Annotated in this window: 51 protein-coding genes (1 of these 51 running past the window's edge); 28 read left to right on the top strand and 23 right to left on the bottom strand. The window is 50.5% G+C overall.

Annotated features, from left to right (window positions below; translation table 11 throughout):
• The 11 genes from pyrF to hisG form a co-directional block, all read left to right on the top strand.
• Positions 1-450: the 3' portion of an orotidine-5'-phosphate decarboxylase gene (pyrF, locus tag PG728_RS03065; protein ID WP_270625766.1), read on the top strand. Its footprint begins 405 nt before the window's first position; the window shows 450 of its 855 coding nt (coding positions 406-855); its start codon lies beyond the left edge, outside the window; the stop codon is at positions 448-450.
• A 100-nt stretch (positions 451-550) separates the two neighbouring features.
• A complete protein-coding gene (mihF, locus tag PG728_RS03060; protein ID WP_270625764.1) occupies positions 551-862 on the top strand; it encodes an integration host factor, actinobacterial type in 312 nt (103 codons plus the stop codon).
• Between the two features lie 88 nt (positions 863-950).
• Positions 951-1,508 (top strand): guanylate kinase, encoded by a 558-nt coding sequence (gene gmk / locus PG728_RS03055; RefSeq protein ID WP_270625761.1) that lies wholly within the window; start codon positions 951-953, stop codon positions 1,506-1,508.
• A gap of 53 nt (positions 1,509-1,561) precedes the next feature.
• Positions 1,562-1,828, top strand: a complete 267-nt coding sequence (gene rpoZ / locus PG728_RS03050; protein ID WP_072509650.1) for a DNA-directed RNA polymerase subunit omega — start codon at positions 1,562-1,564, stop codon at positions 1,826-1,828.
• Positions 1,829-1,844: 16 nt separating this feature from the next.
• Complete coding sequence (coaBC, locus tag PG728_RS03045) at positions 1,845-3,056, top strand: bifunctional phosphopantothenoylcysteine decarboxylase/phosphopantothenate--cysteine ligase CoaBC (protein ID WP_270625756.1); 1,212 nt, start codon at positions 1,845-1,847, stop codon at positions 3,054-3,056.
• Positions 3,053-5,137, top strand: a complete 2,085-nt coding sequence (locus PG728_RS03040; protein WP_270625754.1) for a primosomal protein N' family DNA-binding protein — start codon at positions 3,053-3,055, stop codon at positions 5,135-5,137. Before coaBC ends, PG728_RS03040 begins: the two co-directional genes overlap by 4 nt.
• Before the next feature lie 65 nt (positions 5,138-5,202).
• Positions 5,203-6,159 carry a methionyl-tRNA formyltransferase gene (fmt, locus tag PG728_RS03035; protein ID WP_270625752.1) on the top strand — a complete coding sequence of 319 codons (957 nt, stop codon included), beginning with the start codon at positions 5,203-5,205 and terminating at the stop codon, positions 6,157-6,159.
• On the top strand, positions 6,156-7,676 hold the full coding sequence (locus PG728_RS03030; protein ID WP_270625750.1) for an RsmB/NOP family class I SAM-dependent RNA methyltransferase: 1,521 nt from the start codon (positions 6,156-6,158) through the stop codon (positions 7,674-7,676). Before fmt ends, PG728_RS03030 begins: the two co-directional genes overlap by 4 nt.
• A gap of 2 nt (positions 7,677-7,678) precedes the next feature.
• Positions 7,679-8,344 (top strand): ribulose-phosphate 3-epimerase, encoded by a 666-nt coding sequence (gene rpe / locus PG728_RS03025; protein ID WP_270625749.1) that lies wholly within the window; start codon positions 7,679-7,681, stop codon positions 8,342-8,344.
• Between the two features lie 171 nt (positions 8,345-8,515).
• Positions 8,516-8,779 carry a phosphoribosyl-ATP diphosphatase gene (locus tag PG728_RS03020; RefSeq protein WP_270625747.1) on the top strand — a complete coding sequence of 88 codons (264 nt, stop codon included), beginning with the start codon at positions 8,516-8,518 and terminating at the stop codon, positions 8,777-8,779.
• A gap of 7 nt (positions 8,780-8,786) precedes the next feature.
• On the top strand, positions 8,787-9,632 hold the full coding sequence (hisG, locus tag PG728_RS03015) for an ATP phosphoribosyltransferase (protein WP_072509657.1): 846 nt from the start codon (positions 8,787-8,789) through the stop codon (positions 9,630-9,632).
• Positions 9,633-9,694: 62 nt separating this feature from the next.
• On the opposite strand, the gene PG728_RS03010 is transcribed toward hisG, so the two are convergent.
• Complete coding sequence (locus tag PG728_RS03010) at positions 9,695-10,825, bottom strand: DUF3866 family protein (protein ID WP_270625745.1); 1,131 nt, start codon at positions 10,823-10,825, stop codon at positions 9,695-9,697.
• Positions 10,826-10,886: 61 nt separating this feature from the next.
• Between PG728_RS03010 and PG728_RS03005 the strand changes: the two genes are divergently transcribed.
• Genes PG728_RS03005 through PG728_RS02990 form a run of 4 tightly spaced genes read left to right on the top strand, consistent with a single transcriptional unit; the run spans position 10,887 to position 16,374 of the window.
• A complete protein-coding gene (locus PG728_RS03005) occupies positions 10,887-11,213 on the top strand; it encodes a hypothetical protein (protein ID WP_270625744.1) in 327 nt (108 codons plus the stop codon).
• Positions 11,214-14,039, top strand: a complete 2,826-nt coding sequence (locus PG728_RS03000) for a DEAD/DEAH box helicase (protein ID WP_270625742.1) — start codon at positions 11,214-11,216, stop codon at positions 14,037-14,039.
• Positions 14,024-15,631, top strand: a complete 1,608-nt coding sequence (gene lnt, locus PG728_RS02995) for an apolipoprotein N-acyltransferase (protein WP_270625740.1) — start codon at positions 14,024-14,026, stop codon at positions 15,629-15,631. The genes PG728_RS03000 and lnt overlap by 16 nt, the downstream gene beginning before the upstream one ends.
• Positions 15,628-16,374: a polyprenol monophosphomannose synthase gene (locus PG728_RS02990; protein ID WP_270625736.1), complete on the top strand. Its 747-nt coding sequence runs from the start codon at positions 15,628-15,630 to the stop codon at positions 16,372-16,374. Before lnt ends, PG728_RS02990 begins: the two co-directional genes overlap by 4 nt.
• Positions 16,375-16,471: 97 nt before the next feature.
• Here PG728_RS02990 and PG728_RS02985 read toward each other — a convergent pair whose 3' ends face one another.
• Complete coding sequence (locus tag PG728_RS02985; protein WP_072509662.1) at positions 16,472-16,834, bottom strand: RNA polymerase-binding protein RbpA; 363 nt, start codon at positions 16,832-16,834, stop codon at positions 16,472-16,474.
• Between the two features lie 231 nt (positions 16,835-17,065).
• On the opposite strand from PG728_RS02985, the gene PG728_RS02980 reads away from it, so the two are divergent.
• A complete protein-coding gene (locus tag PG728_RS02980; RefSeq protein WP_072509663.1) occupies positions 17,066-17,488 on the top strand; it encodes a hypothetical protein in 423 nt (140 codons plus the stop codon).
• A 140-nt stretch (positions 17,489-17,628) separates the two neighbouring features.
• Here the strand turns inward: PG728_RS02980 and tkt are convergent, their stop codons facing one another.
• On the bottom strand, positions 17,629-19,728 hold the full coding sequence (gene tkt, locus PG728_RS02975; RefSeq protein WP_270625733.1) for a transketolase: 2,100 nt from the start codon (positions 19,726-19,728) through the stop codon (positions 17,629-17,631).
• 362 nt (positions 19,729-20,090) lie between these two features.
• On the opposite strand from tkt, the gene PG728_RS02970 reads away from it, so the two are divergent.
• Entirely contained in the window at positions 20,091-22,085 is a 1,995-nt protein-coding gene (locus PG728_RS02970; RefSeq protein WP_270625731.1) for a solute carrier family 23 protein, read from the top strand.
• A 148-nt stretch (positions 22,086-22,233) separates the two neighbouring features.
• On the opposite strand, the gene PG728_RS02965 is transcribed toward PG728_RS02970, so the two are convergent.
• The 4 genes from PG728_RS02965 to PG728_RS02950 form a co-directional block, all read right to left on the bottom strand.
• Positions 22,234-23,784, bottom strand: coding sequence for an alanine/glycine:cation symporter family protein (locus tag PG728_RS02965; protein WP_270625729.1), 1,551 nt, complete (start codon positions 23,782-23,784; stop codon positions 22,234-22,236).
• Positions 23,785-23,940: 156 nt separating this feature from the next.
• Positions 23,941-24,492 carry a MerR family transcriptional regulator gene (locus tag PG728_RS02960; protein ID WP_072509667.1) on the bottom strand — a complete coding sequence of 184 codons (552 nt, stop codon included), beginning with the start codon at positions 24,490-24,492 and terminating at the stop codon, positions 23,941-23,943.
• 104 nt (positions 24,493-24,596) lie between these two features.
• A complete protein-coding gene (gene ftsR, locus PG728_RS02955) occupies positions 24,597-25,364 on the bottom strand; it encodes a transcriptional regulator FtsR (RefSeq protein ID WP_270625727.1) in 768 nt (255 codons plus the stop codon).
• 2 nt (positions 25,365-25,366) lie between these two features.
• Positions 25,367-25,795: an FHA domain-containing protein gene (locus PG728_RS02950; RefSeq protein ID WP_270625725.1), complete on the bottom strand. Its 429-nt coding sequence runs from the start codon at positions 25,793-25,795 to the stop codon at positions 25,367-25,369.
• A gap of 160 nt (positions 25,796-25,955) precedes the next feature.
• Between PG728_RS02950 and purU the strand changes: the two genes are divergently transcribed.
• Positions 25,956-26,810, top strand: a complete 855-nt coding sequence (gene purU / locus PG728_RS02945) for a formyltetrahydrofolate deformylase (protein WP_270625724.1) — start codon at positions 25,956-25,958, stop codon at positions 26,808-26,810.
• A 122-nt stretch (positions 26,811-26,932) separates the two neighbouring features.
• On the opposite strand, the gene PG728_RS02940 is transcribed toward purU, so the two are convergent.
• Positions 26,933-27,793, bottom strand: coding sequence for an Fpg/Nei family DNA glycosylase (locus PG728_RS02940; RefSeq protein WP_270625722.1), 861 nt, complete (start codon positions 27,791-27,793; stop codon positions 26,933-26,935).
• A 62-nt stretch (positions 27,794-27,855) separates the two neighbouring features.
• Here PG728_RS02940 and PG728_RS02935 point away from each other — a divergent pair, with 62 nt between their 5' ends.
• A complete protein-coding gene (locus tag PG728_RS02935) occupies positions 27,856-29,835 on the top strand; it encodes a M13 family metallopeptidase (RefSeq protein WP_270625720.1) in 1,980 nt (659 codons plus the stop codon).
• 61 nt (positions 29,836-29,896) lie between these two features.
• The gene (gene pepN, locus PG728_RS02930) at positions 29,897-32,455 is read left to right on the top strand and encodes an aminopeptidase N (RefSeq protein ID WP_270625718.1); all 2,559 of its coding nucleotides are present in this window, start codon (positions 29,897-29,899) and stop codon (positions 32,453-32,455) included.
• A gap of 202 nt (positions 32,456-32,657) precedes the next feature.
• Here pepN and PG728_RS02925 read toward each other — a convergent pair whose 3' ends face one another.
• The 5 genes from PG728_RS02925 to PG728_RS02905 form a co-directional block, all read right to left on the bottom strand.
• Positions 32,658-35,738, bottom strand: a complete 3,081-nt coding sequence (locus tag PG728_RS02925) for an error-prone DNA polymerase (RefSeq protein ID WP_270625716.1) — start codon at positions 35,736-35,738, stop codon at positions 32,658-32,660.
• Entirely contained in the window at positions 35,735-37,309 is a 1,575-nt protein-coding gene (locus tag PG728_RS02920; protein WP_270625714.1) for a Y-family DNA polymerase, read from the bottom strand. Before PG728_RS02920 ends, PG728_RS02925 begins: the two co-directional genes overlap by 4 nt.
• A 100-nt stretch (positions 37,310-37,409) precedes the next feature.
• Positions 37,410-37,895, bottom strand: a complete 486-nt coding sequence (locus PG728_RS02915; RefSeq protein ID WP_270625713.1) for a hypothetical protein — start codon at positions 37,893-37,895, stop codon at positions 37,410-37,412.
• Between the two features lie 105 nt (positions 37,896-38,000).
• Positions 38,001-38,234, bottom strand: a complete 234-nt coding sequence (locus tag PG728_RS02910) for a type II toxin-antitoxin system YafQ family toxin (RefSeq protein WP_270625978.1) — start codon at positions 38,232-38,234, stop codon at positions 38,001-38,003.
• A gap of 44 nt (positions 38,235-38,278) precedes the next feature.
• Positions 38,279-38,560, bottom strand: coding sequence for a type II toxin-antitoxin system RelB/DinJ family antitoxin (locus PG728_RS02905; RefSeq protein ID WP_270625711.1), 282 nt, complete (start codon positions 38,558-38,560; stop codon positions 38,279-38,281).
• Between the two features lie 366 nt (positions 38,561-38,926).
• Between PG728_RS02905 and PG728_RS02900 the strand changes: the two genes are divergently transcribed.
• Entirely contained in the window at positions 38,927-39,400 is a 474-nt protein-coding gene (locus PG728_RS02900) for a LytTR family DNA-binding domain-containing protein (RefSeq protein WP_270625709.1), read from the top strand.
• A gap of 42 nt (positions 39,401-39,442) precedes the next feature.
• Complete coding sequence (locus PG728_RS02895) at positions 39,443-39,886, top strand: DUF3021 family protein (RefSeq protein ID WP_270625707.1); 444 nt, start codon at positions 39,443-39,445, stop codon at positions 39,884-39,886.
• Between the two features lie 169 nt (positions 39,887-40,055).
• Here the strand turns inward: PG728_RS02895 and PG728_RS02890 are convergent, their stop codons facing one another.
• The 4 genes from PG728_RS02890 to PG728_RS02875 form a co-directional block, all read right to left on the bottom strand.
• Positions 40,056-40,868, bottom strand: coding sequence for a hypothetical protein (locus tag PG728_RS02890; RefSeq protein ID WP_270625705.1), 813 nt, complete (start codon positions 40,866-40,868; stop codon positions 40,056-40,058).
• Positions 40,869-41,104: 236 nt separating this feature from the next.
• Complete coding sequence (locus tag PG728_RS02885; RefSeq protein ID WP_270625704.1) at positions 41,105-41,599, bottom strand: DUF4411 family protein; 495 nt, start codon at positions 41,597-41,599, stop codon at positions 41,105-41,107.
• On the bottom strand, positions 41,600-42,763 hold the full coding sequence (locus tag PG728_RS02880) for an ImmA/IrrE family metallo-endopeptidase (protein WP_270625702.1): 1,164 nt from the start codon (positions 42,761-42,763) through the stop codon (positions 41,600-41,602).
• Between the two features lie 255 nt (positions 42,764-43,018).
• Complete coding sequence (locus PG728_RS02875) at positions 43,019-43,213, bottom strand: hypothetical protein (RefSeq protein WP_270625700.1); 195 nt, start codon at positions 43,211-43,213, stop codon at positions 43,019-43,021.
• 37 nt (positions 43,214-43,250) lie between these two features.
• Between PG728_RS02875 and PG728_RS02870 the strand changes: the two genes are divergently transcribed.
• Positions 43,251-43,526, top strand: coding sequence for a type II toxin-antitoxin system RelB/DinJ family antitoxin (locus tag PG728_RS02870; RefSeq protein WP_270625699.1), 276 nt, complete (start codon positions 43,251-43,253; stop codon positions 43,524-43,526).
• Positions 43,527-43,613: 87 nt separating this feature from the next.
• On the opposite strand, the gene PG728_RS02865 is transcribed toward PG728_RS02870, so the two are convergent.
• From PG728_RS02865 to PG728_RS02845, 5 genes are all read right to left on the bottom strand, one after another.
• Entirely contained in the window at positions 43,614-43,835 is a 222-nt protein-coding gene (locus tag PG728_RS02865; RefSeq protein ID WP_270625697.1) for a hypothetical protein, read from the bottom strand.
• 80 nt (positions 43,836-43,915) lie between these two features.
• On the bottom strand, positions 43,916-44,428 hold the full coding sequence (locus PG728_RS02860) for a hypothetical protein (RefSeq protein WP_270625696.1): 513 nt from the start codon (positions 44,426-44,428) through the stop codon (positions 43,916-43,918).
• Between the two features lie 3 nt (positions 44,429-44,431).
• Complete coding sequence (locus PG728_RS02855; protein WP_270625694.1) at positions 44,432-45,181, bottom strand: ImmA/IrrE family metallo-endopeptidase; 750 nt, start codon at positions 45,179-45,181, stop codon at positions 44,432-44,434.
• Positions 45,178-45,510 (bottom strand): helix-turn-helix domain-containing protein, encoded by a 333-nt coding sequence (locus PG728_RS02850; protein WP_270625692.1) that lies wholly within the window; start codon positions 45,508-45,510, stop codon positions 45,178-45,180. Before PG728_RS02850 ends, PG728_RS02855 begins: the two co-directional genes overlap by 4 nt.
• A gap of 253 nt (positions 45,511-45,763) precedes the next feature.
• The gene (locus PG728_RS02845) at positions 45,764-47,185 is read right to left on the bottom strand and encodes a pyridoxal phosphate-dependent aminotransferase (RefSeq protein ID WP_270625977.1); all 1,422 of its coding nucleotides are present in this window, start codon (positions 47,183-47,185) and stop codon (positions 45,764-45,766) included.
• Between the two features lie 193 nt (positions 47,186-47,378).
• On the opposite strand from PG728_RS02845, the gene glgX reads away from it, so the two are divergent.
• The 3 genes from glgX to treZ are packed head-to-tail and all read left to right on the top strand — an operon-like array spanning position 47,379 to position 53,864.
• Complete coding sequence (gene glgX, locus PG728_RS02840) at positions 47,379-49,517, top strand: glycogen debranching protein GlgX (RefSeq protein WP_270625689.1); 2,139 nt, start codon at positions 47,379-47,381, stop codon at positions 49,515-49,517.
• A 24-nt stretch (positions 49,518-49,541) separates the two neighbouring features.
• On the top strand, positions 49,542-52,061 hold the full coding sequence (treY, locus tag PG728_RS02835; RefSeq protein ID WP_270625686.1) for a malto-oligosyltrehalose synthase: 2,520 nt from the start codon (positions 49,542-49,544) through the stop codon (positions 52,059-52,061).
• Complete coding sequence (gene treZ, locus PG728_RS02830) at positions 52,062-53,864, top strand: malto-oligosyltrehalose trehalohydrolase (protein WP_270625684.1); 1,803 nt, start codon at positions 52,062-52,064, stop codon at positions 53,862-53,864.
• A gap of 83 nt (positions 53,865-53,947) precedes the next feature.
• Here the strand turns inward: treZ and PG728_RS02825 are convergent, their stop codons facing one another.
• Complete coding sequence (locus tag PG728_RS02825) at positions 53,948-55,291, bottom strand: carboxylate--amine ligase (protein WP_270625682.1); 1,344 nt, start codon at positions 55,289-55,291, stop codon at positions 53,948-53,950.
• 222 nt (positions 55,292-55,513) lie between these two features.
• Here PG728_RS02825 and PG728_RS02820 point away from each other — a divergent pair, with 222 nt between their 5' ends.
• Together PG728_RS02820 and PG728_RS02815 are read left to right on the top strand one after the other, a co-directional pair.
• A complete protein-coding gene (locus PG728_RS02820; protein ID WP_072509837.1) occupies positions 55,514-56,089 on the top strand; it encodes a DUF3000 family protein in 576 nt (191 codons plus the stop codon).
• Positions 56,086-57,285: an HRDC domain-containing protein gene (locus PG728_RS02815; RefSeq protein ID WP_270625680.1), complete on the top strand. Its 1,200-nt coding sequence runs from the start codon at positions 56,086-56,088 to the stop codon at positions 57,283-57,285. The genes PG728_RS02820 and PG728_RS02815 overlap by 4 nt, the downstream gene beginning before the upstream one ends.
• Positions 57,286-57,671 lie beyond the last annotated feature (386 nt).

Genomic DNA, 57,671 nt, shown 5'->3' with positions numbered 1-57,671 from the left:
CCGGTTTTAGAGTTAGCGCGTGAAAATAACCGGGGAGTTTATGTGCTCGCTCTAACCTCTAATCCCGAGGGATTCCAAGTGCAGCACGCCAGGTGTGCCACTGGTAAAAGCGTGGCGGCGGACATAATTTCACAGGCTGAACAGACAAATACCCTCAATAGTAATCAAGGTCACATTGGGGATATTGGTTTGGTTGTCGGCGCTACCACCGGAGAAGCTGCCAAAGATTTAGGAATAGATTTTTCTTCCTTTTCCGGATCTATTTTATCGCCTGGAATTGGAGCACAAGGGGCGCAACCAGCAGATATACAAAGAATTTTCGGTGATAGCGCCTACCGAGTTCTGGCATCGACTTCGCGGGGAATATCTTCCGCCGGCCCTAAAGTTCCCGCTTTGCAGGCGGCTGCAAGACAAATAACCGAGCAAATGAGTGATATTTTTCGCAAGTGAACTGGCAAAACTCGCTTGTTGGTTTGGCTTAAATAGATAGAAACAACTAATCTTTTTCGTGTTGTTATCCCATAAATCTAGATGAAGAGGTAAATACTAAATGGCACTTCCTTCTTTAACTCCCGAACAGCGTGCACAGGCTTTGGAAAAAGCCGCTATGGCTCGTAAGGCTCGTGCGGAAACGAAGGCGAAGCTGAAGAACCGGGAACTAACCCTGTCTGAAGTAATCAAAAAAGCTCAAGATGATCCTTACTTGGGCAAGATGAAAGTTCAGGCTCTGCTTGAAGCTCTGCCTCGCGTGGGCGCTACCACCGCTGCCGCCGTCATGGAAGAGATTGGTATCGCCAAGTCTCGCCGTATCCGCGGTCTAGGTGAGCACCAGCGCGCTGAGCTAGTTCGCCGCTTCGGCTAAGAACAGCTCTAAAGCAAATAACAGTGTGGGATCCAAAATTATTTTGGGTCCCACACTATTATGTTAGATACCAGGGGAGCAGACAGCTATGGCAAAGTCTCAGTTATATGTATTGGTCGGTCCGTCCGGGGTGGGGAAAGGAACCGTTCTCAAAGCGCTAAGGAAGACTTATCCGCACCTTCAGGTGGCAATCTCTGCTACTACCCGTCAGGCCCGCCCCGGGGAGACGGATGGCATTGATTATCACTTTCTATCGGATGCGCGTTTTGAGGAGCTTATTGCCCAAGACGGCTTTTTAGAGTGGGCCACCGTTCATGGTAAGGCACGGTATGGAACTTTACGTTCTGAGATTAACCGCCATTTCGCTTTGGGACGGGACGTTATTTTAGAGATAGACCTGGCGGGTGCCCGCCAGATACGCCAAAGCTATCCCCAGGCTTGTTTCATTTTCCTTAGCCCACCCAATGAGCACGTCCTCGAAGAGAGGCTCCGCGGTAGAGGTACTGAAGATGAAGCTGAAGTTGCTCGTCGGCTTGAAACCGCAAAAACCGAATTGGCGGCGGCGGGCGAATTTGAACACATTGTGATTAATAATCAACCCGAACAGGCGGCGCGTGAACTAGCAGCCCTGATGGGAATAGCGTAAGATTTTTTGTGAAGATGCGGCTTAGCCGTGAAGTTAAGAAATGAGAGGACAATATGTCGGGTACTGTTGCTAGCCCGGAGGGAATTACTAACCCCCCAATAGATGACCTATTGGAAAAGGTTGAGTCCAAATATGCCTTGGTGGTCTATGCTGCCAAGCGGGCACGCCAGATTAACACCTACAATCTTGAGATTGCTGATGGAATGTTTTCTACTCCCGGCCCCTTGATTGATTGCAATCCCGAAGATAAAGCCTTAAGTATTGCCCTGCGGGAAATAGACAAAGGTGCACTCAATCTTAAAGAGCATGACGAGTCCTAATAGGACGAGCTAGGTTATGTCTAAGCGCCGCCGGGTTATTATTGGGGTCGGAGCAGGAATCGCTGCCTATAAGGCAACTAATGTTGTGCGCGCCCTCAGTAAATCCGGATTTGACGTATGGGTGATACCCACGCCCGCTGCTCTCGAAATGGTAGGAGCGCTCACCTGGCAAGCGCTTTCGGGAAATCCGGTTTACACTCAAGTTAATGAACCGGGCACAGGGGTTGGACATATAGAACTTGCCAGGGACGCGGATTTAATTGCTGTGGTTCCAGCCACTGCTAATGTTTTGGCACGTATAGCCCACGGTCTAGCCAATGACATGCTAACTAACGTGGTTTTAGCTGCTGATTGTCCCTTGTTGCTGGCTCCCGCCATGCATACCAATATGTGGAATAATCCGGCTACCCAAGAAAACGTGAAGTTGTTAAAGAGGCGCGGAGTCCATTTCATTGGTCCAGACCTAGGAGAGCTTTCCAGTGGGGATGTCGGTTTAGGCAGGCTGGTTAGCGAAGATCGCATAGTAGAGCAGATTTTATCCCTGCTTTCACCTAAACCCTGGCAAGGAAAGAACGTATTAGTTAGCGCTGGGGGAACCCGCGAACCTCTAGATCCCGTACGTTTCTTAGGTAATCGTTCCTCCGGGATTTTTGGGGTTCAAATTGCTCGCCATTTTGGACTGCAAGGCGCGAACGTTACCTTGTTGGCCGCTAATATAGAGCCTCAGGTGCTGGCTGCTTTACCCAATAGCGTGAGAGTTCTACCCACCCCCACCGCCACCGAAATGTATAACGCGGCTACAAAGTATTTACCCAATATGCAGGTAGTGGTGATGGCGGCCGCGGTAGCTGACTATAAACCGGCAGAGTTTCAAACCCAAAAAATCAAGAAAACACCTGAAAAAGGCGAGTTTTCTTTAACCCTGTGTCCCACGGTCGATATTTTGGCTTACCTAGCAGAACATAAACAGCCAGGACAAATAGTTACCGGTTTTGCCGCCGAGACCGGATCTTGGGAAACAGTTTTAGATTTAGGCAAAGAAAAGGCTCGCCGTAAAGGAGCCGATATTCTCTTTATCAACAAAGTCGGTCAAACAGCTGGATTTGGCGACACCGCCACCCAGGTTAGCGCAGTTGATCAACTAGGCAATGAAATCGGACAGTTCCGGGGAGAAAAATCTGAGATAGCCCCGCAGATTGTGTCCCTGATTGGTCAGCATAGCCAGTGAAAGATCAAATGCCGCGCTGGAGCGGCCTTGACCCCCTCGCCCAGATACGCAGTCGCCAGGAGGGTAAAACCAAGCGCGGTCACCAGCAAGAGCTACTTCCTTTACCGGATAAACCCGCTGGGAAATGGAAAAACACTGATTCCATTGCCAGAGTAATCCCTGATACTCCCGTATTTCATCTCGCAATTGGTCTTGACTACACCATTCCGCCCCGCCTAGCAGGCAAAACCCGTATTGGCAGCCTGGTAAGCGTGAAGATTGGAGAAAAACTGGTGCACGCCTGGGTAAAGGACATTCGACCTCCAGAAGCAACCTCGCAACGCCTGCGTCCTATTAGTCGCGTGCTTAGCGACAGAGGGCTAGTTTCACCTAAAACCTTCCAGCTTGCTCAGCAGGTGGTCAGCCGTTACGCGGGAAATATCTCTCAAGTCTTAAACCAGGCGATTCCTAATCGCCGGGCAGGGATAGAAAAAGAGTTTTTTACTAACAACTTTGCCCCGGTAATGCCGCTGACCAGCCGAGAAGCCCCCTGCCAGGAGACTAACTGCCTTAGCGTAAGAGACGAACCCAAAATAGAAAACTATCCCCAAGGAAAAGGATTGCTAGATTCGCTGGCAAATAAACGCCTGGCACGAGTAGTCTGGTCGGCGATTCCCGAACCTAATAGGGTAGCTCCTTTTAACCAGATTAGTGAGCTAGTCAGCGTGGCTTTGAAAGCGAAGGGAAGCGTCCTGTGTCTTTTCCCTACTGCTCGCCAAGCTAGCGAGTTTTGCTCCTATTGGAGCGCCAGCCAGGGTGCTAATGCGCCCTCACCCCTAAAATACTTTTTTGAAAAATCTAGCGGCAGGCACTACCAGGCATATCTTCAGTGCCGTTTTAACCATCCGCGCCTAGTGGTAGGAACCCGCTCAGCCATTTTTGCCCCCCTAAAAAGGATTTCGCTGCTACTGATTTGGGACGAGAACGCTGAAACCTATCAAGAGCAAACCGCGCCCTACTGGCATAGCCGCCAAGTCGCAATGATGAGGGCAAACAGTGAAAAATGTTCACTGATATTAGGTAGCTACTCTCGTTCTCCCCAAGCTCAAGCCTTAGTGCTATCTTCTTGGGCTAGTGAGCTAGCTATGAATAATACTCCAGTGCTGCTCCCCAAGATTTTTACCCCTGATTATGAACAACGCGATGATTTATCTATCGGGCGTACCCCTATTTCCTCCACCGCTATCCAGTTTTTGCGAAGCTGCCTGGAAAATGGCCCGGTTTTAGTGCAGGTAGGGCGAAGAGGAGGACGAAAAGCCTTAAGTTGCGCCCGCTGTTCAGCTCCGCTGCGCTGTCCAAAATGCTTGGGGCAGGTAGAACAAAGAGGGGATGACTACCTGTGCCCCAGTTGTGGTCATTCATTCTTCTTCCGCTGTCCTAACTGCGGGGCGCAGCAAGCTCGAGCAGCTGTGCGCGGGCATCAGCGTATCGGCAGGGAACTCGCCGCTGCGTTCCCCAAAATTCCAGTTATCAATTGTGACGCTGATAATTCTTTACCTCCCATTGGGACTAAACCGACCCTGGTAGTGGCCACGGTGGATCAAGAACCGGTTGCCAGCAACGGATACGCGGGAGCGCTGCTATTAGATGCGGGAATGCTCATAAGTCTTGACCGTATTTGGGCGGGGGAACAAACCCTGCGCCGCTGGGCAAATCTGGGAGCTAAAGTGGCAGCAAAGGGCAAAATCATGCTCAGCGGCGACCCAGGGGAGTATCTTGCTACCACTTTTAAGCGGCGAACATTTCGCGAGTGGGCAAGTAAAGAACTTCAAGAACGAGCTGAAGTGGGAATCCCTCCCACCGCAGCTATGGCAGCCATTCGCGCCAGTAAAGACACCCTTAATCAGCTATTAGCCTGCGCAAACTTTCCGGATATGCAAGTTATAGAGCCAGTTCGCTTTGGAAATGATTGGCAGGTAATAGTGCGCGCCCGTCTAGACCAAGGCGAAGAGCTACGCGCCGAGCTTAGCCGCCTACAGGCTCTGGCTTCCCGAAAAAAATGGGAGCCTGTCAAAGTACAGGTTGATCCGTATGACTTCTAGCTTTCCCTTGCAAACATCCTTGCCCTATGTCCTGAGGAAGTTTCTTAACTGATAGCATTAAGAATATGCGTGTCTTATTTGCCGGTACTCCCGCCAGTGCAGTACCTGTCTTGGAATATTTGCTTTCCAGCGAGCATGAAGTGGTTGCAGTGCTAACTCGTCCTCCCGCTAAATCGGGGCGAGGACGCAGACTCACCCCTTCTCCGGTTGCCCAGTTAGCCGAACGCTCTGGCATAAAGGTCTACACCCCCTCCTCTCTAAAAGACGCTCAGCAGCGTCCCGATTTTGCGCAAATGCAGGTAGATGTGGCGGTGGTAGTGGCTTATGGTCTGCTGATTCCTAAAGATTTGCTGGAAGTTTTTCCCTATGGATGGCTAAACCTGCATTATTCCCTGCTACCGAAATGGCGCGGAGCCTCCCCGGTACAACATTCAAGAATTGCGGGGGAAGAAATAACCGGGGTCAGCATTTTCAAGATAGATGAGGGCATGGACACCGGCCCTATCTACGCGGTCGATCCGATTAGGGTCGCTCCGCAAACTACTGCCGACCTGCTTTTACAACGCCTTACCGACAGTGGAATTAAATTGCTTCCGCACGTACTTAAGGCTTTAGAGGGAGGAACTCCCAAAGCTCACCCCCAATCTAGTCAAGGGGTCAGCTATGCACCTTTGCTCAGCAAAGCCGATGCCCAGATTCCCTGGAATAAAGAGGCAGGGGCAGTTTTAGATATGATTTGTGCCTTTACTTCTCAACCGGGGGCATGGACGGTATTGCCTGATGGCAAGCGGATTACTATTTATCCGGCAATTGAAATGAAAGATCACAATACTTTATCGCCTGGACAGGTACAGATAACTAAACACGAGGTCACGGTAGGGACAGCAACTAACGATGTGAAACTGACTTTTGTGACTCCAGCCGGGAAAAAAGAAATGGCTGCAGATGCTTGGGGACGCGGGCAGCATTACGGCAACGAATTTTTCTTCGCCCTACCGAGCTGTTCAGAGGGGGATTTGTGAGGCAAAAATATCCTCAAAAACGCCAATCTTCCAACTCGCGGGGCAATCGGTATGTCAAACGCCCGCAAAGAAAAGCGAGTAATTCAACGCAATGGCAAGCACAAACCGACCGGGTACGTACCCTGGTTTACCAAGTGTTACTGGCGGTCGAGACCCGGGAATCCTACGCTAATTTGTTACTTCCGCCCAGGCTAACCCGTGCCCAGATTGGCGGGCGAGATGCCGGTTTTGCTACCGAATTGACCTATGGAACCCTGCGTTGTCAGGGCTACTATGACTGGATAATTGAACAATGCTCCTCGCGCCCAGTAGCTGCACTGGAAAAACCGCTGTTGGTGATTTTGCGAATGGGGCTTCATCAATTGTTAAATATGCGAGTTCCCACCCATGCTGCGGTTAATGAATCGGTTAATTTGGCGAAACAAGAAGTCAATCAGGGAGCAGCGGGACTGGTAAACGGGGTTTTACGGGGGGCTCTGCGCCTGGGTGAGGACGAGCTGCAACGCCGACTCAATTCCTTAAGTCCTACTGCTCGCTTAGCAAGGCGCTATTCCCATCCAGCTTGGATTATCGCCGCCTACCGCGCCGCGCTCAGCGAGCATCAGAAGCTGGGAGCCGAGATTCCCGCTGATGACGCTAGCCTTGAGGCGCTGCTTGCAGCCAATAATCGTCCTCCCTATATAAATCTAGTGGCTAGACCCGGATTGATTGAGCGCGAAGACTTGGCGGATAGGGTTGAAGAAAGCGAACAAGACGTAGCCTATTCTACTCTTAGCCCCTGGGGGTTAATTGTGTCCGGGGGAGACCCAGCGGATTTAGAGGCAGTTATTAACGGACAGGCAGCAGTAGAAGACCAGGGTTCTCAGTTAATAGCCGGTTTAGCTGCTGAATATCCGCTGAGCGGTCGCGATAAAATCTGGCTGGATTTATGTGCCGGACCGGGTGGTAAGACCGCATTAATGGCGGCTTTAGGACGAGAACGCGGGGCAAAGGTTTTCGCCAACGAAATCAGTCCTCACCGCGCAAAACTGGTGGAAGATTCGGTTAAGGCTCTAGATAACGTCGAAGTTGTATGTAAAGATGGTACAGATTTTCCCTCCCGTGAGGGGGGATTTGACCGGGTTCTCGTGGATGCTCCCTGTACCGGATTGGGGGCGCTGCGCCGTCACCCAGAATCACGTTACCGTTCCCGCAATGAAACGATTCCCGAAATCACCGCCTTGCAGGCACGACTACTCGGTCGTGCCCTGGACGTATGCCGTGAGGGTGGCCTGGTTATTTACGCTACTTGTTCTCCGCATCCGGCAGAAACCACTTTCCTGGTAGAGCGAGTTTTGAAAGAACGCGGTGACGGACAACTTTTAGATTTAAAGGTTGCCATAGGTCAGCTGATCGCAGCTGATACCTGGCCAAGCGGACTAGGGTGCGCAGATAAATACCTGCAACTTTGGCCTCATATTCACAGCAGTGACGCGATGTTTGCTGTGCTAATCGCGAAAAACCGAAAAGGGGTTTAACTATGGGAGTTACTATTTCTCCATCAATTCTTAACTGCGATATCGCCAATCTAGCTAGTGAAATCAAAAAAATTAGGAACGCCGATTATGCCCATGTGGACGTGATGGATAACCATTTTGTTCCTAATTTATCTTGGGGACTTCCGGTAGTAGAGGCAGTTATTCGGGAAAATATTTTGCCGGTAGATGCGCATTTAATGATCGAGGACGCCGATCGCTACGCTCCTGCCTATGCCGAGGTTGGCTGTGCCTCGGTTACTTTTCATGCCGAAGCCGCTATTGCCCCTATCCGTTTAGCTCGTGAAATTCGTGCCCAGGGAGCGAAAGTTGGTATGGCGCTGCGACCGGCTACCGATATTACCCCCTATATTGATTTGCTTAGTGAACTGGATATGCTCTTGGTGATGACCGTAGAGCCCGGCTTCGGGGGACAGGCGTTCTTAGAATCCATGATGGGTAAAGTACGCCGTGCCCGCAAAGCTATTTCTGCGGCAAATTTGCAGGTAGCTTTGCAAGTTGATGGGGGAATCAACCGGGAAACCATTACTAAAGCCGCCGAAGCCGGGGCAGATGTATTTGTGGCTGGCTCAGCGGTATATAAGGCTGATGATGCTTTTAACGAGGTCGAACAGTTACGCCAAATCGCTAATCACCATTTAAATCATTAAAGCGGGGAATGGTTTATCGGTATAAACAGACCGGTTATCGGACATTTATTCTTTAACGATTCTGAAATAAACTATCCGACTTAACCGGTTTAGAAAACTAGGACAGCGCTTATTCACCACGATAATGAATTGTTTGCGCATTATTTTTTGAAACCAACTAACCTTGAAGATATGAAAAGTTTTGAAGACCTATTTGCCGAACTGAAACTTAAAGCTAATGAACGTCCCCAAGGTTCTGGAACCGTTAAAGAACTCGATGCCGGGGTACACCAAATCGGCAAAAAACTGGTAGAGGAAGCCGCTGAAACCTGGATGGCAGCCGAATATGAAAGCCGGGATGATTTTTGTTTAGAAGTTTCCCAGCTGCTCTATCATGCTCAAGTAATGATGATTGCTAAAGGGGTTAGCCTCGAAGATGTCTACCGTAAACTCTAGGGAAAATATGTTACGTATAGCTGTCCCAAATAAGGGTGGTTTGTCAGAACCCGCAATAAAGCTTCTTTCCGAGGCCGGGTATCGTACCCGCCGTCGTGGTCGGGAACTACATATTGTTGATCACAACAATCAGGTGGAAATTTTTTTCCTCCGGCCGCGCGATATTGCCCAATACGTGGGTGCTGGATATATCCATGCTGGCATCACCGGACGAGATTTATTAGCAGACTCTGGGGTTAAAGCTACCGAGGTGTGCGAACTGGGCTATGGGGCTTCTACCTTCCGTCTAGCAGCCCCTAAAGGCACTATGAGCAGTGTCCACGATTTGCAAGGCAAACGGATTGCTACCTCTTTTGACCGAATTATGCAAGACTACCTGGCTGAACATCAGGTGGAGGCAACTACTGTTCATCTCGATGGAGCGGTAGAGTCAGCGGTGCGTTTGGGGGTGGCAGATGCGATTGCTGATGTGGTAGAAACTGGCAATACCTTGCGCGCTGCCGGGCTGGAAGTATTTGGGGAACCAGTAATGAAGTCGGTGGCGGTGCTAATTGCCAATCCGCAATCGGTAACTCGCCGAGGTCTAGAGGTTCTCCGGCAGCGTCTGGGCGGGGTATTAACCGCCCGCAACTACGTGTTACTTGACTACAATGTACAAAGGGATCAGTTAGAACAGGCAGTATATTTTACTCCCGGAATCTCTTCCCCTACGATTTCTTCTCTGCAAGATTCTCACTGGTTAGCGGTACGCGCTATGTGTAAGCGTAGTGAAGTACATGGGGTGGTTGATAAGCTGGCCGCCTTAGGAGCACAGGGGATTTTGGTTACCCAGCTACTTTCCGCCCGTATCTAACTATAGTTTTGCTTCGCTTGGGGAGCGGCTTTTCTAAAGCAATATCCTTTTCTAGGAACCAATTACAGCATTTGCGCTGCTACTCGCCCGGCAACCGCCGCCGATAAAAACTGGGCACTATCCTCGCCTAGGGAGCGACCCATAGTTGAAAGTTTCACCGGACAGGTCGATAGCGCTGCGTAAAGCCCAACCGTAGAACACCGTTTTAACTCATGATGGGAGCTAATAAGCCGACTTTGCTGTTCTAGTAGCTTTGAAAAATCCGCTTCAATCAGTTCGGCTTGCCCCCCGCCCTCGCCACAAAACACCGGAAATGGCACCGTGAGAGCAACCGGCACAAACCCCGACAAAATCCGGAGGCTATGATGAGAGATTCCCTGATGGCGAGGACGAGCATCAGCCTTAGAAATCCGCAAGGCACAGATAGGACGCCCTCCTCCTAAAGCAGCCTGAGTGAGGAAAGCAGAAAGGTCGAAACCGGAATACCCAAAGGGAGTGCCGCTACCGGCGTTACCCGGCCCTTGCCCCACAATCGCAATATCGGCTTTTAGGACGTGTTGAGCGGCTAAGAGGGCGGAAAAGGTATTGATTGCTTCTAAGTCGCCACCGAAAGCCTGCCCAGCAGTAATTACTGAGGCTAGCCATTGATTTTGGCGTAAGAGCGAAATGTTTCTCGAAAAAAATGCGGGAAGCGCGCCGCCATCGGTATATACATAGACGATTTTTGCGCCGGGATTTTCTGCTCTGATTCCGGCGATTACCGCCGGTAACTGGGAATGTAAATCAATCCCCACCACCGGCATCCCCTCAAGGTTTTCTGCCCGGCTCATTGATTCATGCCAGGGAGATTGTTGCTCCTCCAGCGCCGAAACCAGGTATTGACTGGGACTATAGCGCGCTTTCATAATGTGACCGTCATTGGCGGGAAGTTCATCAGCGGGCAGACGCTCACAAAGGGAGGTTACCAGTCCAAATCCACCAGTCCCCAGGTTTCTCTGCAATGGTGAACAGTCAAAACGCACCCTATCGCCGCAAAGAATTTTTCCGATTAGCTGCGGGTAGGAAAGCACCTGCACTTTTTGTCCTATAAAAAATTGTTCCGCATTATCGGGGCAAGCGGTTATGGTCACCGTCAGCTCTTGAGACCCCTTAAAGTCATGGACAGCTTCCACCTGTCCCTCACGTAGCATCATATTTTTATCCTAAGCGAAGTCTAGGTGACCGCGTGGATAATAAACAGGTAGGCTTATATATGTGTATTGGTTACTATTTGCGTTGTGGACGCTCGGAATTCTGGCAGCGATAATCTGCCCAATCGTCATGTTTATCTGGCTGTTCCGCAAGGTCAATACAACTTTCCGGGTATTTGGAGAACAGGCATCAAGGCTATCTGATCCCCTAAATGATTTACAGGAGGCAGCTCCGCTTACCCCGCTACGCGCCCCCGGAGCTAGCGGCGACCCCGCCACCTTAGCTCAAGCCCATCAAGTTCGCCAGCAGGTAGCACTTAGCCGCCAGGTTCGGCGTTACCGGCGCCTAGATGCCGCTAAGGAGCGCTGGGAGAAACTGGGGCTGATATAGATGCCCCGCAAGCGTAGGCGTAAAAATCATTCTTCCTCCTTACCGACCCAAGATTGGGAGCAGCTTTCACCGGCTCAAAAGCTAGCTAGTTTCAAACGCAACCAAATAAGAGGGGAAGTCAATGACTTTGCTAGTCGCTTCGACTATCCTATAGATGATTTTCAGCTGCGCGCTATTGATGCTCTACAGGCAGGCAAATCAGTGTTAGTTGCCGCCCCCACCGGATCAGGAAAAACCCTGGTAGGGGATTTCGCCCTATTTTTAGCGTTAAAAAGGGGGCTGAGAGCCTTCTATACCACTCCAATCAAGGCGCTATCTAATCAAAAATTCCGGGATTTTTCTGCCAGCTACGGTAGTGAAAACGTGGGGCTGCTGACTGGAGATGTTTCGGTAAATCCCGCGGCTCCCATCGTGGTAATGACTACCGAAGTGCTGCGTAATATGCTTTACCGTCAAGATAAACGCCTAGAGGATTTAGGTTTCGTTATTCTTGACGAAGTTCATTACTTAGCTGACCGTTATCGCGGTCCGGTATGGGAAGAAGTTATTTTACATCTTGACAGCCAGGTCAAAGTGATTGCCCTATCTGCCACAGTGTCTAATGCGGAAGAATTCGGGCAGTGGTTACGGGAAGTACGCGGGAACCTTGAGATTGTGGTTTCCGAAAAACGTCCCGTGCCACTTTATCAACATATGTTTGTGGGAGGACGTCTATTCGACCTCGAAACTAAAACTAAAGGCGGTAAAAGCCGGCTAAACCCGGCATTGCTTGCCCAGACCCGCCAGAGCCTAGGGGAGAGCAGGGCAGGAAGTCACACCAGTTTACCGGCAGCAGTAGCGCAGCTCCAGGAAAGTAATCTCTTACCGGCAATCGTGTTTATTTTTTCGCGTTCTCGTTGCGATCAGGGACAAAAACAGCTGATAGCAGCAGGAATGGATTTAACTAATCCCCAGGAAAAGCAACAAATCCAAAGCTATCTGGACGATATTGCGGAAAATATTCCGGGGCATGATTTTTTTGCTTTAGGTTTAGACCCTCTTTTTGCTGGTCTCAGACGCGGAATTGCCGTTCATCATGCCGGGTTGCTACCCGTACTTAAAGAGGCCGTAGAGAAAATGTTCGCAGCGGGTCTGCTAAAAGTGGTGCTAGCAACCGAGACCCTCGCCCTAGGAATCAATATGCCAGCGCGTTCGGTGACGATTGAATCGCTACGCAAATGGGATGGGCATGAGTTCCAAATGCTCACAGCGGGGCAATACACTCAGCTAACCGGAAGGGCAGGTAGGCGCGGCATTGACACCTTGGGGCATGGGATTGTTATTTATCGTCCCGGTATAGATCCGGCTATCGTGGCTGGTCTGGCTTCCAGACGTACCTATCCCTTGAAGTCGGCTTTTACTCCCACCTATAATATGGCGGTTAATCTGCTAAGTCGCGGTTCGATAAGCGAAACTCGCGATATTTTGCGGCGCTCTTTTGCACAGTTCCAAGCAGACCGCTCCCTGGTGGGTAAAGCGCAGCAGGCTAAGGAAAAACAAAAGGAAGCCGATAAAATTATTGCTTCGGGAACTTTAGAGTGTTCCCAGGGAGATATTTACGAATACGTCAGGCTACATTCCGAATTGCAATCCCGGGACGCTGACCGGGCTAGAGCTCTTGCCCGCGAGCAGCTGAGGCAGCGCAATGAGTTATTTCGCTGTCTAAAACGCGGAGATGTTCTGGTCTATCCCAATGGTCAAAGAACTCGCCACGGGGTAGTGATGAAGAAATCGTTTACCCGCAGCGGGGAGATTAGTTTGCGGGTGCTTGAAGATAACGCGAAGCTTAGAGATTTTTCTAGTAACTATCTGGCGGGTGATTTGGCGTTAGTGGGGCAAATGCTGGTCGAGGATTATTCGGAGCGTAAACCTCGTGATCGGCAACGCTTAGCATCGAAGCTGCGTTTAGCGGTGCGCGATAATTTGTTTCCAGATCCGCCTACTTCTTCCGCTTCTTTACCATCGCTTCCAGCCTTAGCTGGCTCCTCGGCAGTTTCATCTTCTTCTCAGGTGGATAAGTTGGGGGCTAACACCGGTACTCAGGGGAAAATAATCGATACCGAGCTTAGTAATCTGAGTGAACAGCGTTTAGAGGAGATGGTGGTTTCTCACCCGGTTGCTCACTGCCCAAAGGTGCGCGAGCATTTGAAGAAGGCTTCCCGGTGGGTTCGCCTCGAGCGGCAGGCCGTTAAGCTCAGACGTCAGGTTGAGATTTCCGAAGGGAAACTGGTGAATACTTTTGACCGGGTTGTGGCGGTCTTGAAGCGTTTGGATTATTTATCGGCTGATGGAAAGGTTAGCGAAGCTGGGCAGGTTCTTGCTCGTATCTATAGTGAATATGATTTATTGATTGCTCAATGCGTGCTTCAAGACGTGTTTGCGGGATTGTCTCCGGCGCGTCTGGCAGCCGCTTGCAGCGCTGCTAGTTATGAGGCGCGGCGGGAGGTGTCCGGGGCTCCGGTTCCGTCCTTGCTTAAACCGGTGGTTAATCGGATTGAAGCCTTGGCCGAGAATCTGCGAGCTATTCAAAGCGAGTTGGGGGCGCCTAAGATTCCGCAATCTTCGTGCGCACTGGTGGCTGCCACCTATGCCTGGGCTAAGGGTAAGCCGCTCGCAGTGGCAATCGAAGCGGGCGGCTTGGAAGCTGGTGATTTTGTGCGGGCGATGAAACAGTTATTGGATGTGCTTCGACAATTAGAGACGATTGGAAGTGTGGAAACCTCTGCTAGCGCCCGTAAAGCCCAAAAGCTGATTTTGCGAGGGGTGGTGGCGTGGTCCGATTTCTAGTTCGCGGTTTTTGGACTTTTTTTGCTTCCGTCGCTATTGCTGCCGCTTTACTATTGGCATTTCCTTCGTCTTGGGGAAGTCATTGGTTTGCGCCCTGGCTAGCTATGGGAGCGTGGCTATTGGTGTTGCGCCGGGCAGACAAAAAGTACGCACTAGCGATTTCGGGGCTTGTGGCTTTCTTATTCTTTTTGCTGCTTTTTCGTTGGGTATCAACTTCACTTGGGTTTAATACCCCTTGGATTGCACTGACCTTTTGTGAGTCTTTATTCTTAACGACCTGGGCGGCTTTGACCCTGGCACTCCGGCATTTGTCTAGCCCCTTATGGTCGTTGTGGGCGGCTTTTTCCTATGCCGGTCTTGAGGCTTGGAGGGCGAGTTTTCCCTGGACGGGAATGCCTTGGGGATTACTGGGGTTTTCGCAGGTAGACAGTCCCCTTAAAGGCTGGATTCCTCTGCTAGGGGAAAGCGGTATGGCTTTCTTAATGGTTTTTATTCTAGCCGCTCTAGTTAGCGTGACTTGGAATGTGACTATGCCTAATCTGGTGGCCCTTGCTTTGGCCTTGGCGGTGATAATCGCATCTGGAATGGGTCTTACAGCCTTAGGGGACAGCCGGGACACTGCTCAGATTAGGGTTGCCGCCATGCAGGGGGGAGTTTCTTGGCCGATTGAACAGGTTTATGCCCACCCGGGAACTATTTTATCTGGGCATATTAGGCAAGCTCGCCAGGCGAAACTGCAACCTACTGAGGTGATTTTATGGGGAGAGCAGGCAGCAGATGTTGATTTGGGTAAAGATTCCGCTTGGGCATATGATCTTCACCTAGTGCAACAATCCTTAAAAGCCCCAATTGTTTTCGGTATGCTCTCTTATTCCGAAAAAACCACCTCTAACCAGGTGTTACAGGTTAATAACGGCGAAATTAAACAGGTCTATACCAAACGTAAACCGGTTCCTTTTGGCGAGTTCCTTCCCGGCAGAACCCTGGTTTCTAAACTCTTTCCCGAGCAAGTAAAAATGTTGCCACGCGATATGGTGGCGGGTAACCGAGTGGGAATAGCCAAGGTGGGTAAGGCGCGTTTGGGGACGAACATCTGTTTTGAGGTGGCGTTAGATTCTCTGGTACGCCAGACGGTGAACTCGGGCGCTAATGTTTTATTTTTCCCTACTAATAATTCTTCCTTTGGTTATTCTTACCAGTCTCGCCAGCAGCTACAAATAGCTCGCTTTCGCGCCCTCGAATATAATCGCTCCGTAGCCCAGGTTGCGATTGGGGGAGTGAGTGCTTTGATTAACCCGGAGGGAAAAGTTTTGGCTCAGTCAGGGCTTTTTCGTTCCGATACTTTGCACGCCGCCCTGCCTCTGCGCGATACGCTTACTTTTCAGGCTCGTTTTGGCGCGCTCCAAGATGCTTTGCTTCGTTGGGGGTTTTTAGGAGCTGTGCTCGTGCTCAGTTTCGGGTTTGGGCTGCGCTTTTGGCGAGGCCGCTATCGATCTGTTTCTGCAAATAGTTGCGCTCATGATACGAAAGATTCAGGTAAAGGGCGCAGAGGACGCTTACAGAAAAGTCCAAAAGGGAAAGGCAAGAAATGAAGGATACAGTAATCGCGATTCCCACTTATAACGAGGCCGCAACCTTAGCTAAACAGATACAGAAGTTACGCCGTAATGTACCCCAGGTAGATTTACTAATTATTGACGATAATTCCCCGGATGGTACCGGTCAGATTGCTGATGAAATTGCCGCTAAAGACAGGGGAGTGCGAGTTTTGCACCGACCGGAAAAAGCTGGTCTAGGCCGGGCATATTTGGCTGCTTTTTCCTGGGCGCAGCAAGCGGGCTATACCTGGGTAGTGCAAATGGATGCAGATGGTTCTCATCGGGTGCGGGATTTACACAAGTTGCTTGCCCGCCGGTTTTGGCCGAGCAAGCCAGATTTGGTGATTGGTTCACGCTGGATTCGGGGAGGACGACTTGAGGGCTGGTCGCGTATGCGCGAAGCCCTATCCAGAGCGGGCAATGCCTATATCGCGGCTTGGTTAAATCTGGGCATCGGGGATGCTACCGCTGGTTTTCGGGTTTATCGTCTAGATTTTTTGTCCGGTTTGGGTTTAGAGGATTTGGATTCTCGTGGTTACTGTTTTCAGATTGATATGACCCGCCGGGCGGTACGCTGTGGGGGAGATATTGTCGAGGTGCCGATTACTTTTCAAGAACGCGCGGCCGGATCGTCGAAAATGTCTAGCGCAATTATTCTAGAAGCGCTCACTAAAGTTACCCGTTGGGGAATCAACGACCGTTTAAGTGCCTTAGGACGAGCGCAAAGCGAAGCCTAGAGCCATAAGACGGGAGAGCTCCTCCGCTATTTTGCTTTGTTTTGTGCGCGATAAGTCAAAATGGTTGGCGCTAAAGGGTAGGGTTAATACCCAAAGACTAGCGGTAATGTACCCCGTCCATTAGTGCTCCGGAATGAAGTACTTCGAGTTGTTCTTTTAATAGTATTTCTAGCTCTTCTTCACTGCGACGCTCCATGAGCATATCCCAGTGGGTACGTTGGGGACGCAGCGGTTTAGAATCTTCTTCTTCGGCGGGTTCTTCATATTGAAGCTCACCCATTTCTCCGCATTTGCATTCCCACTGGGCAGGAGCTGCTACCTCGGCAGCAAAAGTCATGTGGTAGCGGTGTCCCTTAGGGCATATATAGAGGCTTTCGCGTCTTTGGGCGAATACTACGCCGTCCTCTGTCTCTAGGCTTTTTGAACCGATACTTGTGCCGCGTAGTGCCCGCTCTGCCATAGTAAATAATTCTCCTTGCTGCTCAGCCAAAGTGCTAGCCGATATACCTGCCCTATTCTAACAGGAGAGCTAATAGAGTTCGACACCGTTACGCCGGAAAAGAAAATATCTTAGCTACATATTTCTTAAAATGCTAGACCAGCTAACTTGCTATTGCTAGAATTATCGTGTCACCTGTTTCCCATATCTAAATAGCAGACATCCTATAAGGAATGTAGCAAGGATGTACTCATGAACGCAAAAATAAATATCGGTTGGCTCGTTTCTGGAATTATTGTAATACTGGGAGTATTTTTCGGATTACGTTACCATCTTCCCGATTTAATAGGAATGCATACAAACACTATATTTTGGTTTTTAATAACAATATTTTGGGGCGCTATTTATTATTTATGTTTTGCTTTAATTAGAGAAACTTTTGCAGGTTTTATTATCAAATTCATTTCCATTATATTTATTGAAATTTTCACCGGTATTGCCATCGCCGATTTAACTAAAGATTTGCTTTTAGGAATACCTTTTAACGGCGATTTAGCTTTCTTCACTCTGACTACCTGCACAATTTGGTCATTGGGTACCCCTGTTCATTTCCTTTTGAATACTAGAAGAAATCTCAAGAATTATGTTTCAGATTGCGCGTGTTCGCATAGCTGAAAAACAGACTTAATTAGTCACCATCTTCGTTGCAACCATTTGTTTCCCATAGCGAGACAGGAAACCGAAGATAGAGGCATCGAAAAATCGGTGGATATTTTAAGGTTCTGCTTGTCTACAAAAGCTTCTTTCGGAAATGTTTAGGACCGTACCCGCGCCAGGGAACGTTTAGCCGCCGCAACCACCTGTGAACTGTCTAAACCGTAATGCTCAAACAGTTCACCAGGTGCGCCCGGCAGACCAAAACCGTCTATCCCGATACTTTCGCCATTATCGCCAACCCAGTTCCGCCAGGAATCTACTATCCCTGCCTCAATCGAAACTCGAGCTTTAACTGCCGACGGTAACACCTGTTCCCGATAGGAAGCATCCTGAGATTTAAACCATTCCATACAGGGAACGGATACTACGCGAGCTGCTATATCTTCTTTAGCTAGTTCTTTACGGGCTGTAAGAGCGTGTTGAACTTCAGAACCAGAAGCCATCAGGATAACATCAGGCTGCCCATCGGTATCAGCTAGAATATATGCCCCCTTTGCCACGTTTTCAGCGCTAGCCAAGGCATCGCTTCCCGCACCCTCCATATCTTCGCGTTCATAGGTGGGAACAACCTGGCGGGTAAGGATTAACCCTACCGGTCCTCTTTGCCGCAAAATCGCAAGCCACGCGGCTGCGGTCTCGTTAGCATCCATCGGTCTAACAATCGCCAGATTAGGAATAGCCCGATAGGACGCTAAGTGTTCAACTGGTTGATGAGTTGGCCCATCCTCGCCAACCCCGATAGAGTCATGACTCCACACATAGGTTACCGGAATGTTCATTAGGGCTGAAAGGCGTACCGCTCCGCGCATATAATCGCTGAATACAAAGAACGTACCTCCAAAAACCCTGGTTAAACCATCAACGGCTATCCCGTTCATTACCGCAGACATCGCGTGTTCGCGCACCCCAAAATGCAGTATCCGACCATAGGGATTACCCTTCCATTTCCCAGTTTGCGCAGATTCTGGGATAAAGCTGGTTGAGCCGGCAATAACCGTGTTATTTGATTCCGCTAAATCAGCTGAACCGCCCCAATATTCGGGCATAACAGAACCGATGGCGGAGATAGTTTTTCCGGAAGCCGCCCGCGTGGCCAGAGCTTGTCCGGCAGGGAATTGGGGGAGAACTGCCTCAATTTCATCAGGTAGTTTTCCAGCTAAAATACGTTCTAAAAGCTGATTTTTATCCGGGTTTGCTTGTTTCCATTCTGCAAAGCGTTTATCCCAATCTAGATGGGCGTTTTTCGCGCGTGAGGCAGCATTTTCGCGGGTATGTTTTAAGACTTGCTCATCAACGACAAACATCTTTTCGGGGTCAGCGCCCAAGGCTTCTTTTAATCCCTTGAGTTCTTCTGCCCCCAGCTTTGCTCCGTGAATTACTCCAGTATTTTGTTTAGAGGGGGAGGGCCAGCCGATTATGGTTCGTAAAGCAATAATAGAGGGCTTGGTTTTCTCGGCTTTAGCCGCACAAATCGCTTCATCTAGGGCATTAACATCTTCTTGGTAACTGCCATCTGCGTTTAACCAATCGACCCGCTGAGTGTGCCACCCGTAAGCCTCATAGCGTTTTAGCACGTCCTCTTGGAAAGAAACATTAGTGTCATCTTCAATGGAGATATGGTTGTCATCCCAGATGACGATGAGGTTACCCAAATCCTGTACGCCAGCTAGGGAAGAGGCTTCCCCGGAAATACCCTCCTGGAGACAGCCATCACCAGCAATAACATAGACATTATAGTCAAAAGGACTCTCGCCAAGAGGCGTTTTCGAATCTAGCATTCCGTGGGCACGCCTTGAAGCCATAGCGAATCCGACACCTGCGGCAAAACCAGAACCTAGTGGTCCGGTAGTGATTTCCACCCCTTTGGTGTGCCCATACTCGGGGTGACCTGGGGTGTAGGAACCGAAAGTGCGGAAATTTTTCAAATCTTCTAGCTCCATGCTTTGACCAGCCAAATAGAGCTGAATATATTGCAAAAGTGAGGCGTGACCAGCGGAAAGCACAAAGCGATCTCGCCCTAACCAATGTGAATCTTGCGGGTCAAAACGAAGATGGCGCTGATAGAGCAAATAGGCGGCAGCAGCTAAAGAAATCGGAGTTCCCGGATGTCCGCTACCGGCTTTTTCTACAGCGTCACCAGCCAATATTTTCGCCATATCGACTGCTTTTTGATCCAGGTTGTTCCACTGAAGTGCCATTCGTTGTCTGTCCCTTCCGACATTATTGCGCGTGGATTTTTCTCCGTCTTTGATGGTAACAGTTTGTAAAACGAAAATACTTCTAAATAGCCTTCAGTAGCAAAAGTGCAGATAAGTAAAATTGGTGACGCATTTGTTCTCACCCCCTAAACCTCAATCCGATAATGTACATTATGTCAAGTAAAGCGATAAAGGCAGCCTTACCCTTTTTCCCGCCACCCAAGCGCCACTCCTCTACGCCCTCGCCAGCAGTAAAAACCCAAAATAGTGATGCTAAATAACTACGTAGTTTGCAGTTTCCACCCCTTAAGAGTTTGAATAACAACAGAAACATTTCTCGGTATTAAAGGAGAAAAACTGCCATGGCAGCTGGCAATCCACACAACCCACCTCTTAATGCTTCCCAAGCAGATTCCACCTTAAAAAATAAGCAAAGAACTAGCGCAAAACACCCAGTAAACCAGATACCTTCTCCGCCGCGAACCGCGCTGTTATCAGTGCAGCATGTACTCGCTTTTTACGCCGGTGCGGTGGTAGTTCCCTTGGTGGTTGCGGGCGGATTAAAATTAGACCCCACCACTACTGTGCATCTGATTAACGCTGATTTATTTACTTGCGGCATCGCGACCTTGATTCAGTCAATCGGCTTTTGGAAAATTGGTGTGCGCCTGCCAATCATTCAAGGGGTAACTACGATGGCAATCTCCCCTATGATTGCCATTGGTCTGGCAGTAAATCAAGGCGGCGGCGTGGCGGTGCTGCCAACCATCTATGGCGCAGTAATCGTTGCTGGTCTATTTACTTTCTTCGCCGCCCCCATTTTCGCTAGGCTGATTAGATTTTTCCCACCTTTAGTAATCGGGATTGTGCTTACCACTATGGGTACCACCTTGTTGGGAGTATCAGCAGCTGACGTTATCGGACACGCCGACGAACAGGTTCCTCCCCTGCCGGTTTCCTTACGCAACCTGGCTTACGCTTTAGGTACTTTAGCGATAATCGTCCTAATTCAGCGTTTCTTCAAAGGTTTTATGGGGACGCTGGCCGTACTTGCCGGTCTGATAATCGGTACCGGGGTGGCGGTAGCCTTAGGAGATGCCTCTTTTAGCGAAGTCTCGAACTCTTCCTGGGTAGCAGTTACTACCCCATTCTATTTTGGTTGGCCAAAGTTTTCTTTAACCGCCTGTATCTCCATGATTGTGGTAATGCTGCTCACCATGGTGGAAACCACCGGGGACGTGTTTGCTACCGGGGAGATTGTCGGTAAACGCATCGGTAAAAAAGAGATTTCGGCTGCTCTGCGCGCCGATGGGCTTTCAACCACTTTGGGAGGAATTCTTAATTCCTTCCCCTACACCTGTTTCGCTCAAAACATTGGTTTAGTGCGTTTAACTAAGGTTCATTCCCGCTGGGTAGTAGCATGTGCCGGGGTAATCATGATTGTACTAGGGATTATCCCGAAGGCGGGAGCAATCGTTGCCTCTATCCCCTCTCCGGTGCTGGGTGGAGCTTCCTTGGCACTATTTGCCAACCTGGCTTTGGTCGGAATTCAAACCCTGTCAAGGGTAGACCTATCCGATACCCGCAACGCCATTATTTTGACTACCTCTATCGGTCTTGCCATGTTGGTGTCTTTCAAACCGGCGATTGCCGGGGCTTTCCCGGCTTGGGCGCAGATTTTCTTTGCCTCGGGAGTAACCGTTGGTTCAATCACCGCGATTGTATTGAACTTGTTATTCTTCCATGTTGGGCCACAATCTAAGGGCGAGGACGTGGCGCTGGGGGCTAGTGGTAAACGGCGTTCGCTACAGGAAGTTAATGCCATGAGCGACCAAGATTTTGTTAAGACCTTCTCGGGTCTGTTTAATGGGGTTACCTGGCCGCTGCTTTCAGCAGCACAAATGCGTCCTTTTAGGGATACGGGCGAGCTCAAAGAAGCCTTGCAAGACGCGGTGCTGCTAGCCGACAAAGAGCTACAAAACCAGCTAATTTCAGCTTATCCCGATGTCACCATGATGCTTACGGTCAGCGATCATGATGCCAAGAAGATTTCTCAAGATGTAGGCTCGCTAGCGCTGGGAGAGCTCTCTGAGCACCAGCGCAGCCAGTTGCAAACTTTAGAGACTTCCTACCACGAGAAATTCAATCTACCTTTGGTGGCGTTACTTTCTCGGATGGGCTCGGTAGAGGAAATTATTAAGGACGGGCTGCGCCGCCTAGAGAACTCTCCGCGCTTAGAGCGGGTGGTTGCTTTAGGGCAGGTGGTGGAAATCGCCAATGATCGTTTCGAGATTATGATGGCGGATGCGAACCCGATTCGATCGGCCTGGAGCCGTAAGTTCGAGCAACTTGATTAACCGGTGTTAAATCCTGGGGAAGCGCCTAGTGCTTCCCCAGGATTTAACATTTACATTTACCGGAAGTTTTGGTTTCGTATCGCGTAAATACTGTTCTTTTTGCTTGCCTTTTTATTTCCCTATTCGAGGGCGGTGAGCTAGCTAAACACTAAGATTTTGGCGATTTATCCCATTTCGCATCATAACCGCCAGGAGTGGTCCACACCTCAGTGGGAAGCTCCCCCGGCAGATAAGTATTGTCTTTTGAGCAAAATATCGGATCGGGAATATCTGGATTCTTCATTTGGGCACGGTAATCCCGCAAAGCTCCTACTGCCCATTTACCTAGGAATAGCAGGGCTACCAGATTTACCACCGCCATTAGCGCAGTCGCCCAATCGGCAATAGACCACACCGATTTCAAGGGCAAGACTGCTCCGATTGCGGTAGAGGCAATCACCAACAGTTTCAATGGTAAAGCTGAACGCTCCACACCAACAATGAATTTATAGTTGGTTTCCGCGTAGGTATAGTTACCTAAAATGGTGGAATAGCCAAAGCAAACCATCATCAACATTACAAACACAAACACCACGTTTTGGGTGGTGTTATTAGAGCCTAGAGAAGTAATAATCGATTCCATCGTCAGCACTGCCCCATCATCCTGGCTTTGTTTATCCCAAAACGGTGCCGACATTAAAATAATGAACGCAGTAGAGGTACATACCAACATCGTGTCTACGAATACCCCCAGCGCTTGAATCATGCCTTGGGTGGCGGGGTGGCGCACCGTAGCAATCGCGGCGGCGTTAGGAGCTGAACCCATGCCGGCTTCATTAGTGAATAACCCCCGCTTAGTTCCGGTGGTAATCGCGGCAATAAACGCTCCCCCAGCTCCGGCTACTGCCGGGGGAAGATAAGTATTGCTTTGCCCAAAGGCTCCTAAGAAAATCTCTCGGAAGACAAAGGGAATCCGCTCGTAGTTCAGGATAATAACTAAAATCCCCATACCTACATATAGCAGCGCCATAGCAGGAGCGAGATATTCGGATAGTCTAGCGATTTTCCGTACCCCACCGACCACTAGGGGCAAAGTTAAAAGCACCAGAATTAACGCAGTTGCCCACACCGGAAAACCTAGATAATCAGAGCTGGCAAGCTGAGAAATAGAATTCGCTTGAATCATTTCGAAACTGAAACCATAAGCAAAAATAAGCAGTACCGCGAATACAATCCCCCAGGCACGAGAGCCGAGACCACGCTGAATATAGAATGCCGGTCCTCCCCTAAAAGTGCCGTCACCATTGCGTACCTTAAACATCTGCGCCAAAGTAGCCTCTATAAAGGCAGTAGCCATTCCGACTAGCGCGACCACCCACATCCAGAAAACAGAGCCAGGACCGCCCGCCACCACCGCGAGAGCTACCCCGGTAATAGAACCGGTACCTACCCGGTCAGCTAGCCCAATCGCAAACGCTTGGAAAGAGGAAACCCCGCCCTCGCTACCGGATCGAGAGCGAGTAACAACTTTCAGCATCTGAGAAAACATGCTCAGCTGCATACCCCTAGTGCAAATAGTGAGCCAGATTCCCACTCCCAGCAAGGTGACCATCAGTAGCCATACCAGTGAGTTTGCGTAGATGGTGTCCAAAACGGCAGAGATAGTTTCATTTACCTGTTCAAAGGTACTTAGAGACTCTTTAGAGGTAAAAATCGGCATAGCGTACTACTCCTTTATCTAGGATGCTGGTCTAGCTGCAAATATCTAATAGCGCCTAAGACAGCGAAACTTCCTTAAATATACTTGCCTAACCCCTTAGCTAATAAATCCATATACTTTATTAGCTTTAGATGGCTCCTAGGAGTAGTAGATTTACTATCCGGCGTTTCGCCGCGCCCGCGCAGCAGCGAGTTCATCAGGAACTATCAGTTCATCCTTGATGGATTCTACCGGCAAGGCTGCTAAGGTTCCCTCGATTTCCCGCCAGACACGACCTACGGCGATTCCAAATACCCCTTGCCCCCCTTGTACCAGGTCAATTACCTCGTCAGTGGAGGTGCATTCGTAAACGGAAGCTCCATCAGACATTAGGGTAATTGCCGAGAGGGATTCCACTCCTCGTTTAGAAAGCGCTTCGACCGCTATCCGGATTTGCTGCAAAGATACCCCGGTATCTAGTAGCCGTTTGACGATTTTCAGCACCAAAATATCGCGGAAAGAATAGAGGCGATGGGAACCCGAGCCTTTTGCTGAGCGAACTGTGGGTTCAACCAAGCCTGTCCGTGCCCAGTAGTCAAGCTGCCGGTAGGTGATACCCGCTGCTTTACAGGCAATTGGCCCGCGGTAACCGGTTTCGGTATCGAGATCTGCTAAGGTATCTCCAAATAGCATTCCTTGTGAACGCTGCGGGCGCGGATGCCTATCCATGGGGGAACTCCCTGACGATTGATTAACTACTGTAACTAACGGTATTTTCTTTCCCCTGACCGGTCAAGAACCTTTTTCGGAAAGTCTCAAGCTTTACTTGAGGTTTAGTTCAGTTTTTCTGCCGAAAGGCGTACCATCTGCAAAAATAGCTGAGCTGCCACTTCAGAAAGTTCTTGGGTCTGTGCTAAATGTCGCGCCTTAGCCACTGTCCCCCCGCGATAGCCAACCGGGCTGGACGCCCTCTCTACTAAATCAAGCAAACGCAGAGCCGTGGTTTTCAAAAATCGCAACTGGCGCGGAGGAATCCCCTCATCAACTAAAAGACTCGCAAGTTTGACAATCTGGTGGCTGCGAGCAGAAAAACGCCCCGAAAGATTGGGGGCTACTAAACCAGCCTGTACGAAACTATCAAGCTCAGCAGTAGAAATCCCGGTCAAATCTAGAAGTTCTCGGGTGGAAAGAGTTCCATCCGTGCTGGTAGCAGCAACAAATTTACCCTCGGAAGCAATCAGGCGTGCAACCTTTTGTTCTGGTTCCACCTCATTTAAGGTTCGCCCGGCATCCAGTTGGGCAAGCTGTTCCCGAATCAGACGCAGCGGCAAGAAAGAATCACGCTGACGAGACAGACAGTAACGAACTCTCTCGATATCGGCAGCAGAATACTTTCGGTAACCGCTGGCGGTTCGGGCTGGGGACACTATTCCCTGATCTTCTAAAAACCGCAGTTTCGATACCGAAACGGTTGGAAACTCACCCTTTACCTGCTCAACCACTTTACCGATAGAAAATACCGGTTTATTGGATACGCCGACCGGCCAAGTGCCGGCGGTAGGCTCTGACTCTAAGCGACGCTGGGACGCTGCGGACTGCAACTTTAGGAGTCCCTCCGTGAAGCATAGTAAACCATCCGGTACTTGCCTATCTGTACACTATCGCCAGTCTTTAGCTGCGCAGATTCAACCCGCTCCCGGTTTACGTAGGTACCGTTCAAAGAACCAGCATCCCGTACCGCATAACCGTTACCTTCGCGCACAAAGTTGGCGTGTTTCCGCGAAACGGTCACGTCATCTAGGAAAATATCGCACTTGGGTTTGCGTCCTACCGAGATTTTCTCGGAGTTAAGCAGGAAACGCGCACCTAGGTTCGGCCCGCGTACTACTACCAGCAGGGACGACCCCTCAGGAAGCTCCGCAATGGTTTTACGGGCATCTTCCGACAGAGAACTGTTACCTGGCAGGTCATCATCCCTGATGGCGCCGATAACGGCGGTGGTTATGGGATCTGCCAAGTTGTTTTCGCTCATGGAGTTCTCCTGTTGGAATCGTTCGGGTGGTCAGATTGCCACTTAGACCTTTCAATGTTAGCGCAAAGTTTCATTCACGTCACCGCTTTATCACATCTTGATAACGAAAATTTTGGTGTCAAAAAGCAGGAAGCACCCAGTCGCTGATATAGTTTGCGCCATGAACGAACCCATATCGCATCTGGTCTTAACCTTGTCCTGTCCTGACCGTCCTGGAATTGTCCATGACGTAACGAAAGTGATTGTCGAGGTAGAGGGCAACATTGTCGATTCTCAACAGTTCGATGATCCCGAAACCGAAAGTTTCTTTATGCGGGTAGAAATCCACACCCGGCGCAACGTCCAGGAAGTTAGGGAGGCTTTTACCCCCTTGGCGAAGCAGTACTCGATGCGTTGGTCCGTCAATGAGGTCGGCAAGAAGGTTCGCACCATCATTATGGTTTCCAAAGAGGGACATTGCCTGTCTGACCTGCTATATCGCCGCCGCAATCTGAATCTACCGCTCGAAGTGGTGGCAGTAATCGGTAACCACCCGGATTTGGCGCCTCTCGCCCAGTTCTATGATGCGCCCTTCCTGTGTATCCCGGTGACAAAAGACACTAAAGCAAAGGCAGAGGAAGAACTGCTCGCCCTCATCGATGCGGAAAATGTGGAACTGGTGGTGCTTGCCCGTTATATGCAGATCCTTTCCGATAAGGTTTGCGAGCGCCTGCACGGCCAAGTAATCAATATCCACCACTCTTTCTTGCCTTCTTTCAAGGGGGCACGTCCCTATCACCAGGCGCATCAGCGGGGAGTGAAACTAATTGGGGCAACTGCTCATTTCGTAACCCCCGATCTAGACGAAGGTCCGATTATTGCCCAAGAGGTGATTCCGGTTTCGCACCGGGACTCTACTGCTTCCATGGTGCAAAAGGGGCAGGATGTAGAGCGTAGGGTGTTGGCTCAGGCAGTGACTTGGTATTCCCAGCGGCGAATCCTGCTAAACGGTAACCGCACTGTGGTTTTTGAATAGGGCGTGCCTACAGATAGGGAGTGCCCTGCGTTTTTGCGCACAGATTAGGCTATTTTCGTATAGCTAAACCCATTTGCAGGCAACCGCATTCGAGGACGATTTACCAGAAGAAGAAACCTTGCCTACTTTTGGCACTTCGGGCACCAATAGCTGCGTCTACCTGCTAGAACCTGTTCGCGAATTGTTGTTCCGCAACGCCGACAGGGCTGCCTCGAACGCTGGTAAACCCAAAAACGCCCTTGAGAGGGATCATCAGTAGTACAAATTAATCCCTCTTTTAACCCCCTACGCATTTGGGAACGCAGGTCTTCCCATAGAGCTTGCAATCGTTTGACCGAGACTTTAGCCGCCTGCCGGTTCGGGTTAATCCGGCAACGAAACAGGCATTCGGCGCGGTAAATATTGCCCGGGCCCGCAATAAAGGATTGATCCATTACTACTTCGCCTATCCGGCGAGCAGTTTTGCGGGCACGCTCAATAAAATCCTCATCTGTGCAAGAATCCACCAGCGGATCAGGGCCGAGGCGGGCTAAAATTTTATCTACCCCCTCTTTATCTAGCAGTTCGCACTGGTTAGGACCAGACAAATCGGCTACCGCTCGCGAAAACTCTAGCCGCAGCCGCACATTTTCGCCGGGAGGTAAAGGCTTAAAATCTCCTTTAACTTCCGAATAGGTATCGCCAGGGTGTTCTCCGGGCATCCGGGGCGCTCCGATGTGACCAGGTAGGGTTATCCCCTGCCCGGCCTGAAACTTCCAAGAACCATATAGACCCAGATGTACATGCAAAGTCGCTGGCTGCGGAACCTCAAAATCTAGGAACAGGTGTTTACCCCACGCCCAGGGGCGAGTAATTTTTGCGTTACCGAGGGCGGCCGCGCCCTCAGAAAACCGTCCCTGTGGGGAAGATGCCCGCGCAATACCGAGTTTCGATAGCTCGGTAAAAGCGATGGCTAAACGATGAATAGAATGTCCCTCTGGCATATTATGATTCTTTCCTGTCAGCTTCCGTTTGCCAAACCGCTTGAATTATTTAGGCTTAAAACATGAGTGAAACTACCCTGGGGAAAACCCCTCGCGTGCAAGACGACCTATACCGCTATATAAATGGAAAATGGCTAGACACTTACGAAATTCCACCTGACCGCGCAGTAGATGGTGCCTTTCGCAACCTGGTTGAAGATTCGCTGCTTAAGTGTCGCAAACTATGTGAACAAGCTGCTTTAGGAACGCTAGCTCGCCTGGAGAACAGCGAAATCAGTCAGGAACGCTGGGACTTTGATAGTGCGCGTATCGGGAAACTGTTTGCTGCCTACCAGGATTTAGATTCCCTTAACGCCCAAGGGACAGAGCCCATCGCCCCCCTATTATCAAAACTCTTAGCAGCTGACAGTCACGATGAACTAGCCAAAATCTTAGGTGAGTTGGAACGAGAGGGAATTGACTCCCCGGTGGCTTTCTTGGTCAGCGTAGATGCCGAGAATCCCTCTCGCTATATTGCACAGTTTTACCAGGGCGGCCTCGGCTTACCCGATGAATCCTATTACCATCAGGATGAACACCAGGAAATTCGGGAAAAATACCGGGAATTTTTGGCTAAAATGGCCTTAGAAAGCAAAGTTTGCCAAAGCGGGGAAGAAACCGACTTTGCGCAGGAAGTGTTCGATTTTGAGACTAAGCTAGCGGCTCATCATTGGGACAGTGTGCGTAGCCGGGACGCGCAAGCTACCAATAACCCCACTACTTTCGAGGAATTTAGCGATAAAAATAGCGGGTTCGCTTACGCTGCTTGGGCGCAGGGGCTTGGTCTTAAACTCGAAAATAAAGCCTCCCCAATTAATCTTTATATGCCTTCCTACCAGGAAGGATTTTCGAGCTTATGGGCCAAAACTGATTTAACAACCCTAAAGCACTACCTGGAAATGAAGATTGTGCTCGCCTTTGCGCCCTATCTAACTGAGACCTTGCAAGAACTGCGTTTTTCATTCTACGGAACTATTCTTTCTGGCACTCCTGAGCGCCCGGAGCTGTGGAAACGCGCTGTTGGTACGGTTGAGAGCGTCCTCGACCAAGCATTAGGGCGCGCCTGGGTGACCTATCATTTCCCGCCCGAACACCGCGCCACAATGGAAAAACTGGTAGATGAACTGCTAAAAGCCTACGCCAGCGCGATTCAAAAACTGGACTGGATGGGGCAAGAAACCCGCGAGCGCGCCCTTGAAAAACTTGAAAAGTTTACTGCGAAAATCGGATACCCCACCGTTTGGCGAGACGATAGTGGTCTTAGCTTCAATGACGGCGATACTTTGGTCGATATGATTCGCGCCGCTAGCGCTTTTGAAACCGATTTTCAGCTCGGGCGAATAATGCAACCGGTTGATAGAGAAGAATGGCATATGAGCCCGCAGACGGTAAACGCCTATTATTCGCCGCTCACTAATGAAATCGTTTTCCCTGCCGCGATATTGCAGCCTCCATTTTTTGACCCGGAGGCTTCCTGGGCTACCAATTTTGGAGGTATTGGCGCGGTAATTGGTCACGAAATCGGTCACGGTTTTGATGATCAAGGCTCTCACTATGACGGGGACGGGAAACTTAATGAATGGTGGACCGAAGCTGACCGGGAGGAATTTACCAAACGGACCGGCGCCCTCATTGCTCAATATGACCGTTACACCCCCACGGAACTTATTGGAGAGGACGTACACGTAAATGGGGCTTTAACCATTGGGGAAAATATCGGTGATTTGGGAGGACTAGCGATAGCTTTTCAGGCTTGGAAGAATGCCCATCCGGACGAGGGTAATCTAGCCCCAGAGTTTTTCTTCTCGTGGGCGCTGGTTTGGCGCACCGCTATCCGCCCGGAAGCTGCCCGCCAACGCCTGGTGATTGATCCACATTCACCTGCCGAATTCCGCTGTAACGGGGTGGTACGTAACTTGGATGCTTTCCACGAGACTTTCCAGACCACGCCCACCGATAAACTCTGGATGGAGCCAGGCGAGCGGGTAAGAATTTGGGAATAGCCACTCATACAATCAACCCGTAAAATCAAGCCATACAATAGTTTCAAAAACAGGAGAGGAAATGCCGGGGAAGAACCTGACAAAAATTGAGGCACAAACACGCCAGAACGTTATCGGGAAAGTGGCTTACACCGTCCAGGTAGAGCTATCGGAAAATGGGGAAACTTTTCCCTCCCGCACCGTGATTGATTTTGAAGCTGAAGCGGGCGCAAGCACTTTCGTGGATTTAATTGCCCCTAAAGTGCGCTCCATCCAGCTAAATGGACAAGATTTGGGGACTGATTGTTATCGCGACAGCCGGATTGAGCTTAGCGACCTGAAGGCGGAAAACCATCTAGAAGTGGTGGCTGACTGCGCTTATATGCATACTGGCGAGGGCGCGCACCGCTTTACCGATCCGGCCGATGGCCTCACCTATGTTTATACCCAGTTCGAGGTACCCGATGCCCGCCGGGTATTCGCCTGTTTTGAACAACCCGACCTGAAAGCTACCTACCAGTTCAATGTGAGCGTACCGGCAAGCTGGACGGTGCTTTCCAATATGGATACTCCCGAACCGGAGTCGTTAAAAGTAGAGCGGGCAGGAGAGGAGAAGAAAAATCTCTTCCGCTTCGCCCCCACCCCCCTACTGTCTAGCTACATTACCGCCCTGGTTGCCGGTCCTTACCATAGCGTGAAATCGGTACTTACCAGTATTGATGGGCGCACTATTCCCTTGGGGGTTTACTGCCGGCAATCGCTAGCTAAATATCTGGACGCGGATTTTGTATTCGAGCAAACCATTGCGGGGTTCCGTTTTTACGAATCCCGCTTTGCTCGCCCCTATCCTTTCAGTAAATATGACCAGATTTTTGTTCCCGAATATAACGCGGGGGCAATGGAAAATGCTGGCTGCATTACTTTTAGAGATGAATACATTTTCCGCACTAAACCTTCTGGGGCGCAGCTAGAGCAGCTTACCAATACGATTTTGCACGAGCTGGCTCATATGTGGTTCGGGGATTTAGTCACTATGAAATGGTGGGATGACCTGTGGCTAAACGAATCATTTGCCGAGTTCATGTCGTACTGGTGCATGGCAGAAGGGACTTCTTTTAGTGACGCTTGGACCGGGTTTACGATGCGCAAAGTCTGGGGGGTTAATTGTGATCAGCTGCCCACTACCCACCCGATTGTGGCTCCTATAACCGATTTGGCGGATGTGGAAGTCAATTTCGATGGCATCACCTATTCCAAAGGCGCTTGCGTGCTGCGCCAATTGGTTGCTTATGTTGGTGAACATAACTTTTTGGTCGCCCTCCACAACTATTTTGCCCAGCACGAGTATTCCAATGCGACCCTTGCCGATTTCTTGGGTGAGTTAGAAAAAACCAGCGAACGCTCCCTTAAGGATTGGAGTAAAGTCTGGCTACTTCAAGCCGGTATTACACAACTTGAATCTCGCATTGAGCGAGACAAAGACGGTAAAGTTAGCAGTTTTGAAATCCTACAGTCCCTGCCTCAGGAGGGAACCAGTCTACGCCCTCATGCCACTACCGTGGGTGCTTATGATTTTGATGCTAACGGGAAGCTATGTCTTGCGCGTCGCGCCGACGTGGATATTAAAGGTGAGGTAACTGCAGTTCCGGGGCTAGTTGGCACTAAACATGACGTATATGTGCTCAATGACCAGGATTTGGCGTACGCCAAGATCAGGTTCGATAAGGATTCTTGGAATCTGCTACATACGCATGTCGGTGGTTTCGTGGATTCTCTGCCCCGAGCAGTGGTGATGTGTGCCGCTTGGGATATGGTGCGTGATGGGGACTTGTCGGCTTCTAAATATCTTGAAATGGCACTGGGAGCGCTCAAACACGAATCCAACTCTTCTGTGCTCAGCGGTATTTTGCGTCATATTCAAGGTGCTCTTTGCTACTATGCAGCCAATCCGGATGGCGCTCAAAGAATGTTGGCTCCCGCTCTGCAGGCTCTTGCCGAGGACGCGCAGCCCGGTTCTGACCGGCAACGTCAGTTGGTGCGAGCATTCTTGCAGGTAGCTGGGGCTCGTGAGGTGCAAACAGTTAAAGACTGGTTTGAAAACGCTTCGGTTTTGGACGGGGTAAACGTAGATACGGATTTGCGTTGGGATATGCTTTTTGCTTTAGCAGCTAATGGGCAGGCCAACGCGGATATGATTCGTAAAATGGCAGAAAGTGACGACACTATTACCGGTCGGGAGAATGCTTTCTTGGCGCACGCTGCCCTGCCGGGTCGAGAGAACAAGGCGCAGTGGGCACAGCGGGTTCTGGAAGATACTTCTTTGACCAATGGGCAGATTGATGCTTTGACTGCCGGGATTGCGCGTTCCCTCTGGCTGCAACCAGCAGATGGTGCCGATATGATCGAGCCTTATTTTGCGGCGCTGGGCGATATTTGGGATCAGCGCACCATGCACATTGCTGAGTCTCTGGTTGGCGGGCTTTACCCCTTAGCTCTCCAAAGCCGGGAAGGCTTTGACCTGGTAGAGCGGACAGAGCGTTGGTTGGCAGAGAACCCAGATGCCGATAAGGCGCTGCGCCGCCTGGTACTAGAAGAACTAGATGGGGCGCGGCGTTCGCGCAGGGCTCGCACTGGTAAATAGTTTGAATCTTCATATTTACCTGGGGTGGAGCTTTAGGTTTGCTCCACCCCAGGTTTTTACTCCTAGGTAAACTACCCGCGTATGGTTTGGGTTAGTTTTTTGGATACTGCCCGCTCGATTTGTGCGGTAATAGCGGGTTAATAGCTGAAATCATCTTCTAATCTTCAAAGGAGGTACGCCGGTTTGCCCTGCCTGCGCTGATTTAACGGAAATCTCGGGATTTGGTGGGGACTGGCAGATTTAGCGGCTCGATTTTATCGGCTAGCAGGGCTAGGGCTCCGTCTTTGGCTTGCAGCACTCCTCTGACGATTAGGGCGTTTTGGCTGAGGGCGAGGCGGCGGTAACGCTGCCAGCAACCAACTTGGCAGATCACGTTTACTAGCCCGGTTTCGTCCTCTAAAGATAAAAACACTACCCCTTTGGCGGTGTGGGGGCGTTGGCGGTGAGTAACTATCCCGGCGCACCGGATACGTTTGCCGGCTAACTGCGGGCGTAACCCAGCGGCCGGGAGGATTCTGCGCCGGTTAAGTTCTGGCCTGAGCAGTTTCGTGGGGTATCCCCACAGGCTGATCCCCAGGGCTAAACTGTCCCATTTTACTTGCTCCCCGGTAGTTAAGGGCGCGAAATGTGGCGCGGTTTCTGTAAGGGCAAGCCCTGGCAGTTCTAGCTGGTAGAAACGGTTTTGCGGGGCGGCTAGCAGGGGCGCACGCCAGAGGGATTCGCGGCGGGTCACCCCCAGGGAAGACAGTGCCCCTGCGGTAGCCAGAAGTTCTAAGGCAGATGTAGGCAACTGGCTACGGGAAGTAAAGTCCTCTAGGGTTTTAAAACGCCGCCCACAGTTGTCATTGCGAGCGGCAAGAATTTTTTCTATCCAAACCGGGCGTATTCCGCGAATCTCCGCTAGCCCCAGCTTTAGCGAGGCTAAATCGGTTCCGGGGATGGAATCCTTCTGAGAAGTGTTCACGTCTGGGCGCAGAATTTTAAGGCCGTGGCGGCGCGCATCGGAGATTAATGATTGCGGGGAATAAAAACCCATCGGCTGGTTAGCGAGGATTGCGGCATAGAATACCGCGGGATAATAGGCTTTTAGCCAGGCAGAAGCATATACCAGGTAGGCGAAGGAAAAAGCGTGCGATTCTGGGAAACCAAATTCGGCGAAACCGGACATTTGTGCCCAGATTTTTTCTTGTACCGGTGGCGGGATCTGGTTCTTTTCCATGCCTTTGAAGAACTCGGCACGCAAATCGGCTAAGTGTTCTCCCGGGTTTTTGCGTCCCATTGCCCGGCGCAGGTTATCTGATTGGGAGCCGTTAAACCCGGCGGCATCTTTGGCTATCCGCATTAGTTGTTCTTGAAAAAGTGGCACCCCCAAGGTGCGTTCCAGGGCGGGTTTTAGCAGCGGATGCAGGTAGGTGACTTTTTCGCGCCTTAAGCGGCGTGCCAGATAAGGGTTTACGGCTTGCCCTTGGATAGGGCCGGGGCGTATCAAAGCAACTTCGACTACCAGGTCATAGAAACATTTTGGTTTTAGCCGCGGCAAGGTAGACATTTGGGCGCGGGACTCTACTTGAAAAACCCCAACCGTGTCGGCTGCCTGTAATAGCTGGTACACGCGCGGGTCTTCCGGAGGTAGGTTATGCAGGCGCCAGGGCTTTCCGGAGGGCGATTTTTCGCCATGCGCTTCTAAAGTTTCAAACGCGGTACGTAGCGCCCCCATCATTCCCAGGGACAGTAAATCGATTTTCACTAACCCGGCTTCGGCGCAGCTGTCTTTATCCCATTGCACCACGGTTCGCCCTGGCATATTTGCCCAGTTAATCGCGGCTACTTCGGTGAGTGCTTTATCGGAAAGCACCATTCCACCACAGTGGATCCCCAGGTGGCGCGGAAGTTTTTGTAGCTGCCCCGCTATTTTTTGTACGTTTTCCGGTAAGGAGTTGCGGTCTAGTCGTGCCCATTTGGCGGCAGTTCTCGCGTCATATCCGAGGACGCGGGCGGCGTCTTTTAGGGCGGCTCGCGGACGGTAACTAATCACATTAGCTACTTGAGCAGCGTTTTCTCGTCCATATTTGGCGTAGACGTGCTGAAGTACTTTTTCGCGTTGGTTAGATTCAATATCCAGGTCAATATCGGGTAGATCTTTACGGTCTGGGGTTAGGAAGCGGTCGAATAGCATTTGGTGGCGTACCGCATCTACCGCGGTGATTCCCAGGCAGTAACAGACTGCGGAGTTGGCGGCGGAGCCGCGTCCTTGCACATAGATACCGGAGGAAAAACAATAATCCACTATCTCTTTTACGATCAGGAAATATCCGGAGAATCCTTTTTGGAAAATCACTTTCAATTCTTGCTGAATTGTCTCTGCGGCTTTTCCTGGCACCGGATCCCCGTAGCGGCTACGCGCTCCCTGCCAGGAAAGCTGCTCCAGGTAGGAGTCGGCGCTATAACCGGGCGGCACCCGGGCTAAAGGCAGATGCGGCGCGGGGGTAGAAAAATCAAAAATCAGGTCTTTACCTATCTGGGCAGCGTTATCGACTGCGCCCGGAAATTGCCGATGAATCCGAAGCATCTCAGCTTCGCTACGCAACATGGCATGGCAAGCCGGCAAGTCGTCTTGGATTTTATCGAGAGGACGCGCCAGGCGGGTAGCGGTCATAACATCTGCTAGGCGTTGACTGGCAGGGTTAGCACAGCGGGCAGCGCTGGTAGCCACTAGCGGCAGCTTAGTTTTGCGCGCCAAGTGATCTAGCTGTGCCGCTAGGCGCTCTTCCCCATCGAAACCAGCTAAGGCGGCCTCTACCGCTATGTTTTCTGCCCCAAACAGCTCTTTTAGTTGTTCGAGGAAGCGGGTAGCCGCCGCGATTCCAAAGCGGTAAAGCACGCTCCGCAGCGGCCCGGCGCGGGTGCCGGTTAATACTAGCCACTGCCCTTTTGCCCACTGGGCTAGTTTGGCTAGGTTTTGCCGGTCTGCTTCGCGTCTGCCGGCAGCTAGGTGATGGCTACTGATTGCCCCGGTTAAAGCGGAATATCCCTGGCTAGAGCGGCAAATAATTGGCAGATGGGTTTCGTCCTCTAAAGTAAATTCGCACCCCGGCAGGAAGGGCAGTTCGGCTTGGCGGGCAGCGGCGCGCGCCTCCATCAAACCGTAAACTCCGTCATAATCTAGCAGCGCTAGACCAGATAGCCCCAGCTTTTTCGCCCCGCGCACCATTTCGCGCGGCGAACACGCCCCCACTGCAAAGGAATAGGCAGAATGGGCGTGCAACTCGATATAGCCGCTCATTTTTGCCCCTCCCAGGCGTCTAGCCACCAGGAGGATTTGCGGTACACCAGCAGTAAGGTTTCTTCTTCGCCGTAAACCCGCAGAAAGATTCGCGGTCCTAGCCGACTGGGAGCATCCTGGCGCCACCACTGTCCATTTATAGGCCAGGGACCTTCGGTTTTTTGCACCTCGATTTTCCGTCCAGCCACCTGCACCCATTTGACCGGGGATTTTAACTGTCCGTCACGTCCGGGCAGGATTTTCCGTCCACGACTATCGATAATTCCGACCGGTTTGGGGTGCATGAACACTATTTCCGGGGCTACCCCACTGAGCGCCCCGATTCTAGGGCGCGGCCGCCTTTGAGCGCCCCGCTCTTGCCAAGTTTTTAGTTCAATCACTGAACGCGGATCGTATCCACTGGTTAAATGCGGTACCCGCACCCCGTTTTTACCTAATAAAGAGCTGGCATTGCGGGCTGCCTGATCTACTTCCTGAGGAGGATCCGTGTTTCGTCCCCAAAGCGGGGTCATTGCCTGGCGGGCCTCTACCGTCTTTAAGGGATGCAGCTCTATCTGGGAGACCGCCCCCAGGGCTTCGCTGCCGCCGCCTCCAACTGTAACTGTCTCTAACTGGTGTTTTATCCTCGCTACTAGATCTTTGCTGCTGACCTCTACCCCCAGGTTCCAGCTGCGGCTAAGTACTTTCCCGTTTTCGCAGCGGCAAATAAACTGCACCTGGGTGCACCCCTGCCCGTTTGCGCGCAGGCGGGCATACATTTCTACTACTAATGCCCGGGCTGGCAGTAACAGCTGGGTGAGGGAGCTGGCGGGCGGGGTGAAGAATTGGTAGAGACCGGGTGAGGCGGGCGCGGTTTTTACTCTGGCTGCGTCCTCTAGATTTTCCCCGCTAGCTAAGTCGTAACTAAGCGCCCCCAGGGTGCCGAACCGGCGAATCAGCGCCGGGCGTCCCAGGGCGCACATTTGCCCCAAAGTGGTGATTCCCAGCTGGGTTAGGCTGTCTGTCATTTTTGTTAGGTACTGGTCGGAGAAATCAAATCCGCTTATTTTTATCCCCGGACGCAAGAAAAATCCCAGGCTACTTAGGGGTTGCGCACTAAGAAACGGCATTAGCTGGGAATCAGAAACCAGTAGCTGTTCGCGGGCAGATAGGCTCGCCGCTAAAGTACCCCGCGCGATTCCGATTTGCACCGCGTATCCTATCTGCGCTAACTGCTCGGTTAGCTTTTCGGCGAGATCGGATTCTGCGCGGCGCTGACTGCGACTTAAAGCGGCGGTCACCAGCCCCGGAAACCAACACTTGGGGGAATAGAGTTGCTGGGTTGCGCCCTCGATAACCGGTTGAAACGCCAGTTCCGCAGCTGCCAGTGAGTAGGGTTTTTCTTTCAGGGAGGGGCAGAGGACGCGCGCTTGCTTTAGCCGCATCTGCGGCCTGATTCCGGCGGCGCGCGCGGGAGCCGTGACTGCCTGCACCCGCCCGCCACTGCATAGCGCCACCGCTTCATCTAGGGGGAGCTTAGCGGCTTGGGCTGGCCACTCGGGGATATAGAGGGCTAGTAATCTGTCATTCATCGCATCCTCCTCGCCTTAATCGGGATAGTTAGGAGGAACCCAAGGGTCAGGCACGCTCCTAATAACGTCGGTGGCGGGGTTGCAGAGTGTAGAGAATCCATCACGCACTCACCTTTATAGCGGTTACTGCCCCAGGGGAACTTGTCGAGTGCCGGGCGCTAGCTTCTAGGGAGATAGCGCCCGCCCAGGGCGGAGCAGACAGAATTACGCAGCCGGAGCGGCGCGCTTTCGCAGTTAGAATCCGTTGTTGCTGCGGGCCATAATCTACCATCCCGATAGCCAGGACTGCCGTGCAGGGAACGAAAAGTTGGGCGCATGCCAGGGCGCTGCCGCCGGTATAGGGAATGGTGATTACCCGCCTTAAGTCCAAGCCGATTTGCCAGGCTCGCTGCCAGCCCAGATCTGGAAAATCTAGGAATACTGCCCAGCCGCTCTCCCCCATTTTTTCGGCGGCCAGCTCTAGCAGCCCCGCCCCGCCCGCTACCTGTTGATAAGCGCTAGCCAGCGGCTTTACCGGGCGAGAACGGTTCGCCAAGACCCGGCGCGCCCTTTCTAGGCGCTGCAACTGAGCAGACTTATCGAACATACGTTCGATTATAGGGAGCCTCCCCCAATTTGTCACCCCTTTTTCCGGGAGTGCTTTTAGCGCAGAAAATCTACCTTTAAGAGATACAGATTAGTGGCTCGGACTCTAAAAGAGATCTGAGTGGGATCCGGTTGCAACTAAGGACAGCACCAGCACGTCGTCTTGCTTATAGCAAATCAGCAACCAGTCTGGTTCGATATGACACTCTCGATGTTTTACCCAGTTACCAGTTAGCGCATGGTCTCGACACTTTTCCGGTAAAGGAGCATCGCTCGCCAGAAGGTCAACGATTCTCTCTAGTTTTCCGAGGTCTTTTCCCCGCTTTTTAGCAGCTTTCAGTTATTTGCGAAACTGCGAGGACTACTTAATGGCATAGTGCGTCATTAGTCGCCCTCGCTAAGAGCGGCAGCAAATGCTTCATGGGCGCTTGCGTAGCCGGGAACGCGAGGGTCTTTGGCAATCTGTTCCGCCTCTAACATGGCGGCAATCGTCTCCCTATTGGGGTTGCCTAGTTGAATCTGGAAAGGAATGGCACGCTCGCGGATAGCTTGCCGCACGAAAACGTTAAACGCGGTAGAAATATTCATTCCCATCTCACTAAATAGCTGATCCGCCTCTTTTTTCAAGGCTGCATCCATACGAATACTGATATTTGTTGTAGCCATAAAAGACCTCCTTTTACGTGCATAGTATGCTAAACGCACGAATAAATCAATACTTTTCACGACAGAAGTAGTATTTACAAATTACAGATAGACCCGGTAGCGTCTTCGCCACAACGACTGCACGCAAGTTCCCAGGGCAGCAGCAACCACGGACATTTTCTGGGGATACTTTCAGGGTAGAAAATCTACCTTTGAGGAGGGGCGGGAGGCTCGAAATCTGCCCGCTTGGCACGGGTTTTATACCGCTTAGTTCAGATTACTTGTACTGCCGGCATTAAGGCTTTTAACTGTAAGTAGCAGATACGCAAACGTCCTGGTTTTGCGCAATATTGCCGGTAAGTGCAAGAGGAAAGGAGTTGGAACGGAATGAAATTCACGCTCACGATTGATCCCACCGTAACCGAAACTATCGTGACGGTAACGGCGCGGGAGGTCGATGCTGAGGTGCAAGCGATTCAAAGGCTCGCTTCCGGTAGCTTGGATAGCTCTTCCTCCCCCGCAGTCGAGCGCCCGCTTCGCCGCCTCATCGGAACAAGCGGCAATGACGCCACGGTGTTGGAAGTGCGCGCGATACTCGCGTTCTTTACTAAAAAGAAAGCGGTGTTTGCCCACACCAGTAAGGGTGATTGGCGGATTAAAGCCCGAATGTATGAACTCGAAGAATCTCTACCTGCAGGCGATTTTGTACGTATTTCGCAATCGGAAATTGTCAATATTGCCGCGATCAAGAAACTTGATCTTTCTTTCGCGGGAACGATTAGTGTCCAGCTAAAAGATGGCTCTCGTTATTACGTTTCCCGCCGGCAACTTCCAGCTTTCAAGTCCAAGCTCGGAATCTAACCCCCCGAAGAAAACCTCTAACTCACACAAAGGATAAAACCCATGGAAACTAAAAAAATAATTGGTCTCACCCTGGTAGGGGCTTGCATTGGGATCACTATCGGCACCAGTATTGAACTTATTTTTTCTTCTCTTTCTTCCTCTAGCTATTACCCTGGGGTCCCAGAATTCTTAAACAGTTTTGGTAACGAAAACGTGGCAGTATTAATTGAGCGGCTTATTTACGCAGCCTACGGCATCATTAGTAACTTCGCTGGGCTGCTTTACCGTAACGAAACCCGCCCGCTCATCCTCAACACCGCCCTGCATTTCGGAATCATACTTATCTGTGGGATTGTAGCTGGCAGCTACCTTAAATGGTGGGGCTCTAGCTTCGATATGCTCGGGGTAATCATCATCATAGTGCTTATCTATCTACTGATTTGGCTATTCAATTGGCTAGTGGATCGCGCCGAAGTCAAAAAGATGAACCAAAAACTGCAATAAACTCTCCTCCCGGATTCCCGTTTACTCAAATAGGTAAACGGGAAAATCCAAAACAGAGAATAGAGAATATGGTTTTAGGCGCCACTAAACCGGGCGGGGCTGGGCGGGATATTTAACCTAGGAAGAAAGCGGTTAGCGATTCTTAGCGGCTAGTCGTTTTGTAGCCGGTCTATTGAGCCATTAGCTCACGCCGGCAAGTAATGCGCCTAGTCATTTCTGCCATCAACTCACGCCAGTTGTCCTTATCATCATTAGGCGAATGTGGCAAAAGAATCGGATTACCTTGTTCGTCTATCCAAGGAGAAAGACACAACGGATCGCCCTCTTCCTGATTTTTCTTAAGCAGCTTTCGAAAAGGCGTAGCCACGTCATATTTTCCATCATCATTTCGAAGTTTATAGAAAAGAGACTCTTTATCTTGGTAATACTTCTTTAAAGTTAAATCCCAGTAATCCTCGGTAGCTCGGTTGTTACGCTTAACATTAAATCCATCTGGCACAATAATCAGATTTGCCGAAGTGTATGCTGAGCGAATAAATTCTTGCACAGTTTTTTCTTCGAACACTTCCCTGAATTCGTCAAAGTGCTTCAAGATTGCATCAAAAGTCTTTTTCGTTACATCTCCATTTTTGGTAAAGGTTTTTTCAATATCGGGCTTTTGGAACCACACATATCCATTTTCATTTTCTTTGTAAGTCTGCTGCAGAGCATACTTAAGGGTTGTCCACACCGAACACATCCAATCCCCCTGGACGTATTTAGACGGTCTCCGACTAAATGTGTTACGGCATTCACGAACAGTAATACCTAGACGCTCTCCCCACAGCTCTTTATAAAAATAGCGAGCTCCATCAGAGGAATCAGGATCTTCTACTCCTCCTCCTGCTTTGTACTCAAGCCACGTGCGGACGTGGTCACTACTCACTTCTTTAGATAGTTCGGGGTTCAGTAAAAAACAGTCGAGGTCAAAGAAATTGTTCATAACGCCACTTTAACGGTCGCTATACAAATCCGGAAGATGTTTGCACTAATGCCCCAGGGAGCCGCCTGGACTTTAAGAATGTTCCCGAAGCTACGCGACCACTATGGATCTAGACTGGGTGATTAGGCGCGGACACAGACCGCGTACTTATCGGTCTACCCGGGATAGAAGCGGCGATCTATTTGCTGGAAGCGTTCAGCTACTTTTTGGAACCTCCGCAACCTTCCTCGCGAAAACTATCTAAGCACCAGCTGCGCACCGGTTGAACGGAACATAGTAAAGGTGTCGCAATATTCTATGTCAAACGCTTCACACACGTCAGGAATTTTTATTCTATTTCTGGAGTTAGGTGCTGGGCGCTCATGAGTTACTACCGTGTATCCATGGACAGCAGTGAAGGCGATTAATAACGGATCTGCACAGTCCGCAAACTCCTGTGTCGCTGAAGTTTTATACCCCGTTTCTTCTGCCCAAGTTATAATTTGACTGAGGAAATCATAGATAGCTTGATCACCATAGACAGCAGTAAAAATACCTTTATGTGACTTCAGCTTTACCCAATATGCAAGTTCGTCACCCCTGGTAGTTAACTCATCATAAACCGGTTTAATACTGCAGATTTTCCCGGTCGCGTAGCTATGCTCTAGCCATTCCCAAAATCCTGGAGCGATATCGAATCCGTAATACCGGTTTTTGGCTTCGATAAAAACATTACTGTCCAGCACATACATTTAACCCACCGCCAGCTTTTCAGCCAGGTTACGGAAAGTTTGAGGCTTTTTGGTGCCGAGCATCCGAAAAGCATCTCGATAAAGAGTATTACCCTCCAAGGTAGAAACAATCACAGCGCGGGTAAATGTGGGAGAGTTACGCAGAGGCAGAGTTTTATAAAAATCTCCACCCCCAGTTTGCTTCCCCGTGCTACCCCTTTCGGCTATCGCGCTCAACTCCCGGCCATATAGTTCCTGATACTGACTCCAGCTAAGAAAGTTGGCATCAAAAAGGCTGCGTAGCGCCACCAGGACGCTGCAGCCAGCTTCGCGCGCAAGTTTAGTAACAGTTTCTTCGGTAACCTTGGTTCCGTGCACGCCCTCAAGAACATCCCTGGGAAGTAGGATCTCTCCCGCGAGTTGATTGCACCAGCGTTCCTCAGATTTTGCATTATTGGAATCGTTGAGAGATAAATTCGCGTCAGACAATGCGCTATGACCTAGCCAGATATGCCCTAGTTCATGTAATAGGGTAAAGATTCTCGCAGAATGACCGTCGGCTCCATTGACAAAAATAAGAGGCGCAATTTCATCACTTAAAGAAAAACCCCGAAACTCTTCGACACGTAGTTTTCTATGAGTATTGTTTCCTACCACCCCATTGGTAAGCACGAGGATTCCGAGTTCTTCAATCTTGTCGACTAAGTAGCGATACAAACTGGACATATTGCCAATTCGTTTTCGAGAATCAAACCCAAAGTCAAGGAGATCACTGATTTTAGCTGCTACTTCAATCACGCTATTACTCACGCCTACGGAACCTACGAAAGACAGTTTTTCTGCCTCATTGCTTAGGGCGTAGTCGCGATACCAATCCTGGGTGCGTTGCGCGTTGTAAATAGTGTCGAGCAGATCCCCGGAAGGCTGGTGAATCGCAGAATCTTTAAGCGTACGCATATCGGCTATAGGTAGATCTTCTTCGGGAGGAGTATCAAGAAAAAGAAATGCGAAAGGCGTATTAGTCTTGGCAGCGAATTTTTTTGCATCCGTGAAAGAAGGAGCACTAACGCCAGATACCCATTCAGGTAATTTCGGAAAATTTTTCTCGAGGTCAGTGACAGTTTTCCTGCTACGCGCCAAAGCCCACTCATAAAGAGGGGGCGCTATACGCACTTTCGCAGACATTATGCTTCCCCCTCGCACTTTAGAAAATGAGCAAAACCCACCAGACGATTTCTATTTTACTGGCAAGAGTGCCCAGACGGCAGCTTTTCCTGTTTTTTAGGGATGCAGGTAAGTAGTTCAGCCTCTAAAAATCGCCCTCTTCCTAGTTTTTCTTAAAAAACTCCCGAAAAGGCGTAGCCACGTCATATCCCGAAGTTTCCTGCGACTACCCCTGATCATCCGCAGTAACAACTCCGCCACCTGACCAACCGCGTCCTAGTTATTTTGGTAGGTGACCTCGAGGGTAGCGCGCGCCCAAGAATAAAACAGCGCCTGTAAGTTAGCAGCAACTGCCCAGGCGTCCTCATCCAGTTCTAAAGTTTCCGTATCCAGGGCGTGAACCACAAAGAATAGTAAACATATGCGTATTACACCCATATTACGCATATAACCATTGATTTTTAACTCCAATATTTCTAGTATTTATGTAAGAACAGGAGGGGTAACGATGGCTAAAGTTAGTACCAACATCAATTTGGATGCTGATCTCAAGCGCTCCGCGCAGCTCTTACTCAAAGACCTGGGTATGGATCTAACTACTGCGGTCACCATATTCTTGCGGCAAACCGTGCGAGATCAGGCAATCCCGTTTCAAATATCGCGTGATATTCCCAATGCCCAGACCTTATCTGCCTTACAGGAATACGAAGAAATGAAGGCTCACCCTGAAAAGTACCCACGCTATACCAGCTTCGAAGAAGCAATGAAAGACGTTTTTGCATGAAGCTAAACATCGTTCTTAAATCGAACTGGCTCACACGCTGATACCTTCGAGATCTAACTCCAACCGGCAAGCCCTGTCACCGACACCCTATCGCTTATTTTTCTTGCCACGGGTCTTTTTATTCTTTTCCCGATTCCCAATTATCACAAAACAAGCAAAGCCTAAAACCCAGATCGGAAGGGTAAACAGCATATTCCGCAGATAGTTAGCAGTAAAAAGCAAAAAGAAGTCCAAAATAGCCGAGAGCGCGACCAGGATAATCCCCGCCCAAACCAAAAAATCATCAATAGTGTTCGTACGCTTAGACATGCTCTTGACCTTACCGCATCTCACCTGCACCCTCGGAAATAGTATTGAGTGTCTATATTCGAGCAGTAAGGCTCGGAACGTTACAGAATATGACGGCCATGTTCGCTAAGCTGGGCAAGAATATCTGCTCTTTCCTGCGAAGAAACTAGCCTTTTCTTTTCTAACAGCTCCAGAAGTATCCTCGTCCCGAAAGCGCCTTTTACCACTTCCTGTTCCTGCGCAATTACAACCGCATCCTCATCGTCGCTTACGAACAAAACATTGTCACTACAGGTGTAACGACAGACAATAATCGCTAGGGTTTCTGCTTCTCCTAGATTGTCCGTATTACCGTCATGCCCAGGGGTGTCGAAATAACTTTTAAATACCTGAGTTTGAGCGAGCTCACTGGGATTGGGCATATCAACAGTAAAGAAGACCTCCTGCACCTGCGATAATAAATCTTGCTGATTACGCAAAAGATACTGGACTTCTCGCATTACCGTAGGCGCTAAGCGAAGCTTATCTCCAAAAAGCTGCTTTATACGAGGGAGTAGATCCACCAAAGCTAAAGAATAAACAGTACAGGCATCATGGAAAAATAGCGCAGCCAAGATTTATTGCTCCAGCAGGTCAAGAACTTCTTCTGCCGACAGCATCTCGGGCGTCTGCCGGACAGATTCCTCCTCAGTTGTGGCTGTATTTTTCACCCCAAGAGCCCACTCATAGGTCCCAGCTGGTGCTTTCCCACTATTTACTTGTTCGTAGAGCTTAGCAAGGAGCGGCGCAGGAAATCTTTGCGCACCCGATAAACTGGCGCGCCGTTGCACATCAGTCCAGGTAAGCCCGATTTCTTTTAGATGTTTACCCAGGAATTTTTGGGTAACTACTGTTTTGTCGTCCTCGAAAAGAAAATCTGGGGTAGGTAAGTCAAACTTATTGAGCCGATTCACCAAAGCCGCAACTGATACCCCCCAATCCCACAAAAACTTAGCGAACCTTGCCGGTTCAGCTTTGTCCTGCACCAGCCTTTCAACCTGTACTTTTGGCATCAATAAATCGGCAGCAAAACGATTAGCACCACGTTCCTGCTCTGATATTTTATCGTCCCGCTTAATCGTAGTGTCGTTAGCTATATGCCCGATTTCGTGGGCAATCGCAAATACTTGCCTAAACCAGTTATCAGTTCTGGGAACTACAATGACCGGGCGAGAAGCTAAAGATAAACAGGTACCGCCCGCTTTGAGTCCAATCTGCACCACGTCAATCTCAAGGTACTTTTCAACTTGGGAAGAAAAGTCAATCTCAATTCTCCCCCCAAGCAGCCCCAAGACTTGCGCCGGGGTCTTTCCTTCCAAAATGCTCATCCATATGCCTGCTTATAGACCAAGGCGATAGAACGGAAAACATCCAAATCCTCCTGGTTATGCCGGTATTTTTTGGTCTCCCCATCCCATTCGTGGCGGGCAGCAACATCTTTCGGCACCCAATAAGGGTCAGAGCCGGTAATTAACCAATCCAGAGAAACGTCCAAAATAGTCGCAATTTCGGCAATCTCGCCAGCACTAACTTTGCGGCTACCGCTAATCACCCGGCTAAGTCGCGCCTGATCCCAATCCAGCTTCTCCGCCAACGCCTTTTGACTAAGACCGCTATCCTTGCAAGCACTTCCAATCCGCTCTCCAATGGTTTCCATCTCTAACACCTCCGTTCTATACCCCAGCATAAACGAGAATTAGCGAAAATAGAAGGCAAATTTGTGAAAATCACAATTTAAATGGAAAAATTTCCCAGACCGCCCAGAGGGACGACTAAACGCCCTTGCCACTGGCGGTTTTCAAATCCCGGACACCCCCCTTAACCACTCCTGCCCCCGCACAAAACCCACTCCTAATCCCCTAGCGAACTCCCGACAAATGCCCCCTAGCGAACTCCCACAAATAAACGCCCTAGCTTAAAGCCTTGATACTACGCAAAACTTTCACCGCATTTTCTCGGAAAGAATCCGCTTCTAGCAGCAGCGATAGGCTAATAGCACCATTGAAAGGCAAATCAAAAAAGTATCCGGGCTGTAGGTAAATCCCCTGCTCATCTAGTAACTGTTTAACCAGTTCGTCCTCGTCCACGTGGGAGGGGAAACGCAGCAGCACGTTCCAGCCTCCCTGTGGCTCTAACACCGTAACTGGGCTGGTCGAATCCGCTGCCACCAGGTCTTCTAACACCTCCAGGTTAGCTGCGCAGCGCCCTCGAGTTAGCGCAACTTGCCGCGGAATTTCCTCCAAGAAACCGGGGAGCTGTCCAGCCAAAATCTCACTGAACGGCAAATATGCGTCAGCGATTATATCTAATCGCGTTTTCGCTTCTGCTACTAACGAATCCGGCCCAGATACCTCTAACCAGGCAATCTTGTAACCGGGGGCACTCAGACTTTTTGATAACCCGTCGAGGGCGAATGTCAGGTTTTGGGGGCAACCGGCTAGGCGGGCGCGGGAAGAGGGCGCAGCGGGCAGGGGAAAATCATAGAATACTTCATCGGCGATTAGAGGCAGGGAATGTCTGGCGCAATAGTTGAGCAGCGTTTTCCGCTCGCAGCTGTCCAGATAGGCTCCTGTAGGGTTGGAGGGGTTTATGACTATCAAGGCCCTGGCGCCTGAGCTGCGAGCGGAATCATTTGGGGTACTGGTACTAGCATTTTCGAAGGCTTGCATAACCGGGAAACCATCGGAATCACTTACGGCGCTGACGCTATCTCTGTCCGACTCCCGCCCCAGCAAGCTTCTGTCCGAGCCCCGCCCTATTAACGAGCGAGACCCTCTTGAACCACGCCCGAGCATACATCCGCCCGACTCTCGCCCTGGCAAACGCTCATCGGACACCTGAGCCGATACCGTCCCCGACGTCCTCCCGCCTTGCTCCCCCGCAAAACCCTCACTTGCAATCAGCGAGAGCGGATCGAGTTCCCATTTTCTCCCTAACCAAGCATACCTATACGGAACTACCTGCACATTTTCCAGGTCAGCCAGGGTTTCTATCAAGGGATAACCGGGGGTGGGACTAAGCACCGCCTCCCCGAAATCGCATAACAGCTTCATTAACCAGCTATATCCTTGAGAGGTGGAGCTGAGCAGATATAGGTTGTCAGGATTCACCTCGCGACTGTCCCGTGCGGAAAGATATTTGGCGAGGGCGCGTCGGGCTTCGAGCGATCCACGCGGATTCGCCTGGTAGGGGCTATTTCCTTTCCCTAACCCGTGCCGAGTGGGATTGGAGTCGGAGATATTAACTAGCGTTTTCCCCTGTGCTCGCCGTCTTTGAACCGCCAAAGATATGGCGTTGGGCTCTGGGTGACTTACTCGCCGTGAAAAATGCATCACTGTTACTTTATGACTTTTTGTTGCGGTTTTCTTTACCTATATCGGCCCGATAAACCCTGGCAGACACCCCTGCTTTTTTCACCAACATTTTTCCGGTTTCTCTGCCTCCACCTGGCTGATTGCAGAACTTATTCCCAGAAATGGGAAGCTAGCTAGTGCTAAATATGAAGTTTTGTGAAAACCTAGAAGTATGGAAATTTGGCCAGGAAAACCGTATCCGCTCGGCGCTACCTATGACGGGGTTGGCGTGAACTTCGCTGTTTTTAGCGAGGTCGCAACCAAAGTTTATCTTTGTTTAATCGCCGAGGACGGCAGTGAGGAACGCGTTGAACTGCGCGAAGTCGATCATCATGTTTGGCATTGCTACATTCCGGGACTGCGTGATGAGCAGCGTTATGGCTTTAGGGTTGAAGGACCCTACGATCCAGCTTCGGGACACCGCTGCGATATTAACAAGTTCCTCTTAGATCCTTATGCGAAAGCTACTGATGGCGTGGTGGGGGCAAAACAGTCTCTATATTCGTATGACTGGGCTGATCCTAGCCAGCCTAACCATGATGATTCCTTGGCAGATATGGCGGTTTCGGTGGTTACGACTCCCTATTTTGATTGGGGAAATGACCGCCCTCCCGGGCATGACTTGCATAAACTCGTCATTTACGAGGCACATGTAAAGGGTTTCACTCATTTGAATGAGCGGATTCCGGAAAAGGAACGCGGCACCTATGCGGGAATCGCTAACCCGGTGACTATTGAATACCTGAAAGATCTGGGGATAAATGCGATTGAACTGATGCCGGTGCACCAGTTTGTTAATGACTCCACCTTGCAAGAGCGCGGTCTGTCAAACTATTGGGGCTATAACACTATTGGTTTTTTCGCTCCCCACGCCCAGTATCGTTCGCAAGATGTGGTTGATGGTCAGGTTCAAGAGTTCAAACAAATGGTGAAAAACCTACATCAGGCGGGCATTGAGGTAATCCTGGATGTGGTCTATAACCACACCGCTGAAGGCAACCATATGGGGCCGACTCTATCTTTCAAGGGGCTAGATAACGCCTCCTATTACCGCCTGGTAGAGGACGATAAGGCCCACTATTTTGACACTACTGGAACCGGGAACTCGCTACTCATGCGCTCTCCGGCGGTACTGCAACTGATTATGGATTCTTTGCGGTATTGGGCAATCGAGATGCACGTAGATGGTTTCCGTTTCGATCTCGCCTCTACCTTGGCGCGCGAGTTGCACGATGTAGATAAGCTTTCCGCATTTTTCGATATTATTCACCAAGATCCGGTTCTTTCCCAGCTGAAATTGATTGCCGAGCCTTGGGACGTGGGTGATGGCGGCTACCAGGTGGGGGGTTTCCCCTCCATGTGGAGCGAATGGAATGGCAAATACCGCGACACTGTTCGCGATTTTTGGCGCGGAAACTACGCTACCTTACCCGAGTTTGCTTCCCGTTTTTGCGGCAGCGCCGATTTGTATGAACAAAGTGGCCGCCGCCCTAATGCCTCTATCAACTTTGTTACTGCCCATGACGGCTTCACTATGAATGACCTGGTTTCTTATAACGAGAAACACAATGAAGCCAATGGCGAGGGCGGGGGTGATGGGGAATCCCACAACCGCTCTTGGAATTGCGGGGCGGAAGGCCCTACCGATGACCCGGCGATTCAAAGGCTGCGTTCACGCCAGCACCGAAACTTCCTAACTACCCTATTCCTTTCCCAGGGGGTTCCGATGCTCCTCATGGGAGATGAGGTTGCCCGCACCCAGCAGGGAAACAACAACACCTATTGTCAAGACAATGAGCTTTCCTGGATGGATTGGTCCTTTGAGGACGCTGAAGAGGACGACTACCGGCTCCAACTCTTAGAGTTCACCAAACACCTGATTAAGTTCCGCAATCAGCACCCGGTTTTCCATCGGCGGCGTTTCTTTGCGGGCGCACCCTCTCGCGGCGGGCAATCCGATTTGGGCGAGATTGACTGGTTTGCTCCCGATGGGCAAAAGATGACCGAGGAAGCCTGGAACAATGAAGAGGCACGCTCGCTGACTATTTTCTTAAATGGTCAAGCCATTAGGGAACCAGATTCGCGCGGAAAACCGATTATTGACGATTCTTTCTTACTGCTTTTCAACGCTGACCCTCAGCCTTGCACTTTCGCTCTCCCGCCGGGGTGCGGCTCCGGTTGGAAGATAGCTATTTCTACTATGCAAGAGGACGTGTACTCAGACTCGGATACGCTCTATAGCGCCGGGCAAGAACTTGAGTTACTTGACCGTTCAGTAGTGGTTTTAATCCGAGAAATCGCCCAGGAATAAGGAACATAAAACAGGAGGTTCCCCGTGTCCAGCCAACACCCCCATATGCCCGCCAGCGGTAAACATGTACCTATCAGCACTTACCGCCTGCAGTTGAGTAAGGATTTTACTTTTCAAGACGCAATCGCTCATTTGGGATATTGGCAGGCTCTAGGAATCACGGATTTATTCCTTTCCCCTATTTTGCAGGCGGTTCCGGGCTCTATGCACGGCTACGATGTGGTGGATCATCACCATATTTCTGCCGAATTAGGGGGACGCAGCGCGTTTGAGGATTTGGCTGACGCGGCTCACCGGGCGGGGTTGAGCATTATCGTTGATTTGGTGCCGAACCATATGGCAGTTCCCACTCCGGTTTGGATTAATCTGCCCATGTGGTCGGTGCTAAAGCAGGGTAAGGAATCTCCCTATGCGCATTGGTTTGATATCGACATTGATCAACCGATTTTAATGCCCATCCTGGGTAAACGTATCGGTCAGGTCTTAGCTGACCAGGAAATTTCTTTAGAGCAGCTGGTAATTCCGGGCGAGGACAACCTTGGAAAACAGTGGGTTTTACGCTATTTTGACCACTATTTTCCGGTGGCAACTGGAACCGAGGCTTTGCCAATGGAGGTGCTGTTAGAGCGGCAGCATTACCGCCTGGCACATTGGAAAGTCGCAGATGAGGAGCTAAATTATCGCCGCTTTTTCGATATTGATTCCCTTGCGGCACTGCGGGTAGAAGAGCGGGACGTTTTTGACTCCACCCACGCCCTTTTGCTGCAGCTGTTCAATGCCGGTTTTATTGATGGTTTTAGGGTCGATCATCCCGATGGGTTAGCTGATCCTGCCGGTTATTTTCACTGGTTATCTGAGGCTACCGGGGGCGCTTGGATTGCGGGGGAAAAGATTCTAGAGGACGCAGAGCGACTTCCTAGCGACTGGTCGATTTGTGGCACTACCGGTTATGACACTGCCTGGCGGCTAACTGCGCTTCAGGTTGATTCACGTGCCTCGTTGCCACTGGGTACGCTGATGCAAAGCATTACTGGGGATTCGCCCTCGTCCTATCGGCAGATTGAACGGCAGTCTAAAGCGCAGATTATTGATACTTCGCTCGCGGCGGAGGTGCGCCGGATTGGGCAATTGTTGTGGCGGATTTGTCAGAATGATTTTCGTTTGCGGGACTACACTTTCCGGTCTTTGCTGGATTGTTTGCGGGAACTAATTATGCAAATGCCCGCTTACCGTTCTTATGTTACTGTCGGCCAGCCTGCCAGCAACATTTCGCGTGAGATTGTGCAATCTGCCGCGACCAGGGCTTTGCGCCAGCTCGATAGTGAGCATTCCGACACGATGGAAGTGATTGTTTCCTTGGTGTTGGGCGATGAAATCGGTTCTGCTGCTTTGAATATAAGTGACCGGGATAGGCAAGAGTTTTTGGTTCGTTTCCAGCAGGTTTGCGGCGCTGTAATGGCGAAGGGGGTGGAGGATACTACTTTTTATCGTTGGACGCATTTGTTGTGTCTAAATGAGGTTGGCTCAAATCCGCAGGCTTTCGGGGTTTCTGCTGATAATCTGCATCTATTTGCGCGCGATATTCAAACTAACTGGCCAGCCACTATGACCACTAACTCTACCCACGACACTAAACGCGGTGAGGACGTGCGGATGCGTTTGGCACTTCTTAGCCAATACCCTACTTTGTGGACCCAGATTGTTTCTGATTTGCGTGATACAACCCAAGCTTATCGCCCTAATGATTTGGATGGGCGCAGCGAGAATATGTTGTGGCAAACGTTAATCGGTTCTTGGGATGAGGACGGCCCGATTTCCTCCTCGCGTCTGCGTCAGTATCTGGTGAAAGCTATCAGGGAGCAAAAATCTTGGACTACCTGGACTAACCCGGATACGGTTCGGGAAAATGAGCTGCTTGATTTTGCCGATCAGATTATTTGTGACCCCCAGGTAGCCGAAATTGTTTCCCGCTGGCATCTTGAAACTGGTGAGGCCACCGGTTACACCATTTTGGCTAATAAAGCCTTGCAACTAACCATGCCGGGGGTGGCGGACGTTTATCAAGGTTCAGAAATCACCCAAACATCGTTGGTGGATCCGGATAATCGCCGCCCGGTTGATTTTAGCGCCCTATCTAAAATGCTTTCTCACCTTGACACCAAAGGGCTTGATTTTTCTGACGCCTCTTCCCTTGACCAGTCAAAACTGTATTTAACTGCCGCGATTTTGCGTTTGCGCAGGCGTTTACCTGATTGTTTTGTCTCTGCTTACGCTACTTACCAGCCACTCGCCCTCTCTACTGGTTACGCGGTGGCGTTTGCGCGCGGGACTGCCCGTGAAGGTGCGCAAATCGTAACTATTGCGCGCCGCCTTCCGGGGGTGTTAGCGCGTTATCAGGGTGATTTCCGCAGCGAACATACCGTGGTTTTACCAAAGGGTTCTTGGAAAGATATTTGCTCTAATGAGGTATTTTCTGCTGGGATGCAAAGCCTGGAAGAACTGCTATTTAAGCGGGGCGCACGGATACTGGAGCGAGTGGATTAAATGACTTTCTCCTCTAAAAGTACTGATTTGGGCAGTCTTAAACCTTGGAAGTTGCGCGCCGGGTGTCAAAGAGTGCCGCTGTGGGCTCCCGAAAAAAAGCAGGTAACCCTATTAACGGGGGCTCCTGATAACCCGCAGCGCAGCGCGATGATACCTTGCGGTCAGTGGTGTCTTGCCCCGGAGGATTTACCGGAGGGCTGCGCTTATGCTTTTGAGGTTGAGGGAAAGGGGCCTTTTCCTGATCCTCGGGCGCGTCTTTATCTGCCGGGCAGTCAAACTTGGGGGGTAACTGCTGATATTGGCGCTATTTCGCGTTCAAGTCAGTGGCATCCGGACGAAAAGTTGCTCGGTAAGGTCTGGTATGAGCTTCATTTAGGTACTTTTACCCCTGCGGGTACGCTTAAAGCGGCTAGGGCTAAACTCCCCTACTTGGCAGATTTGGGGGTTGAGGTTATCGAGCTAATGCCGACCGCTTTTTTCCCAGGTGAGCGCGGTTGGGGCTATGACGGAGTTGGTTTATATGCCCTTTTTAATCCCTATGGCTCCCCTAAAGATTTGGTGGATTTTATCGATAGGGCGCATGAACTAGGGATTGCGGTTACTCAAGATTTAGTGCTGAACCATTTAGGGGTGTGTGGGAATTATCTTGCGCAGTTCGCTCCCTATTTCTCGGCTCGCCATCATACTCCTTGGGGGGATGGCTATAACTTGGATGGCGCTGATAGCACCCTGGTTAGGGAGTTTTTACTGGGGGCAGCTTTGGCGCTGCTGCGTGATTATGGGTTTGATGGTTTACGCCTTGATGCGGTTCACGAGATTAAAGATGATTCGAAACTGCATTTTTTGGCTGAGTTATCGCTTCGGGTTGCTGATTTATCGCAGAATCTAGGCAGGCCGCTAACGTTGGTGGCGGAATCTGATTTGAATAATTCCCGCATGGTTACCCCTGTTGAACAGGGCGGTTACGGTATGGACGGTCAGTGGGATGACGATATTCATCATGGCATACATGTGGCTTTTACCGGAGAAACCCAAGGCTATTACGAGGATTTTGCTGATACCGCGGCGCTAAGCAAAATCTATTCGCAAGTGTTTTATCATAACGGCACTTACTCGAGTTTCCGAGGAAAAAACTGGGGTGCACCAGTTCCAGAGGACATGGAACGCAACCGTTTCTTTGGGTTTGCTTCCAACCACGACCAGGTGGGTAATCGCGCTTTAGGTGATCGCCCTAGCGAGAAACTTTCTCCCGGACTTTTAGCTGGTCAAGCCGCTTTAGTTTTGGCTTCACCATTTACCCCGCTGCTTTTTCAAGGTGAGGAATGGGGCAGTCGTTCTCGTTTCCAGTTTTTCACTGATTTTCCAGATGAGACTATTGGGAATGCGGTTAATGAGGGACGTAAATCCGAGTTCGCCTCGCACGATTGGGACAAAATTTATGAGGGCGAGGTTACGGTTCCTATCCCCCAGGCGCTTTCTACTTTCCTTAACTCCAAGCTGCTTTGGCAGGAACTTTCTGAGGAAAAACATCAGAAGATGCTGAACTGGCATCGCCTTTTGATTAGGCTGCGCCGCGAAGGAGTGTTTGCTGATTTTATTTCCCTTCAGCGCCAAGCAAATCTGCTGGTATTATCGACTGAGCGTGCCCAGGTGATTGTGAACCTTGGCACGCAGCAGGAAAATATCGGCGAACTGGTTCGCCCCGCTATTCCTAGCTCTTACTATTCTTTTACCGATGGTCTATTAGGCAGCCTGCCCTTAAAAATCGGGGGCGAGGACGTTTTGCTAATCGTTTTCGATTAGCCCTCCCTAGGTGATTAGCCTCCCCGTTTTGCTCTCCCCAGGTTTTTCTTTTTTTTGGGGGGGGTCTTGCGAGCTTTGTGCTTTTAGAGCCGGGTTAGCTCCGCTGTATCTAGGGAGCGGGTTTCCCCCTCACGGAATTTAGCGACCGGGTAGTTACGGTGATATTTTCGCCAATGATTCTCCCGGGCAATCACCACATATGCTAAACGTTTCAGACCCCGCAGACTCAGCCCCCATTCTGCGGGGTAATACAGGGGGTCATGATTTTTCTTTTGGCGATACAGGAACTTAATTTTTTTACCCATTTCTTTATCTACGTAGCGAAGTACCAGATGTTTGGGCAGTATCGAGTAATATACCCGTTTGTTCAACCGCTGCGGGGTAACGCTTTTACCGCCGATTACGTCCTCGACAAAAAACTTCATCGGATTCATACCCGCCGAAGTGTTGTAGTAGGAGTTGCGCCCTATCCGGGGATTAACTTCAAAACAGTAGGGAATCCCGCTGCGCGAGTCTACTTTGAAATCAAAATTGGCGAAACCGTGCCACCCAACTCCCTGCAGGAAGCTGCTCACCTGTTCATATAGGCGCGGGTAGGGTTCGGTAATCATGGCTACCGGGTTACCGAGGGCGGTGGGAGAATGATCTTCTAATAGCACTTGGGCAGATCCGAGCATAGTTACGCGAGATTGTTTATCTACGTAGGCAGTCACCGAGAGGTTAAAACTATCGTTGCCCTCTACCCTCGGTTGCAGCACGAATCGACGTGCTTGTGGATTTTCGTGCGTGTGTTCATACAGGTTTTCCAGCAGCTTTTTAGCTTCTGTTTTGTCTGCAACCGAGTAAACTTTGGCTTTTCCCCTCCATTTCAAACGTTCATATCCTGCACTGGTGGCGGGTTTTATAATCCAGGGAAATGGGTCTTTTATTTGCTCGATTTTCGCTATTTCGCCCTCTAGAGAGGTAGAAAAATCAATTTCGACTGTTGGGGGAACGTTCAGCCCGTGTTCTTTAGCTAGGAGCGGGAACTTCACTTTATCTGAGGTTTCTTCAATAACTTTTAGGGAGGGGAACGCGACTACATAATGCTCTTTGATTTCTTTTTCCCGTCGCATTACGTCACGCACATTAGAATCTATATTTGCTATTAGCAGCAGTGCCTTGCCGGGATGGTCTTTTTTCAGTTCCGGTCCGAGAGCGATTAGCCCGTCTATGAGTGGCATTTTTGATTGCGGATTTGCCAGTTTGGCGGGATTAACTAGCCGAGTGTCAATAATCCCGGATGACATAATCGGCCCGAGGATTTGGGTGGTTACGATAGTGGGTTTTATCTTCCATTCTTCGTGAAAAGATCTGGCCAGCGCGTAAGTTCCGATATCGGTTCCTAAAATAACTGGTTGAAATGCTAAGCCGGTATTTTCTTCCACAATGCCTCCCTGTTAATTGAGCCTTTTAATGTTATCAAAGCGCTGCCGGTAGCTGGAGAAATTTGGCATCAGAGATTAACACTTACTCCTTTCACCGGGTGCTCCTCTTGGGAAGTAATAAAAGCTGAGGGCATGAGCGAAGAATCGCTAGGTAACCACTAGGTCTAATGCTTGTCGGCGTGGCAGCGACTTTTGAAGCATTTTCCTGCTTACGCTGAAGTAGTGAATCAGAACCCGCCTACAGAGTTTACCGACGCTCTGCTCACGTTGCGTGACGCGACCTATGATTCACATGTAAAGGTTAGTGAGATTCCCTCCCCGCACGGGATTGCTCCTTTTGCTGCTGCGATTCGCCTGGATTGTGCCGCCTTGGATGATAACTCTAATAGTGGCGGCGCGGGGCGTTTGGTGATTCTCTACGATCCCTTAGAGCAGCCGGGCTGGCAGGGGCGTTTTCGGCTGGTGACGATGCTGCACGCACAGGTGGATGTGGATTTGGTTACTGAGCCTTTGGCGGATCAGGTTTGTTGGTCGTGGCTTACCGATTTTTTAACTCAGTCGGGGGCTAGTTTTATTCAGTCGGCTGGCTCGATTACCCGTTCTCACTCAGCGAGTTTTGGCGAGTTGGATAAACGTTCGGAATCGGCAGAGTTGGAGATTCGCGCCTCTTGGACTCCGCTAGCTAATAATTTGGCTTCGCACGGGGAAGCTATCTCTCGTCTTTTAGCTATGATGGCTGGTCACGCGGTAGAGCTGACTGCCGGTATTTCTCGTCTGGGGCAGGTAAGGCTGGTATGAGCAATCCGCTTTATCGACCGCGTGGTGGCGCGGTGTCCCTGATTGATAATCTCCCGGATTACCGCCAGTGTCTGCGCGATTATACTAATCCGGGTGACTTTGTTGCTTTTGATACGGAGCGAGCCTGTGGTATCCACTATCTAGATAGGGCGTATTTGGTTCAGGCGAAGGCTGAGCGTTCCCCACTGGTTTTGCTTGACCCGATTGCGCTTGGGGATTTATCGGATTTTGGTGCACGCTGCCAGGGCTCAACTTGGGTTTTACATGCGGCGAAAGAGGATTTGGAGTGTATGGATTGGGTGGGTCTTCACCCTCCTCGCCTGTTTGATACCCAAATCGCGGCGAAGCTGTTGGGGTTTGAGCAGGTCGGTTTGGGGGCGGTTACCGAGGACGTGCTGGGGGTGAGGCTCGCAAAGAATCATACTCGTGAGAATTGGTCTCGTCGTCCTCTTAAACAGTCTTGGCTAGATTATGCGGCTCTCGATGTGGATTATTTGGTGGATTTGGCGTTAGCGTTGCGCTCGCGTTTGGAAGATGCGGGACGCTGGGAGTGGGCTTGTCAGGAGTTTGCTTTTGCGCTTGCTCATTTCCGCCGCCCTCATGATAGTGAACCTTGGCGTCATTTGAAGGGGGCAGGTAGGGCACGTTCTGGGTTTCAGCTTGGGGTTTTGCGGGAGCTTTTTGTGCAGCGCGATAGGCTGGCGCGCGAGGCTGATTTAGCTCCGGTCGGGGTGTTACCTAACCGGGATTTAGTGGATTTGGCGCTGAATGTTCCTCGTTCTTACCAGGATTTAGCGCAACGTCCATTTATGGCTAATAGGCAGTTGCGCCGCTATAGTCGGCGCTGGTGGCAGGCTATTAAACAGGTTAGGGCTTTGGATAGTGCTCAGCTTCCCCTTCGGTCAGGTCCGCGGGAGCTTCATACGGTTACTTCTGTGTCTGCTTGGGAGAAAATTGATTCTCGACGAGCGGAGCTTTACCGTTTGCTGAGGGCAGATGTTTCTTGCTGGGCTAATAAGAATCAGGTTTGGGCAGAGTATGCACTTTCCCCTGCTGCTTGTCGCCGGGTGGCGGCTTATTGGGATTCTCGCACGGATTTGGAGCTTCTTTTTTCTGAAGGGCAGGCTCGGCGCTGGCAGGTGGCGGTTTTTTTGCCGCGTTTTGAGCGTATTTGTCGTCTTTGGGATCAGGGCTAGGGTGTAGTTCGCCTTGTTTTTTGCTTTTTCTGCTTGGGACGAAACGAACCTCGGCATCACTGCTAGGGTGCAGCTCGCATTATTTTGTTCTCTCCCCGTTTGGGGTTTTTGGAGGGCGTGTTGTCGGGTTTGCGGGGCTGGTTTGTTTTTGCTGGTCTCGCGTTTTTGGGGTTGGTTAGTTCGGGTCGGGCGTTTTGCCTGTCTCCCCTCGTTTTTTGGTTGGGGGCGTTCTGCCAATCTCCCCCCTGTATGTTGTTGGGTGCGGGGCGTTTTGCCTGTCTCCCTTGAGTGTTGCTGGGTTTTTGGGGTTATATGGTTTACCGCCCCCTGGTTGGGGGGCGGTAAACCGTTTGGGGGTTATTTCTTTTAGTATTTACGGGTTCGGG

The organism is Varibaculum timonense, assembly GCF_027694345.1.
Taxonomy (GTDB): Bacteria; Actinomycetota; Actinomycetes; order Actinomycetales; family Actinomycetaceae; genus Varibaculum; species Varibaculum timonense_A.
The sequence above is the reverse complement of the archived record's forward strand: the minus strand, read 5'-3'. Positions and strand labels throughout refer to the sequence as shown.

Bases quoted from the DNA above. Each gene is read 5' to 3' on its own strand.
- PG728_RS02865 (WP_270625697.1), bottom strand. From the start codon at position 43,835: ATGTCTAAGCGTACGAACACTATTGATGATTTTTTGGTTTGGGCGGGG.
- PG728_RS02850 (WP_270625692.1), bottom strand. From the start codon at position 45,510: ATGGAAACCATTGGAGAGCGGATTGGAAGTGCTTGCAAGGATAGCGGT.
- treZ (WP_270625684.1), top strand. From the start codon at position 52,062: ATGACTTTCTCCTCTAAAAGTACTGATTTGGGCAGTCTTAAACCTTGG.
- PG728_RS02985 (WP_072509662.1), bottom strand. From the start codon at position 16,834: ATGGCAGAGCGGGCACTACGCGGCACAAGTATCGGTTCAAAAAGCCTA.
- coaBC (WP_270625756.1), top strand. From the start codon at position 1,845: ATGTCTAAGCGCCGCCGGGTTATTATTGGGGTCGGAGCAGGAATCGCT.
- PG728_RS02915 (WP_270625713.1), bottom strand. From the start codon at position 37,895: ATGTTCGATAAGTCTGCTCAGTTGCAGCGCCTAGAAAGGGCGCGCCGG.
- PG728_RS03010 (WP_270625745.1), bottom strand. From the start codon at position 10,825: ATGATGCTACGTGAGGGACAGGTGGAAGCTGTCCATGACTTTAAGGGG.
- PG728_RS02925 (WP_270625716.1), bottom strand. From the start codon at position 35,738: ATGAGCGGCTATATCGAGTTGCACGCCCATTCTGCCTATTCCTTTGCA.
- PG728_RS03000 (WP_270625742.1), top strand. From the start codon at position 11,214: ATGCCCCGCAAGCGTAGGCGTAAAAATCATTCTTCCTCCTTACCGACC.
- PG728_RS03020 (WP_270625747.1), top strand. From the start codon at position 8,516: ATGAAAAGTTTTGAAGACCTATTTGCCGAACTGAAACTTAAAGCTAAT.
- PG728_RS02900 (WP_270625709.1), top strand. From the start codon at position 38,927: ATGAAATTCACGCTCACGATTGATCCCACCGTAACCGAAACTATCGTG.
- PG728_RS02815 (WP_270625680.1), top strand. From the start codon at position 56,086: ATGAGCAATCCGCTTTATCGACCGCGTGGTGGCGCGGTGTCCCTGATT.
- rpe (WP_270625749.1), top strand. From the start codon at position 7,679: ATGGGAGTTACTATTTCTCCATCAATTCTTAACTGCGATATCGCCAAT.
- PG728_RS02905 (WP_270625711.1), bottom strand. From the start codon at position 38,560: ATGGCTACAACAAATATCAGTATTCGTATGGATGCAGCCTTGAAAAAA.
- PG728_RS02880 (WP_270625702.1), bottom strand. From the start codon at position 42,763: ATGTCTGCGAAAGTGCGTATAGCGCCCCCTCTTTATGAGTGGGCTTTG.
- PG728_RS02950 (WP_270625725.1), bottom strand. From the start codon at position 25,795: ATGAGCGAAAACAACTTGGCAGATCCCATAACCACCGCCGTTATCGGC.
- pepN (WP_270625718.1), top strand. From the start codon at position 29,897: ATGCCGGGGAAGAACCTGACAAAAATTGAGGCACAAACACGCCAGAAC.
- gmk (WP_270625761.1), top strand. From the start codon at position 951: ATGGCAAAGTCTCAGTTATATGTATTGGTCGGTCCGTCCGGGGTGGGG.
- PG728_RS02855 (WP_270625694.1), bottom strand. From the start codon at position 45,181: ATGAGCATTTTGGAAGGAAAGACCCCGGCGCAAGTCTTGGGGCTGCTT.
- PG728_RS02885 (WP_270625704.1), bottom strand. From the start codon at position 41,599: ATGTATGTGCTGGACAGTAATGTTTTTATCGAAGCCAAAAACCGGTAT.
- PG728_RS02990 (WP_270625736.1), top strand. From the start codon at position 15,628: ATGAAGGATACAGTAATCGCGATTCCCACTTATAACGAGGCCGCAACC.
- fmt (WP_270625752.1), top strand. From the start codon at position 5,203: ATGCGTGTCTTATTTGCCGGTACTCCCGCCAGTGCAGTACCTGTCTTG.
- PG728_RS02895 (WP_270625707.1), top strand. From the start codon at position 39,443: ATGGAAACTAAAAAAATAATTGGTCTCACCCTGGTAGGGGCTTGCATT.
- glgX (WP_270625689.1), top strand. From the start codon at position 47,379: ATGGAAATTTGGCCAGGAAAACCGTATCCGCTCGGCGCTACCTATGAC.
- PG728_RS02960 (WP_072509667.1), bottom strand. From the start codon at position 24,492: ATGGATAGGCATCCGCGCCCGCAGCGTTCACAAGGAATGCTATTTGGA.
- PG728_RS02845 (WP_270625977.1), bottom strand. From the start codon at position 47,185: ATGCATTTTTCACGGCGAGTAAGTCACCCAGAGCCCAACGCCATATCT.
- PG728_RS02870 (WP_270625699.1), top strand. From the start codon at position 43,251: ATGGCTAAAGTTAGTACCAACATCAATTTGGATGCTGATCTCAAGCGC.
- PG728_RS02965 (WP_270625729.1), bottom strand. From the start codon at position 23,784: ATGCCGATTTTTACCTCTAAAGAGTCTCTAAGTACCTTTGAACAGGTA.
- tkt (WP_270625733.1), bottom strand. From the start codon at position 19,728: ATGGCACTTCAGTGGAACAACCTGGATCAAAAAGCAGTCGATATGGCG.
- PG728_RS02920 (WP_270625714.1), bottom strand. From the start codon at position 37,309: ATGAATGACAGATTACTAGCCCTCTATATCCCCGAGTGGCCAGCCCAA.
- hisG (WP_072509657.1), top strand. From the start codon at position 8,787: ATGTTACGTATAGCTGTCCCAAATAAGGGTGGTTTGTCAGAACCCGCA.
- PG728_RS02890 (WP_270625705.1), bottom strand. From the start codon at position 40,868: ATGAACAATTTCTTTGACCTCGACTGTTTTTTACTGAACCCCGAACTA.
- mihF (WP_270625764.1), top strand. From the start codon at position 551: ATGGCACTTCCTTCTTTAACTCCCGAACAGCGTGCACAGGCTTTGGAA.
- PG728_RS02940 (WP_270625722.1), bottom strand. From the start codon at position 27,793: ATGCCAGAGGGACATTCTATTCATCGTTTAGCCATCGCTTTTACCGAG.
- purU (WP_270625724.1), top strand. From the start codon at position 25,956: ATGAACGAACCCATATCGCATCTGGTCTTAACCTTGTCCTGTCCTGAC.
- PG728_RS02970 (WP_270625731.1), top strand. From the start codon at position 20,091: ATGGCAGCTGGCAATCCACACAACCCACCTCTTAATGCTTCCCAAGCA.
- rpoZ (WP_072509650.1), top strand. From the start codon at position 1,562: ATGTCGGGTACTGTTGCTAGCCCGGAGGGAATTACTAACCCCCCAATA.
- PG728_RS02935 (WP_270625720.1), top strand. From the start codon at position 27,856: ATGAGTGAAACTACCCTGGGGAAAACCCCTCGCGTGCAAGACGACCTA.
- PG728_RS02980 (WP_072509663.1), top strand. From the start codon at position 17,066: ATGAACGCAAAAATAAATATCGGTTGGCTCGTTTCTGGAATTATTGTA.